Origin of the sequence: Streptomyces sp. P6-2-1 (assembly GCF_050613165.1) — a bacterium.
Lineage (GTDB): Bacteria > Actinomycetota > Actinomycetes > Streptomycetales > Streptomycetaceae > Streptomyces.
The window spans coordinates 448601-504195 of the sequence record NZ_CP192513.1 but is presented as its reverse complement, the minus strand read 5'-3'; the positions used below and the strand labels follow the sequence as shown (position 1 = coordinate 504195).

55 protein-coding genes and 1 riboswitch (2 of these 56 running past the window's edge) are annotated in these 55595 nt (G+C 73.9%); of the genes, 34 read left to right on the top strand and 21 right to left on the bottom strand.

The features are described from left to right. Positions 1-453: the 5' portion of a 2-amino-3,7-dideoxy-D-threo-hept-6-ulosonate synthase gene (locus tag ACQYWQ_RS02225; RefSeq protein ID WP_431039037.1), read on the bottom strand. Its footprint begins 351 nt before the window's first position; only the first 453 of its 804 coding nucleotides appear in the window; it begins with the start codon at positions 451-453; the stop codon falls past the left edge of the window. Between the two features lie 215 nt (positions 454-668). Between ACQYWQ_RS02225 and ACQYWQ_RS02220 the strand changes: the two genes are divergently transcribed. After that, complete coding sequence (locus ACQYWQ_RS02220) at positions 669-2321, top strand: FAD-binding oxidoreductase (RefSeq protein ID WP_431032170.1); 1653 nt, start codon at positions 669-671, stop codon at positions 2319-2321. 107 nt (positions 2322-2428) lie between these two features. Then, positions 2429-3943 (top strand): FAD-dependent monooxygenase, encoded by a 1515-nt coding sequence (locus ACQYWQ_RS02215; protein WP_431032169.1) that lies wholly within the window; start codon positions 2429-2431, stop codon positions 3941-3943. Positions 3944-4054: 111 nt separating this feature from the next. Here ACQYWQ_RS02215 and metF read toward each other — a convergent pair whose 3' ends face one another. Genes metF through ACQYWQ_RS02200 form a run of 3 tightly spaced genes read right to left on the bottom strand, consistent with a single transcriptional unit; the run spans position 4055 to position 9419 of the window. Then, entirely contained in the window at positions 4055-4954 is a 900-nt protein-coding gene (metF, locus tag ACQYWQ_RS02210) for a methylenetetrahydrofolate reductase [NAD(P)H] (protein WP_431032168.1), read from the bottom strand. After that, positions 4951-8439, bottom strand: coding sequence for a methionine synthase (metH, locus tag ACQYWQ_RS02205; protein ID WP_431032167.1), 3489 nt, complete (start codon positions 8437-8439; stop codon positions 4951-4953). The genes metF and metH overlap by 4 nt, the downstream gene beginning before the upstream one ends. After that, positions 8436-9419, bottom strand: coding sequence for a carbohydrate kinase family protein (locus ACQYWQ_RS02200; RefSeq protein ID WP_431032166.1), 984 nt, complete (start codon positions 9417-9419; stop codon positions 8436-8438). Before ACQYWQ_RS02200 ends, metH begins: the two co-directional genes overlap by 4 nt. A 160-nt stretch (positions 9420-9579) precedes the next feature. Between ACQYWQ_RS02200 and ACQYWQ_RS02195 the strand changes: the two genes are divergently transcribed. Then, a complete protein-coding gene (locus ACQYWQ_RS02195) occupies positions 9580-9882 on the top strand; it encodes an Ada metal-binding domain-containing protein (protein ID WP_431032165.1) in 303 nt (100 codons plus the stop codon). Further along, positions 9879-10409 (top strand): hypothetical protein, encoded by a 531-nt coding sequence (locus ACQYWQ_RS02190; protein WP_431032164.1) that lies wholly within the window; start codon positions 9879-9881, stop codon positions 10407-10409. The genes ACQYWQ_RS02195 and ACQYWQ_RS02190 overlap by 4 nt, the downstream gene beginning before the upstream one ends. 18 nt (positions 10410-10427) lie before the next feature. Here the strand turns inward: ACQYWQ_RS02190 and ACQYWQ_RS02185 are convergent, their stop codons facing one another. The 4 genes from ACQYWQ_RS02185 to ACQYWQ_RS02170 all read right to left on the bottom strand — a co-directional run bounded on the left by ACQYWQ_RS02185 (position 10428) and on the right by ACQYWQ_RS02170 (position 14465). Then, the gene (locus tag ACQYWQ_RS02185) at positions 10428-11264 is read right to left on the bottom strand and encodes an SGNH/GDSL hydrolase family protein (protein ID WP_431032163.1); all 837 of its coding nucleotides are present in this window, start codon (positions 11262-11264) and stop codon (positions 10428-10430) included. A 92-nt stretch (positions 11265-11356) separates the two neighbouring features. Further along, complete coding sequence (locus tag ACQYWQ_RS02180) at positions 11357-12391, bottom strand: hemolysin family protein (protein ID WP_431032162.1); 1035 nt, start codon at positions 12389-12391, stop codon at positions 11357-11359. Then, on the bottom strand, positions 12388-13740 hold the full coding sequence (locus ACQYWQ_RS02175; RefSeq protein ID WP_431032161.1) for a hemolysin family protein: 1353 nt from the start codon (positions 13738-13740) through the stop codon (positions 12388-12390). Before ACQYWQ_RS02175 ends, ACQYWQ_RS02180 begins: the two co-directional genes overlap by 4 nt. Before the next feature lie 296 nt (positions 13741-14036). Continuing rightward, on the bottom strand, positions 14037-14465 hold the full coding sequence (locus ACQYWQ_RS02170) for a GNAT family N-acetyltransferase (RefSeq protein WP_431032160.1): 429 nt from the start codon (positions 14463-14465) through the stop codon (positions 14037-14039). 220 nt (positions 14466-14685) lie between these two features. Between ACQYWQ_RS02170 and ACQYWQ_RS02165 the strand changes: the two genes are divergently transcribed. After that, positions 14686-15150, top strand: a complete 465-nt coding sequence (locus tag ACQYWQ_RS02165; protein WP_431032159.1) for an ATP-binding protein — start codon at positions 14686-14688, stop codon at positions 15148-15150. 32 nt (positions 15151-15182) lie between these two features. Here the strand turns inward: ACQYWQ_RS02165 and ACQYWQ_RS02160 are convergent, their stop codons facing one another. The 3 genes from ACQYWQ_RS02160 to ACQYWQ_RS02150 all read right to left on the bottom strand — a co-directional run bounded on the left by ACQYWQ_RS02160 (position 15183) and on the right by ACQYWQ_RS02150 (position 17458). Continuing rightward, a complete protein-coding gene (locus ACQYWQ_RS02160; RefSeq protein WP_431032158.1) occupies positions 15183-15659 on the bottom strand; it encodes a C40 family peptidase in 477 nt (158 codons plus the stop codon). 3 nt (positions 15660-15662) lie between these two features. Further along, a riboswitch (cyclic di-AMP (ydaO/yuaA leader) is annotated at positions 15663-15827 on the bottom strand. Between the two features lie 637 nt (positions 15828-16464). Then, positions 16465-16815, bottom strand: a complete 351-nt coding sequence (locus ACQYWQ_RS02155; protein ID WP_431032157.1) for a hypothetical protein — start codon at positions 16813-16815, stop codon at positions 16465-16467. 4 nt (positions 16816-16819) lie between these two features. After that, positions 16820-17458, bottom strand: coding sequence for an ATP-dependent Clp protease proteolytic subunit (locus ACQYWQ_RS02150; RefSeq protein WP_431032156.1), 639 nt, complete (start codon positions 17456-17458; stop codon positions 16820-16822). A 255-nt stretch (positions 17459-17713) separates the two neighbouring features. On the opposite strand from ACQYWQ_RS02150, the gene ACQYWQ_RS02145 reads away from it, so the two are divergent. The 9 genes from ACQYWQ_RS02145 (at position 17714) to ACQYWQ_RS02105 (ending at position 25528) form a co-directional block, all read left to right on the top strand. Then, positions 17714-18016 (top strand): type II toxin-antitoxin system Phd/YefM family antitoxin, encoded by a 303-nt coding sequence (locus ACQYWQ_RS02145; RefSeq protein WP_431032155.1) that lies wholly within the window; start codon positions 17714-17716, stop codon positions 18014-18016. A gap of 384 nt (positions 18017-18400) precedes the next feature. Then, positions 18401-18703, top strand: a complete 303-nt coding sequence (locus tag ACQYWQ_RS02140; RefSeq protein ID WP_431032154.1) for an urease subunit gamma — start codon at positions 18401-18403, stop codon at positions 18701-18703. 16 nt (positions 18704-18719) lie between these two features. After that, positions 18720-19079, top strand: a complete 360-nt coding sequence (locus tag ACQYWQ_RS02135; RefSeq protein WP_431032153.1) for an urease subunit beta — start codon at positions 18720-18722, stop codon at positions 19077-19079. Then, entirely contained in the window at positions 19066-20814 is a 1749-nt protein-coding gene (locus tag ACQYWQ_RS02130) for an urease subunit alpha (RefSeq protein WP_431032152.1), read from the top strand. The genes ACQYWQ_RS02135 and ACQYWQ_RS02130 overlap by 14 nt, the downstream gene beginning before the upstream one ends. Positions 20815-20844: 30 nt before the next feature. After that, the gene (locus tag ACQYWQ_RS02125; RefSeq protein WP_431039036.1) at positions 20845-21567 is read left to right on the top strand and encodes an urease accessory protein UreF; all 723 of its coding nucleotides are present in this window, start codon (positions 20845-20847) and stop codon (positions 21565-21567) included. 18 nt (positions 21568-21585) lie between these two features. After that, positions 21586-22269, top strand: coding sequence for an urease accessory protein UreG (gene ureG / locus ACQYWQ_RS02120; protein WP_431032151.1), 684 nt, complete (start codon positions 21586-21588; stop codon positions 22267-22269). Continuing rightward, on the top strand, positions 22266-23042 hold the full coding sequence (locus tag ACQYWQ_RS02115) for an urease accessory protein UreD (RefSeq protein ID WP_431032150.1): 777 nt from the start codon (positions 22266-22268) through the stop codon (positions 23040-23042). The genes ureG and ACQYWQ_RS02115 overlap by 4 nt, the downstream gene beginning before the upstream one ends. A 183-nt stretch (positions 23043-23225) precedes the next feature. Further along, positions 23226-25124 carry a hypothetical protein gene (locus ACQYWQ_RS02110; RefSeq protein ID WP_431032149.1) on the top strand — a complete coding sequence of 633 codons (1899 nt, stop codon included), beginning with the start codon at positions 23226-23228 and terminating at the stop codon, positions 25122-25124. A gap of 38 nt (positions 25125-25162) precedes the next feature. Continuing rightward, entirely contained in the window at positions 25163-25528 is a 366-nt protein-coding gene (locus tag ACQYWQ_RS02105) for a hypothetical protein (RefSeq protein WP_431032148.1), read from the top strand. Positions 25529-25589: 61 nt separating this feature from the next. Here ACQYWQ_RS02105 and ACQYWQ_RS02100 read toward each other — a convergent pair whose 3' ends face one another. Beyond that, positions 25590-26033, bottom strand: a complete 444-nt coding sequence (locus tag ACQYWQ_RS02100) for a hypothetical protein (RefSeq protein WP_431032147.1) — start codon at positions 26031-26033, stop codon at positions 25590-25592. 329 nt (positions 26034-26362) lie between these two features. Here ACQYWQ_RS02100 and ACQYWQ_RS02095 point away from each other — a divergent pair, with 329 nt between their 5' ends. Next, entirely contained in the window at positions 26363-26863 is a 501-nt protein-coding gene (locus ACQYWQ_RS02095) for an SSI family serine proteinase inhibitor (protein ID WP_431032146.1), read from the top strand. Positions 26864-26972: 109 nt separating this feature from the next. On the opposite strand, the gene ACQYWQ_RS02090 is transcribed toward ACQYWQ_RS02095, so the two are convergent. From ACQYWQ_RS02090 to ACQYWQ_RS02070, 5 genes are all read right to left on the bottom strand, one after another. Beyond that, entirely contained in the window at positions 26973-27128 is a 156-nt protein-coding gene (locus ACQYWQ_RS02090) for a hypothetical protein (protein WP_007829792.1), read from the bottom strand. 128 nt (positions 27129-27256) lie between these two features. After that, positions 27257-28204, bottom strand: a complete 948-nt coding sequence (locus ACQYWQ_RS02085) for a cytochrome c oxidase assembly protein (protein WP_431032145.1) — start codon at positions 28202-28204, stop codon at positions 27257-27259. Positions 28205-28310: 106 nt separating this feature from the next. After that, positions 28311-29333, bottom strand: a complete 1023-nt coding sequence (locus ACQYWQ_RS02080; RefSeq protein ID WP_431032144.1) for a 6-phosphofructokinase — start codon at positions 29331-29333, stop codon at positions 28311-28313. A 235-nt stretch (positions 29334-29568) separates the two neighbouring features. Further along, positions 29569-30297, bottom strand: a complete 729-nt coding sequence (locus ACQYWQ_RS02075; protein WP_431032143.1) for a type 1 glutamine amidotransferase — start codon at positions 30295-30297, stop codon at positions 29569-29571. 26 nt (positions 30298-30323) lie between these two features. Beyond that, on the bottom strand, positions 30324-31562 hold the full coding sequence (locus ACQYWQ_RS02070; protein ID WP_431032142.1) for a MurT ligase domain-containing protein: 1239 nt from the start codon (positions 31560-31562) through the stop codon (positions 30324-30326). Between the two features lie 212 nt (positions 31563-31774). Here ACQYWQ_RS02070 and def point away from each other — a divergent pair, with 212 nt between their 5' ends. After that, positions 31775-32326, top strand: a complete 552-nt coding sequence (gene def, locus ACQYWQ_RS02065; RefSeq protein WP_431032140.1) for a peptide deformylase — start codon at positions 31775-31777, stop codon at positions 32324-32326. Between the two features lie 255 nt (positions 32327-32581). Here the strand turns inward: def and ACQYWQ_RS02060 are convergent, their stop codons facing one another. Next, the gene (locus tag ACQYWQ_RS02060) at positions 32582-33259 is read right to left on the bottom strand and encodes a TetR family transcriptional regulator (protein ID WP_431032139.1); all 678 of its coding nucleotides are present in this window, start codon (positions 33257-33259) and stop codon (positions 32582-32584) included. 197 nt (positions 33260-33456) lie between these two features. Between ACQYWQ_RS02060 and ACQYWQ_RS02055 the strand changes: the two genes are divergently transcribed. The 15 genes from ACQYWQ_RS02055 (at position 33457) to ACQYWQ_RS01985 (ending at position 49342) form a co-directional block, all read left to right on the top strand. Further along, entirely contained in the window at positions 33457-34686 is a 1230-nt protein-coding gene (locus tag ACQYWQ_RS02055; protein WP_431032138.1) for an acyl-CoA dehydrogenase family protein, read from the top strand. 269 nt (positions 34687-34955) lie between these two features. Then, complete coding sequence (locus ACQYWQ_RS02050; protein ID WP_431032137.1) at positions 34956-35294, top strand: hypothetical protein; 339 nt, start codon at positions 34956-34958, stop codon at positions 35292-35294. A 400-nt stretch (positions 35295-35694) separates the two neighbouring features. Further along, entirely contained in the window at positions 35695-37098 is a 1404-nt protein-coding gene (locus tag ACQYWQ_RS02045; RefSeq protein ID WP_431032136.1) for an aldehyde dehydrogenase family protein, read from the top strand. Further along, positions 37095-38663 (top strand): sugar ABC transporter ATP-binding protein, encoded by a 1569-nt coding sequence (locus ACQYWQ_RS02040; protein ID WP_431032135.1) that lies wholly within the window; start codon positions 37095-37097, stop codon positions 38661-38663. Before ACQYWQ_RS02045 ends, ACQYWQ_RS02040 begins: the two co-directional genes overlap by 4 nt. 257 nt (positions 38664-38920) lie before the next feature. After that, entirely contained in the window at positions 38921-39958 is a 1038-nt protein-coding gene (locus ACQYWQ_RS02035; RefSeq protein ID WP_431032134.1) for an ABC transporter permease, read from the top strand. A 2-nt stretch (positions 39959-39960) separates the two neighbouring features. Next, positions 39961-40935 carry a substrate-binding domain-containing protein gene (locus ACQYWQ_RS02030; protein ID WP_431032133.1) on the top strand — a complete coding sequence of 325 codons (975 nt, stop codon included), beginning with the start codon at positions 39961-39963 and terminating at the stop codon, positions 40933-40935. Beyond that, a complete protein-coding gene (locus tag ACQYWQ_RS02025) occupies positions 40935-42518 on the top strand; it encodes a mucin-5B (protein ID WP_431032132.1) in 1584 nt (527 codons plus the stop codon). Before ACQYWQ_RS02030 ends, ACQYWQ_RS02025 begins: the two co-directional genes overlap by 1 nt. A gap of 201 nt (positions 42519-42719) precedes the next feature. Continuing rightward, entirely contained in the window at positions 42720-43229 is a 510-nt protein-coding gene (locus ACQYWQ_RS02020; protein WP_431032131.1) for a DUF5709 domain-containing protein, read from the top strand. A gap of 122 nt (positions 43230-43351) precedes the next feature. Next, on the top strand, positions 43352-43615 hold the full coding sequence (locus ACQYWQ_RS02015; protein ID WP_431032130.1) for a type B 50S ribosomal protein L31: 264 nt from the start codon (positions 43352-43354) through the stop codon (positions 43613-43615). A 257-nt stretch (positions 43616-43872) separates the two neighbouring features. Continuing rightward, positions 43873-44889, top strand: coding sequence for a zinc-dependent alcohol dehydrogenase (locus tag ACQYWQ_RS02010; protein WP_431032129.1), 1017 nt, complete (start codon positions 43873-43875; stop codon positions 44887-44889). Positions 44890-45077: 188 nt separating this feature from the next. Beyond that, positions 45078-45935 carry an ABC transporter substrate-binding protein gene (locus ACQYWQ_RS02005; protein ID WP_431032128.1) on the top strand — a complete coding sequence of 286 codons (858 nt, stop codon included), beginning with the start codon at positions 45078-45080 and terminating at the stop codon, positions 45933-45935. Positions 45936-46044: 109 nt separating this feature from the next. Next, positions 46045-47115, top strand: a complete 1071-nt coding sequence (locus ACQYWQ_RS02000) for an NAD-dependent epimerase/dehydratase family protein (RefSeq protein ID WP_431032127.1) — start codon at positions 46045-46047, stop codon at positions 47113-47115. Between the two features lie 69 nt (positions 47116-47184). Beyond that, positions 47185-47910, top strand: coding sequence for a glycosyltransferase family 2 protein (locus ACQYWQ_RS01995; protein WP_431032126.1), 726 nt, complete (start codon positions 47185-47187; stop codon positions 47908-47910). Further along, positions 47907-48623, top strand: a complete 717-nt coding sequence (locus ACQYWQ_RS01990) for a TIGR04282 family arsenosugar biosynthesis glycosyltransferase (RefSeq protein WP_431032125.1) — start codon at positions 47907-47909, stop codon at positions 48621-48623. The genes ACQYWQ_RS01995 and ACQYWQ_RS01990 overlap by 4 nt, the downstream gene beginning before the upstream one ends. Beyond that, complete coding sequence (locus tag ACQYWQ_RS01985; protein ID WP_431032124.1) at positions 48620-49342, top strand: class I SAM-dependent methyltransferase; 723 nt, start codon at positions 48620-48622, stop codon at positions 49340-49342. The genes ACQYWQ_RS01990 and ACQYWQ_RS01985 overlap by 4 nt, the downstream gene beginning before the upstream one ends. A 98-nt stretch (positions 49343-49440) precedes the next feature. Here the strand turns inward: ACQYWQ_RS01985 and ACQYWQ_RS01980 are convergent, their stop codons facing one another. Next, positions 49441-49914, bottom strand: coding sequence for a hypothetical protein (locus ACQYWQ_RS01980; protein WP_431032123.1), 474 nt, complete (start codon positions 49912-49914; stop codon positions 49441-49443). After that, on the bottom strand, positions 49911-51080 hold the full coding sequence (locus tag ACQYWQ_RS01975) for a molybdopterin-dependent oxidoreductase (protein ID WP_431032122.1): 1170 nt from the start codon (positions 51078-51080) through the stop codon (positions 49911-49913). Before ACQYWQ_RS01975 ends, ACQYWQ_RS01980 begins: the two co-directional genes overlap by 4 nt. Before the next feature lie 112 nt (positions 51081-51192). Between ACQYWQ_RS01975 and ACQYWQ_RS01970 the strand changes: the two genes are divergently transcribed. Together ACQYWQ_RS01970 and ACQYWQ_RS01965 are read left to right on the top strand one after the other, a co-directional pair. After that, entirely contained in the window at positions 51193-52698 is a 1506-nt protein-coding gene (locus tag ACQYWQ_RS01970; RefSeq protein ID WP_431032121.1) for a glycosyltransferase 87 family protein, read from the top strand. Between the two features lie 20 nt (positions 52699-52718). Beyond that, complete coding sequence (locus tag ACQYWQ_RS01965) at positions 52719-53021, top strand: YciI family protein (RefSeq protein ID WP_431032120.1); 303 nt, start codon at positions 52719-52721, stop codon at positions 53019-53021. Between the two features lie 70 nt (positions 53022-53091). Here ACQYWQ_RS01965 and ACQYWQ_RS01960 read toward each other — a convergent pair whose 3' ends face one another. Beyond that, complete coding sequence (locus ACQYWQ_RS01960; protein WP_431032119.1) at positions 53092-54660, bottom strand: MFS transporter; 1569 nt, start codon at positions 54658-54660, stop codon at positions 53092-53094. Between the two features lie 321 nt (positions 54661-54981). Between ACQYWQ_RS01960 and ACQYWQ_RS01955 the strand changes: the two genes are divergently transcribed. Further along, a protein-coding gene (locus ACQYWQ_RS01955) for a discoidin domain-containing protein (RefSeq protein ID WP_431032118.1) crosses the window boundary here: on the top strand, positions 54982-55595 show its 5' portion. 1273 nt of this gene lie beyond the right edge of the window; 614 of the gene's 1887 nt are visible here — the first part of the coding sequence; its start codon is at positions 54982-54984; the stop codon falls past the right edge of the window.

Sequence of the window (55595 nt, the reverse complement as noted above, 5' to 3'; positions counted from 1 at the left end):
GGGCCCCCGCGGGTAGATCATGGCCATCAGCGGCATGCCGAAGCGCTCGCACGCCGAGGCCACCGCGCCGAGGTCGGCGAGCTGGCCGCCCTCGGTGTCGGAGCCGATGTTGACGTGCACGCTGACCGCGTCGGCACCCAGCCGGACGGCCTCCTCCACGTCGCCGACGAGGACTTTGGCGTTGGTGTCGGGCCCGTGGGCCGTACTCGCGCTGAGGTGCACCACGAGCGAACAGTGGGCGAGCACCTGGGGAGCGATCATGCGGGCCCTGCCCTTGTGCACGACGATGCCGTCCGCACCCCCGTCCGCGATCGAACGGACCAGTTCGCCGAATCCGGCGGCCGACACGACCGGTCCGTCGGAGACGGAGTGATCCAGCGGCACGAACAGGAACCGGCCGTCGCCCGGCCGGGACAATCGCGTGAGGCGCACCGCTTTACCGGTGAGCGGCATGCTCGGCATGAGACCCCTCCTCGTTCCTGGTCACAGAGTTCGGATGGGATTCCGCAGCGGTTCCCGGGCTGAACTTTCGCAGCGGCCGCTGAAGAATCGAGCCAGGTGCCGGGGGCGGAGGAAGCCGCAAGATGCGGAGTGCCGAGGCACGCGCGAGGTGCCTAGCGTCGGTGCGTTCACGGAAGCTTCGCACCCACCTCGGGAGGGAACGCACCATGACTCTTGGTGCTGGACGCATAGGCAGACGGGGCCTGCTGGCGGCGGGCACCGCGCTGGGAGGGGGCGCGCTGCTGCCCGCGCGGGCGGTGGCGGCGGAGTCCGGGACGGACCTCGTCACGGTCACTCCGGGCGACCCGCGCTACCCCGACCTGGTCCGCGGCTGGAACCAGCGCTACGTCGGCAGGCCCGAGGCCGTCCACGTGGTGCGCTCGGCCGCTCAGGTCGCCGCGGTCGTGCGCCAGGCGGTCCGGCAGAGCAAGCGCCTCACGGTACGCAGCGGGGGGCACTGCTGGGAGGACTTCGTCCTCAGCCCGGACGTCCAGGTGGTCGTCGACATGTCGGCCATGCGCGACGTCGACTTCGATCCCGCCATGAACGCCTTCGTCGTGGAGCCGGGGGCACAGCTCCTCGACGTCTACGAGCGCCTGTACCGCACCTGGGGCGTCATCGTCCCCGCGGGCATGTGCTTCCAGGTCGGGGCGGGCGGCCACGTCAGCGGCGGCGGCTGGGGCCTGCTGTGCCGCCGTCTCGGCCTCGTGGTCGACCACTTGTACGCGGTCGAGGTCGTCGTCGTGGCGGCCGACGGCACCGTCCGTACGGTCGTCGCCACGCGCGAGGAGAACGACCCGCACCGCGAGCTGTGGTGGGCGCACACCGGCGGGGGCGGCGGCAACTTCGGCATCGTGACCCGCTACTGGTTCCGCACCCCGGGCGCGAGGGGCACCGATCCCGCCCGGTTGCTGCCCGCCCCGCCGCCCGAGGTCCTCGTCAGCGCGGTCTCCTGGGACTGGGCGGATCTCGACGAGCGCTCCTTCGCGCGTCTCGTGCGCAACTACGGGGACTGGCACGTCAAGCACGCCGCTCCCGACGATCCCGCCACGGCCGTGTGCAGCATGCTGTCCCTCAACCACGTCTCCAACGGCGCCGTCGGACTGATCACGCAGGTGGACACGAGCGTGCCCGGCGCCGCCCGGCTGCACGACGCGTTCCTGGCGGCGGTGAGCGAGGGCGTCACGGCGGCCAGGGGCCCGGTACGGACGCGCATGGGCGAGCTGACCGCCCTGCCCGAACTGGCCACCCCGCGCCGCCTGCCGTGGCTCCAGGCGGCGCGCTACCTGGGCACGGCGAACCCCACCACCAACGACCCGACGCAGAAGAGCGACTTCAAGTCCGCCTACATGAAGGCGAACTTCCCGGAACGCCAGCTGCGGGCCCTCTACCGGCACCTGCACCGCGAGGACGCCGCGAACCCGACCGCCTCGGTCATGCTCAGCTCCTTCGCGGGACGCGTCTCCTCCGTCGCCCAGGACGCGACGGCGAGCGCCCACCGCGACGCCCTCTTCAAGCTGGCCTGGATGATCTGGTGGAACGACCCGGCCGAGGAGGAGAACTGCGTGCGGTGGCTGCGCGAGTTCTACGCCGACATGTACGCCGACACGGGCGGCGTCCCGGTCCCGAACGACGTCACCGACGGCTGCTACGTCAACTACCCGGACGCGGACCTGAGCGACCCCCGGTACAACACGTCGGGGGTGCCGTGGCACGACCTCTACTACAAGGGCAACTACCCCCGTCTGCGAAGGGTCAAGAAGGCCTACGACCCGCGGAACTTCTTCCACCACCGTCAGTCGGTACGGCTGCCGGACTGATCCGGCCACCGTGCCCGCCGCACGCAACCGGGTGTCGCGGAGCGGTGTTCCTTCCCACGAAGGCCCGGAGCGCCGCCCCGGGTGCCGCGCCGTCCCCAGGAGCACCGATGCCGCCCCGCCCCGCCGTGGACACCCAGGTCGCCGTCGTGGGCGGGGGGCCCGTGGGAATGCTGCTCGCCCGCGAACTCGCCCTGCTCGGCGTACGGGTGACCGTCCTGGAGCAACTGGCCGCGCCCAGCGGGGCGTCCAAGGCGGGCACTCTGCACGCCCGTACCGCCCAGACGCTGCACAGGCGCGGGCTCCTGGAGGCGGTGCAACCGGGGCCGCCCGCGCCACCGGTCGGCCGCGGCCCCGTACCGTTCCACTTCTCCGGCATGTTCGACCTCGATCTGGCCCGGGTGGTGGACGAGGGGCCCGCGCTGGTGGGCAGCCCGCAGGCGTGGGCGCAGGAGATGTTCGCGCACGACGCCGCGCGGCTGGGGGCCCGCGTCCTGCGTGACCGGGAGGTCGTCGGCGTGGAGCGCGAGCGCGGCGCCGTGCGCCTCACCGCGCGCGACTCGCGGGGCACCGTGAGCACGTTGCGCGCGCTGTGGGTGGTCGGCGCCGACGGTGCCCGCAGCGCGGTGCGCAGGCTCAGCGGCATCCCCTTCTCCGGCACCCCGGGCCGGGTGGCCGCCCTGATCGGCGAGGTCCGGTTGCTGGACCCCGGCCACGCGCCGCAGGGGTGGCAGCGCAACCCCCGCGGCTGGACCCTGGTGTGGCAGAACCCGCACGGCCGCAGCCGGGTGTGCACGTACGACTTCGGGGGCCCGCACCCGGACCGTCAGGCGCCCGTGACCCTGGAGGAGTTCCGGTCGGCGGTCGAGCGCATCGCGGGTCGCCCGGTACCGATGGACTCGCCCGGCTGGCTGACCCGCTTCAGCGATGCCGCGCTCCAGGCCGAGAGCTACCGCGTCGGCCGGGTCCTGCTCGCGGGCGACGCGGCGCACGTCCACTTCCCCGCGGGCGGCCAGGGCGTCAACCTCGGCCTCCAGGACGCGGTCAACCTCGGCTGGAAACTCGCCGCCGAGATCCACGGCTGGGCACCTCCGGGGCTGCTCGACTCGTACGAGGACGAACGCATGCCCGTCGCCGAGGCCGTCCTGGAGAACGTGCGCGCCCAGGTCGCTCTCATGGACCCCGACCCCGGCATGGACGCGCTGCGGACGCTCTTCGCCCGCATGATGCACTTCGACGAGGTCAACCAGTACCTCGGCGGCATGATCAGCGGGGTGGACGTCCGCTACGAGACCGGTGACAGGAACGATCCGTACGCCGGCCGGTTCGCGCCCGACCTGTCCCTGAAGCGCGGGCAGACGCTCACCAGCCTCGCCGAACTCCTGCACACCGCGCGGCCTCTGCTGCTGCTCCTGGCAGGCTCGGGTGATCTCTCCCGGGTCGCGGGGCCCTGGTCGTCGCGCGTCGACGTGGTGAGCGCCGCGGCGAGCGAGCCGGTGGGAACCGACGCCCTGCTCATCCGGCCCGACGGCTACATCGCCTGGTCGGCGCGCGGGGACGCGACGGACGCCGACCGGCTGGGGCAGGCGCTGGAGTGCTGGTTCGGGGACCCCGGCGCGGGATGAGGCCGCACGCGGGGGTGTCCTGGCCGTCTGGGCCGGGACACCCCCACGCCGTCGCGGGTCTCAGCAGGGGTGGCGGCCGGGCGGGTACGGGCACTCGGCCGATCGGCGGGCTCAGCGGGCGCGGGAACTCCTTCGCGTCCGCGCGGCGAGTACCTCGCGGTGGATGTCGAGCGCGGCGGTGGACTTGTTGAGGGTGATGTAGTGCAGACCGGGGGCGCCTTCGTCGAGGAGCCTGTGGGCCATCGCGGTGGCGTGCGCGACCCCGATCCGGTGGCTCGCGTCCGCGTCGCCGCGTGCCGCTTCGAGCCGGTGGGCGAGGTCCTCGGGGAAGGCCGCCTGGGACAGTTCGGCGAAGCGGCGGATCTGCCGCACGTCGGTGGCGGGCATGATCTCGGGGATGATCGGGATGTCGCAGCCCGCGGCGGCGACCCGGTCCCTGAGCCGCAAATAGTCGTCCACGTCGAAGAACATCTGGGTGATGGCGTAGTCGGCACCCGCCCGGCACTTGGCGACGAAGTGCCGCACGTCGCTGTCCCAGTTCTCCGAACGCGGATGCATCTCGGGGAACGCGGCGACCCCGATGGTGAACTCTCCGAGGGAGCGGACGAGCGAGACGAGTTCGTGCGCGTGGGTGAAGCCGTCGGGCTGCGGCCGCCAGGGTCCCTTCGGGTCGCCGGGCGGATCTCCGCGCAGGACGAGTACGTCCCTGATCCCGGCGTCGGCGTACTGCCCGATGATGTGGCGCAGTTCGGCCACCGAGTGCCCCACCGCCGTCAGGTGGGCGACGGGCCGCAGTGTCGTCTGGGCGGCGATGCGGCGCGTGAGTTCGACGGTCCTCCCGCGCGAGGAGCCACCGGCACCGTAGGTGACGGAGACGAAGGCGGGGGAGAACGCCTCGACCCGGCGCACGCTCTCCCACAAACGGCGTTCACCCGCCGCGGTCCTGGCGGGGAAGAACTCGAACGAGTAGGAGGGCGAGCCGGGTGCGGGAAGGCCGCGGACCGTGCTCATGAAGTCCTCCCGGTATTGAAGTATTTCGCTTCGGGGTGGTGGATGACGAGGGCGTCGGTGGATTGTTCGGGGTGGAGCTGGAATTCTTCGCTGAGGTGGACGCCGATGCGTTCGGGGTGGAGGAGTGCGGCGATCTTGGCGCGGTCTTCGAGGTCGGGGCAGGCGCCGTAGCCGAGGGAGAAGCGTGCGCCTCGGTATTTGAGGGCGAACATGTCCTGGACGTGGGTGGGGTCCTCGTGGGCGAAGCCGAGTTCGGAGCGGACGCGGGCGTGCCAGTACTCGGCGAGGGCTTCGGCGAGCTGGACGGACAGGCCGTGCAGTTCGAGGTAGTCGCGGTAGGCGTCGGCGGCGAAGAGTTTCCCGGTGGCCTCGCCGATACGGGAGCCGACGGTGACGATCTGGAGACCGATGACGTCGGTCTCGCCGGATTCCTCGGGGCGGAAGAAGTCCGCGAGGCACAACCGGCGCCCGCGTCGCTGGCGGGGGAAGGTGAACCGGGTCCGCTCGAAGCCGTCCTCGCCGAGCAGGATGAGGTCGTCGCCCTTGGACACGCAGGGGTAGTAGCCGTAGACCACGGCGGCTTCGAGGAGGTTCTCGGTCTGGAGGTGGTCCAGCCAGCCGCGCAGGCGGGGGCGGCCCTCAATCTCGGCGAGTTCCTCGTAGCCGGGGCCGTCACCGGTGCGGTTCTGCTTCAGCCCCCACTGGCCCTTGAACAAGGCACCCTCGTCGAGCCAGGAGGCGTAGTCCTTGAGCCCGATGCCCTTGACGACACGGCTGCCCCAGAACGGGGGCGTGGGCACGGGGTTGTCCGTCGCGACGTCCGAACGCGTGCGTCCCTCTCGCGCGGCGTCCGCGGGTTCGGTGACACTCGCGCTCGCCGCGGGCCGTACCCGGCGCTGCTTCAGCTCGGGCAGGACCGCGCCGGGAGTGCCCCGCTTGACACCGATCAGGGCGTCCATCAGGCGCAGGCCCTCGAAAGCGTCCCGGGCGTAACGCACCTCGCCCTCGTAGATCTCGTGGAGGTCCTGCTCCACATACGCGCGGGTCAGCGCCGCGCCCCCCAGGATCACGGGATAATCGGCCGCCATGCCCCGCTGGTTCAGCTCCTGAAGGTTCTCCTTCATGATCACCGTGGACTTCACCAGCAGCCCCGACATCCCGATCACATCCGCGTGATGCTCCGCCGCCGCCTCCAGGATCGCGGAAACAGGCTGCTTGATCCCGAGATTGACGACCCGGTAGCCGTTGTTCGACAAGATGATGTCCACCAGGTTCTTCCCGATGTCATGCACATCACCCCGCACGGTCGCCAGCACGATCGTGCCCTTGCCCTGCGCGTCGGACTTCTCCATATGCGGCTCCAGATACGCCACCGCGCTCTTCATGACCTCCGCCGACTGCAGCACGAACGGCAACTGCATCTGCCCCGACCCGAACAACTCCCCCACGACCTTCATCCCGTCCAGAAGAGTCGCGTTGACGATGTCGAGCGCCGGACGAGCCCGCAGCGCCTCCTCCAGATCGGCCTCCAGACCATTGCGCTCACCCTCGATGATGCGCCGCTTGAGCCGCTCGTCCAGAGGCAGCGCGGCCAGCTCCTGCGCCTTCCCCTCCTTCAGCGACTTCGCCGTCGCCCCCTCGAAGAGCCGCATGAGTTTCTGGAGCGGGTCATAGCCCGGCGCCCGCCGGTCGTAGACGAGATCGAGAGCGGTCGAGACCTCTTCCTCACTGAACCGGGCGATGGGCAGAATCTTGCTCGCGTGCACGATCGCCGAGTCCAGCCCCGCCTTCACGCACTCGTCCAGGAACACCGAGTTCAGCAGGATACGCGCGGCGGGATTGAGACCGAAGGAGATGTTCGACAGACCCAGCGTGGTCTGCACACCGGGATGACGCCGCTTCAGCTCACGGATCGCCTCGATCGTCGCGATCCCGTCCCCGCGCGACTCCTCCTGCCCCGTGCAGATCGTGAACGTGAGACAGTCCACGAGAATGTCCGACTCATGAATCCCCCAGTTCCCCGTCAGGTCCGCGATCAGACGCTCCGCGACAGCCACCTTCGCCTCGGCGGTACGGGCCTGACCCTCCTCATCGATAGTGAGCGCGATCAGCGCCGCACCATGCTCACGCGCCAGCGAGGTGACCCTCGCGAAACGCGACTGCGGCCCGTCCCCGTCCTCGTAATTCACCGAGTTGATCACGGCCCGCCCACCGAGCATCTCCAGCCCGGCCTCCAGAACACCCACCTCGGTCGAGTCCAGGACAAGAGGAAGAGTCGACGCCGTCGCGAACCGGCCCGCCAGCTCCCGCATATCCGCGACACCATCACGGCCCACATAATCGACACACAGATCGAGCATGTGCGCGCCCTCACGGATCTGCTCACGCGCCAGCTCCACACAATCGTCCCAGCGGCCCTCCAGCATCGCCTCCCGGAACTTCCTCGACCCATTCGCGTTCGTCCGCTCACCAATCGCCAGATACGACGCGTCCTGACGAAACGGAACCGCCTGGTACAACGACGCGGCACCCGGCTCGGGACGCGGCTCACGAACCCCCGGCTCCATCCCCCGAACCCGCTCGACAACCCGACGCAAGTGCTCCGGCGTGGAACCACAGCAGCCCCCCACCAAGGACAACTGATAATCCCGGACAAAGCTTTCCTGCCAGTCCGCCAGCTCCGGCGCGCTCAGCGGGAAATGCGCACCCTCCTTCGTCAGGACCGGCAGACCCGCGTTCGGCATACACGCAAGCGGAATACGCGCATGCCTCGCGAGATACCGCAAATGCTCACTCATCTCCGCCGGACCCGTCGAGCAATTCAGACCGATCACATCGATCCCCAAAGGCTCCAGCGCGGTGAGCGCCGCACCGATCTCCGAACCCAGAAGCATCGTGCCCGTCGTCTCGAACGCCAGCGACACGATCAGCGGCACCTCCACACCCAGCGCCTCCAACGCACGCCGCGCCCCCAGCACCGACGCCTTCGTCTGCAACAAGTCCTGCGTCGTCTCCACGATCAGCGCGTCCGCACCCCCCGCGAGCAAACCCTCCGCGTTCTGCTGGAAACCATCCCGCAGAACACCAAAAGGAAGATGCCCCAGCGTCGGCAGCTTCGTACCCGGCCCGATCGAGCCCAGCACCCACCGCACCCGCCCATCACGCGCCGCGTACGCATCCGCCGTCTCCCGCGCCAGACGCGCACCCGCCTCCGACAACTCATGAATACGATCCGCGATCTCGTACTCACCAAAAGCAGCATGATTAGCACCGAAAGTGTTCGTCTCCACACAATCGACACCCACATCGAAATACGCCTCATGCACCGCACGCACGATGTCCGGACGCGTCACATTCAAAACCTCATTACAACCCTCCAAATCCTGGAAGTCCTCCAACGTCGGATTCTGCGCCTGAAGCATCGTCCCCATCGCCCCATCAGCAACAACCACCCGCGAGGCGAGGGCTTCACGGAGGCCGCTCACGACAGCCCCGCGAGGCGCGGTTCGATCTCGCGGACCGACTCGGGTCCGTAAGCCCGCTCCAGCCGGTCCAGCAGGTCCGCCGCGAGCAGCTCGTACTCCTGTGTCCCGACCGACTCCAGCACCACCGAGGCCAGCGCACAGCCGAGTTGGGCGGCGCGCGTCGGGGACCACTCCCAGCTCAGCCCGGCGAGGAATCCCGCCCGGAACGCGTCCCCGACCCCCGTCGGGTCGGTGATCGTCGTGGTGGGCACGGCGGGCACGTCGAGCCGCGGCTGTCCGCACCGCGACAGGGAGACCCCGTCGCCGCCCCGCGTGACGATCCATGTGCCCACGCGTCCGAGGATGTCCCGCTCGCTCCAGCCGGTGCGTTCGCGGAGCAGGGCGGCCTCGTACTCGTTGGTGAAGAGCAGGCGCGCGCCGTCGGTCAGGCGCCGGGCCTGCTCCTCGTCCAGACGGGCCAGTTGCTGGGAGGGGTCGGCGGCCAGCGGGATGCCCTCGCGGTGCGCGGTCCTCGTGTGCCGCGCCATCGCCCCGGGGTCGTCCGCGCCGACGAGCACCAGACCGAAACCGCCGTGCCCGGCGGACACCTTCGCCAGGTCGATCCGGCCCGCCTCGGACATGGCGCCCGCGTAGAACGTGGCGATCTGGTTCTGTGCCTCGTCCGTCGTGCACACGAAACGCGCGGTGTGCAGGCTCTCGCTGATGCGGACGGAGGCCGTGTCCACCCCGGCGGCCCGCAGCCACGCCCCGTACTCGTCGAAATCGCTTCCCGCGGCACCGACGAGGTGCGAGGTGATCCCCAGACGTCCCAGCCCGAAGGTGATGTTGGCGGCGACCCCGCCCCTGCGGACGTCGAGGCGGTCGGCCAGGAAGGACAGGGACACCCGCTCCAGCTGGTCCGCGAGCAGCTGGTCGGTGAACCTGCCAGGGAAGAACATCAGGTGATCAGTGGCTATCGAGCCGGTCACGGCGATTCGCACGGCAGTCTCTCTCCTTGAACCCGAAGTCGTAGGGGCGGCGCGGGTTCAGCCTGCGGCGTGTCGCTGAAGCGTTGAGCGAAACGCTGCTCAAGGGGTGGTCGCGCGCGTGAACTCCCGCGTACCGTCGGCGCGTCGGGCCGGAGTGGGGCACAGTGGAGGCGTGAGCCCGTCACCGCCCAAGGACGCCCCCGACGCCCCGCCTGCCCGTACGTACACCCTGACAGGGCCCGACGGCCGCCCGTACCTGAGCGACCTGCCCGGGCGGCTCGGCGGGTACCGGCGAGGGCGGGTGTACGGGCGCCTGGACTGCCCCTCCGCCCTGCGGCACCTCGCCCGCGGTCACTACGCCGCATGGCGCGTGTTCTTCGAAGACCGGGAAACGGCGGTGGCGGCGGGATACCGGCCGTGCGCCGTGTGCCTCCCCGCGCTGTACCGGCGCTGGCGCGACGGAGACGGCTCGTGAACGATCCCTCGCCCCGGCCCGATCCGGCGCTTCCCGCCGAGTACGGGCCCTGGGAGGCACCGGGGGAGCACACCGCACGGGAACTCGCCCGGCTGCTGGGTCTCCTGGACACGTGCGGCTTCCCGGTCGCGGGAGTGGCCCTGGGACACGGCAGGGACGCGGCGTCGCGCCGCGCGGCCACCGCCTTCGCCGAGGCGTGGCAGCGACGCGGCGGGTACCTCAGCGCCGTCGTGGACTGGCCGGAGGACGCCGCGTCATGGCTGCGCCAGGCGCGTCGGCTGACCGAGCCGGAGCCGGACGCCTGGGTGGTGGCGGCCCCTCCGCTCGGCTGGAGCCGGCTGAGCCGCCGGTTGCGGCGGAGCACCGGCTGGGAGGCGCGACGCACCTTCGGTTTCGCGTCCCTCGGCGACTCGCGTGCCGTGACCCTGGCGGGCCCGGGCGTACTGCACGGGATGCGGGGAGCGACGGCGAACGGCGCGGTGTGGCGGGTCGAGCGCGGCTGGATCGTGGAATCGGGCCAGGACTGACGCGCGGCGGGGCAGGAGTCAGGACTCCAGCCGTCGCCAGTCCGAGACGGGCCCAGGACGCGCGTCGTCCGCCGGTGTGATCCAGAAGCCCTCGCCCGCGGCGGCGTCGAACTGGGCGCCCACACGGCCGTCCCCCGAGGAACGCCCGGTCAGCCGGCGCCCTATCCACGGCAGCAGGTGCGCGCGCGTGAAGCTGACATCCGCCAGGCGGCGTTCGCGCCACGAGAGGGGGACGGGAGCGGGGAGCGGGCTGTTCCAGTCGTCCTCGGCCGCCAGACCGAGCCCCTGCCACACCGCCTCGGCCACCCTGCGGTGCCCCTCGCCGGTCAGATGCAGGCGGTCGACGCCCCACATCCGCTGGTCACCGAGCGCCGCGCTCCCGTAGAGGTCGATGACGAGCGCGCCGTGCCGCGCTGCCAGCTCGTCGATGCACGCGAACAGGGCCTCCATACGGGGCCGGAAACGGTCGAACACGGGGCCGTGCCTGCCGGGGCTGCGCATGAGCACGAGCTGTTCGCAGCTCGGCGCCAGCGTCTCGACCGCCTCTTCGAGCAGTCCCCGCACCTTGCCCATGTCGCACTTGGGCCGCAGGGTGTCGTTGAGCCCGCCGACGAGCGTCACGACGTCGGCGCCCATCTTCGCGGCGGGCCCGACCTGTTCGCGCACGATCTGCTCGATGAGCTTCCCGCGCACGGCGAGGTTCGCGTAGCGGAATCCGGCGGTACGCGTCGCGAGGCGGGCGGCGAGCAGGTCGGCCCACCCGCGATAGGACCCGTCGGGCAACTGGTCCGACATGCCCTCGGTGAAGCTGTCCCCGACGGCGACCAGGCTGGTGTACGTGGCATTGATCGACATGGCGAGTGCGATCGTACCGGCCGGTACGGGGCCGGGGCGAGCCCGGTCGCGGGCGGGCTCGTGGCCCGGGTCGCCCCGGCCCGTACCGCCGCTCAGGCGCGGGCCGCCACCGCCTCCGTACCGCCGCCGATCAGCTCCCGCAGGACGTCCTCCAGCGTGACGAGACCCACCAGCCCCTCGCCGGGCGCGGTGACCGCAGCGAGGTGGGTGCCCCGGGCACGCAGCGTGGCCAGGGCCGCGTCGAGCGGGGTCCCCGCCGCGAGGCGGGGGAGTGGCCGCAGCTCGCGCGGAGCGAAGGGGAGGTCGGCTGGGCGCGGGCCGAGCGCGTCCTTGACGTGCAGGTAGCCGAGCGGCCGCCCGTCCGCGTCCACGACGGGGAAGCGCGAGTACCCGGTCGCTGCGGCGAGTGCCACGAGCCCGTCGGGGCTCGTCCCGAGCGGGGCCGTCACCAGGCGCTCCGGGGGGAGCGCCACGTCCCGTACGGGCCTGCGGCCGAGCGCCAGCGCGTCCCGCAGCCGCCGCCCGGCGCGCGCGTCCAGCAGCCCCGCCGCGTGCGCGTCGCCCACGAGGCGCGCCAGCTCGTCGCCCGAGAAGGCGGCGGCCACCTCGTCCCTCGGCTCGACGCGCAGCAGCCGCAGCACGCCGTTCGCCACCGCGTTCACCCCGGCGATCACGGGCCCGAGCGCGCGCGTCAGGGCCACGAGCGGCGGCCCGAGCCGCAGCGCGGCGCGCACCGGGTCGGCGAGCGCCACGTTCTTCGGGATCATCTCGCCGAGCAGCATGTGCAGGTACGTCGCGAGCACGAGCGCCACGGCGAAAGCGGCCGGGTGCACGAGCCCGCGCGGCAGGCCCACGGCGCCGAAGCCGGGCTCCAGGAGGCGGGCGAGTGCCGGTTCGGCGACGACGCCGAGCACCAGCGTGCACAGCGTGATGCCGAGCTGCGCCGCCGCCATGAGCCCCGAGACGTGCTCCAGGCCCCACAGCACACGGCGCGCCCGCCCGTCCCCGGCCTCCGCACGCGGCTCGACCTGCGCGCGGCGCACCGAGAGGAGCGCGAACTCGGCGCCGACGAAGAAGGCGTTCGCCACGAGCGTGGCGACCCCTACGAGCAGGTGCAGCGCGCTCACAGGCTCGGCTCCTTCGTCCTCGCGGGCGCCCACGTGCGCGGCCCGCCTTCCGGCGCGCGCAAACGTACGTGCCCGGCACGCCGTCCCTCCGCGCTGTCGACCCGCAGCTCCCAGCCGGCCACGCACACGCTGTCCCCGGCGCGCGGGACGCGCCCCAGCTCGGCGGCGAGCAGCCCGGCCAGCGTCTCGTACGGCCCTTCGGGGAGTACGGGGCCGAGCCCCGCGAGCCGGCCGACACGCAGCGAGCCGTCGGCGGCCCACACCGCGCGCCCGTCCTCGCTCCCCAGCCGTACCAGCTCAGGCAGCGCGCGCGGATCGTGCTCGTCGCGGACCTCGCCGACGACCTCCTCGACGACGTCCTCCAGCGTCACGACCCCTGCCGCGCCGCCGTACTCGTCGATCACGACGGCCATCGACGCCGCACCGCCGAGCCGGTCGAGCAGCCGGTCCACGGGCAGGGTCCCGGGGACGAGCACGGGGGGCGCGAGCAGGGCGCGTACCCGGGTCGTGGCGCGCGCGGCGGCCGGGAGCGCCAGGACGTCCTTGACGTGCACCGTGCCGCACACCTCGTCGAGCCCTTCGCCCCGGTGCACGGGGAAGCGGGAGAGGCCGGTGCGGCGGGCGGCGACGAGCACCCGTTCGGCGGGCTCCGAAGCGGCGAGGGCCACGACGTCGACGCGTGGCGTCATCACGGCACCCGCCGTGAGCGCGCCGAGCCCGAGCGTCCGCACGAACAGCTCGGCGGTCCCCGCCGGCAGCGTGCCCGCGCGCGCCGAGTGCCGGGCCAGCGCGGCGAGTTCCTGCGGCCCGCGCGCCGAGGCCGGCTCATCGGCGGGCTCCAGGCCGAGGCGGCGCACGGCGCGGTTCGCGCTCGTGTCGAGGTGCCTGATCAGCGGGCGGAGGACGAAGGAGAAGAGCCGTACGGGCCCGGCGACGGCGCGCGCGACACGCTCGGGGGCGGAGATCGCCCAGTTCTTCGGTACGAGTTCGCCGACGATCATGAGGAACGCGGTCGACAGCGCGGTGCCGAGCACGAGCGAGAGGACCGCGACGGCTCCCGGGGGCAGCCCGAGCGCGCCGAGCGGCCCGGAGAGCAGCTTGGCGACGGAGGGCTCGGCGAGCATCCCGATGACCAGGTTGGTCACGGTGATCCCGAGCTGGGCCCCGGAGAGCTGGAAGGTGAGCCGCCGCAGGGCGGCGAGCGCGTGCCGGGCCCCGCGCTCACCCCGCAGCGCGGCGGCTTCGAGGGCCCCGCGCTCGACGGTCGTGAGCGAGAACTCCGCCGCCACGAAGACACCGCAGACGAGGGCGAGGAGCACGGCGAGGCCGAGAAGGAGGAATTCCGTCATCGGACCCCTCCGGGGACGGAGAGGGACAGGGCGCCGGAGCGCGGACTGGGAGGCTCGCCCATTGGCGGACGCTCACACCTTTCGTATGCGTGCAGGGCCACGATTCGCGGATCGAAAAGGGCCAGTCACGTAAGAGTAAAGGAAAGGCAAAGCAAAGGGCGAGGGGGAGGGGCCTGGTGACTGGTGAAGGGAGGGGCCGTCGGTGAGGAGGGGAGCCCGGTGGGGGAAGGGGGCCCGGCGCGGAGGGGGCCCGGCGCGGGGGAGGGGTGGCCGGTGGTGAGGGCCGCCGGGCCGGGTCACACCGGCTTCACCCAGCGCCGCCACCGCTCCTCGCGTACGTACCCCGCCGCGCCCCACGTGCCGTGCGCGCGCGTATTCTCCTCCAGGACCATCGCGTCGACGCGGCGGCCGCCGAGCGCGGCGAAACGGTCCTCCATCGCGGCGAGGAGGGCCCTCGCGACGCCCTGGTGGCGGTGCGCGGGATGGACGGCGAGACGGTACGCGGAGCAGCGCCAGCCGTCGAAGCCCGCGATCACCGTGCCGACGAGCGCGCCACCGCGCTCGGCCAGGAGCAGCGCCTCGGGGTCGCGTGCGAGGAGCCGCCCGACACCGGCGGGATCGTCGCTGATGCTCGTCCCTTCGGCGGCCTCGCGCCAGAAGGCGAGGACGGAGGCGATGTCGGCGGGCTCGGCGTGGCGTATGCGCAGGTCGTCAGGTGCGGTCATGGGAGCAGCCAAGCAGGCGGTACGTGCCCGGGGCACCGCGATTTCGCGATGCGGACGCTCCGCCCCGCACCCCCGGAATCCGCTCGGCCGTAGCAGGCTTCACCGCTTCGGGCGACAGTGGCGCACAGTCCCCGGAGTGCGCCCCGTGCGGGTGGCAGGCTGTCGCGAACCACCGACCCGGAGCGCCGTGCGGGCGCCCGGTGGAAAGGGGCAGGTCGTCATGGCCGATCACCAGGAAGCCTCCGTCACGCTGCCGAGCGAGGCCGCGTCGGTCCCCGAGGCGCGCGCGTTCGTCGGCGGGGTCCTCGCGGAGTGGGGGCTGCCCGCGCGGGACGACATGGCCGCGTCGGTGGGCCTGATCGTCTCCGAACTGGTCACCAACGCCGTCCTGCACACCGGCGGGCAGTCCCCGTTCTTCACCGTCACCGTCTCGCTCGACCGCGACGAACTCCTCCGCGTCGGCGTCACCGACTCGCACCCGCGCCCTCCGCGCCGCCTCCCCGCCGCCGTACGGCAGGACAACGGGCGCGGCCTCGCGATCATCCGCTACCTCACGGCGGAGACCGGCGGCAGGCTCTCGGTGGTGCCGACACCGCAGGGCGGCAAGACCGTCCTGGTCGCCCTGCCCTGGCGGCCCGCGCGCGCGGGTGCCGTGCCGGAGGAGGGTGCCGTACCGGAGGGCTGAGGCCGCGCCACGGCACCCACGCGCCCGGCCCCTTACCGCACGCGTCCGTACGCGACCTGTTTCGACCAGATCTTTTCGAGCTTGACCACATCTCCCGTCTTGGGGGCGTGCCAGATCTTGTTGCCCCCGGCGTAGATGCCCACGTGGTAGACACTGCCACCGGAGCGGAAGAACACCAGGTCGCCCTTGGTGCGCTTGCCCGCCGATACGTGCCGGGTCTTGTTGTACTGCGCCTGGGCGGTGCGGGGCAGGGACTTGCCCGCCTTCTTGAACGAATAGAGCGTCAGGCCCGAGCAGTCGAAGCGGCGCGGGCCCGCCGCGCCCCAGCTGTAGGGGGCGCCCTTCTTGGACGCCGCGACCTTCAGCGCCTTCGTGGGGACCCGGACGGCCGCCGAGGCGTCGCCGGATGCGCCGGGGACGAGGACGGTGCCGCCGACGGCGGCGAGGGTGAGGACCGATACCGCGCCGGTCCTGGAGAGCAGGACGGGAACTCGATTGCGCACCAGCATGCGTAACCCTTCGTCAACCGCCTGTGAAGGGTGACCTGTCGGGTTCGGACTGGCGAAGATGCCCGGCCGCTCACGCGGCTTCACCCCAAGGACCGGTGCCCGTTGCCGGGCCCGACCCGCCGTGCTCGGGTCCTCCACTCCCGCCGATCCACTCGGTGTCGACCTGGCGTCCGGACGGCGGCGGGACTCGGCGTCCGCCCGGACCGCCCCGCCGCTGCGGCGGGGGCTTGTCGTCGGGAGCGATCTTGACGCACGACACCGCCGGATTCCGAATGAAAACAGGCTTATGTGAGCTTAGTCACCCGTATGGCGATTGGGTGGCGAAAGGCCGTCAAGTGCGGCTCCTCTCACGGAGGACGAGTCCCCGACCAGCGCGAACGCCGTGCGCGGCAAGCGGATCGCGGACCACCGGGGCAACCGGGGGCGGCGTGACGCCGACTCCGGCGTACGTCATTGGGGGGTCCTCCGTTCGGCGGCCGCGCGTCGCACTCCGGACACGCGTGGTCGCGGAACGCATGCGGGGGGAGGGTGAGGAAGGCGAATGCGCCGTCCGGCGCGGACTTCACGCCCCGCCTGCACGCCGCGACATGCCCGCGCGGGGCGCGGTCCGGGGCGTGTGCGGGAGCGCGTGCGAGCGGGGGAGGCGTGCGGGCGCGCGTGCGAGCGGGGGAGGCGTGCGGGAGCGCGTGCGCACGTGCGTTGGCGTCCGGGGCGCGGGACACGGGGCGGAGTGCGGGATGGGTGCGGGACGCGGGACATGCGATGCGGGATGCAGGCTGCGGGGCGGCGGAAGGGCGGGCTCCGCTCAGCGCTCCTGGCCGCCGCCCTCCTCGCTCCCGCCGCCCGCCCCGGCCTCTTCGGGTGGCGGCATCGCGACCCGCCCCGCCCGGCGTTCCCCGTCCAGGACGCGCAAGGCCCGTTCCAGCGTGGCCCGGTGGAGTTCGGTCTCGCCGCGCGCGTGCATGAGCGCCAGCGCGTCCCGCAGCCGCGTCACCTCGGCGACGAGCGCCTGGGCGGCGCGCAGGGCCGCGTACGTGTCGTCGCCGCGCGCGGGGTTGACCCGGCCGAGCAGCTCGGCGGTCGCGAGGTAGTGGTCGATGAGCGCGCCTTCGGCGCGGGTCAGCGCGGGCAGCGGCGGGAGTTCGGGCGGGGGCACGCGCTCACCTCGGCCCGGGGTGTGGGGTGCGGCGGTCCGCGAGGGCGTCGACGATCCCGTACCGCACCGCTTCCGCCGCCGTCAGTACGAGGTCGCGCTCCATGTCGCCGTGCACCTCGGCCTCCGTCCGTCCGGCGGCCGCCGCGAGCAGCCGCTCCGTCGTCCGTCGCTCGCGCGCCAACTCATCGGCCCACACGGCGAGATCGCTCGGCTGCCCGCGCATCGCCTCGGGCAACTCGGGCTGCCGCAGCACGATCCGCGCCCCGGGCAGGGCCGCGCGCTTGCCCGGGGCCCCGGCGGCGAGCAGGACGGCGCCGACCGAGACCGCCTGTCCGAGGCAGTACGTCGCCACGTCGCACGACAGGTGCCGCACCGTGTCGTGGACGGCGGTCAGCGCCGTGAAACTGCCGCCGGGGCAATTGAGGTAGAGGGAGATGTCCTGATCCGGGGCCGCGTGTTCGAGGTGCATGAGCTGTACCGCCAGGTCCGCTGCCGCCGTGTCGTCGAGCGGCGTGCCGAGGAACACGATCCGACCTTCCAGGAGCCGGGAGTACGGGTCAAGAGTGCGTGTCCCGTAGCTGGTGCGCTCGGTGAACTCGGGGAGCACGTGACGGGCGAGAGGGGACAGGTCGGTGGGCTGCAAGGCGGGGTCTCCAGGGAGGCGGAACGCGCGGATGGAGGGGACGGGGCGGACGGGGCGGACGCGGGGAGGCGCGAACGGCGCGGACGGTGCGGACGGTGCGGACGGACGTACGGACCGGGAAGACCGTACGAGTTGTACGTCCTGTAAATTCTGTACAGAACGTACGTGAGTCTGTGTCAGCTACGGGGCTCGCGCAAGGGAGACGCCCGGATTACGCCGACAGCGAGAGCCGTCGCGCGACTTAAGGTGGAAGGCATGGCTTACGAGATCCCGGTGACGCGAGCCCGCGCCGAGCTGGCCGACCTGATCAACCGGGTCGTCTACGGTGACGAGCGTGTCGTCGTCACGCGCCACGGCAAACCCCTCGCCGCGCTCGTCTCGGCGGCGGACCTGGACCGCCTCGCGGCCCTGGACGCCGAAGAGGCCGCGGCGGCCGCCGCCCCAGCCCCCTCGCTCGGCAGCGTCACCGCGCTGACCGAACCCACGTCCAGGCCCGATCCGTTCCGCCCCCGCTTCGGTATCGCGGCCGAACACCGCTCCCCGGGGCAGCCGGACTGACGACGGCGACCGGCCCCCGGTACCCGTTTCGCCCGCGCCTCCAGAAACCGCGCGGGCCCCGCCCGGGACGGTAGCCCTTCCGCCCTTCACCCCCTCCGCCTTCCACCGCCTTCCGCCCTTTCGCCCCCCGTCCTTCCGACCCCGCCCGGCGAGGACCCGGCGGGACGCGGCGGCTCACCGGCCGGCGTACCCGGTGGACGTCGCCGACGGGGCACGGCCGACCACCCGTACGTATACGGGACCGGCCTCGCCACGCGGCGACCGCGCACCTCCCACCCCGCGCGCCCGCCCCACCGCTTAACGCGCCTGAAACCGTTCGCCGTTAGCCTCGGCTTCCGCCGTGCCGGGAAACCGGCGGCAGGACGAGTGGAAGGTGGTAGGCGCGTGCACCTCACCCCGCACGAGCAGGAACGGCTGCTGATCCATGTGGCCGCCGACGTGGCGCGCAGACGGCGGGAGCGGGGGCTCAGGCTCAACCACCCCGAAGCGGTCGCCCTCATCACCGCGCACCTGCTCGAAGGGGCCCGCGACGGCCGCACGGTCGCCGAACTCATGGCCTCGGGGCGGGAAGTGCTGACCCGTGCCGACGTCATGGACGGCATTCCCGAGCTGATCCCCGAGGTGCAGGTCGAGGCGACCTTCCCCGACGGCACCAAGCTCGTCACCGTCCACGAGCCCATCGTCTGAGCCGGGGGAGGCCCGCGTGATTCCCGGGGAGATCCTGTACGCCGAGGAGCCCGTCGCCTACAACGAGGGCAGCGACGTCACCGTCCTGACCGTCCTCAACCGCGCCGACAGACCCGTCCAGGTCGGCTCGCACTACCACTTCGCCGAGGCCAACCCAGGACTCGACTTCGACCGCGCGGCCGCGCACGGCAAGCGGCTCCACATCCCGGCAGGGACGGCGGTGCGCTTCGAGCCCGGCATCCCCGCCGAGGTCGCGCTCATCCCGCTCGCGGGCGCCCGTGTCGTGCCGGGTCTGCGCGGCGGGACGGCCGGCGCGCTCGACGCCCGTACCACCACCGCCGTTCCGGACGAGGGAGCCACCCGTGACGACGCCTGAGCCGAGCCCCCGCAGGTACGCCCTCGCGCGGCCCGCGTACGCCGACCTCTACGGGCCCACGACAGGGGACCGCGTCCGGCTCGCCGACACCGACCTGCTCGTCGAGATCGAGGAGGACCGCTGCGGCGGCCCGGGGCGCGCGGGCGAGGAAGCGGTCTTCGGGGGCGGCAAGGTCATCCGCGAGTCGATGGGCCAGTCCCGCGCGAGCCGCGCGGACGGCACCCCCGACACCGTGATCACAGGAGCCGTCGTCCTCGACCACTGGGGCATCGTCAAAGCCGACATCGGCATCCGCGACGGGCGCGTCGTCGCACTCGGCAAGGCCGGGAACCCCGACACGATGGACGGCGTGCACCCCGGCCTCGTCATCGGCCCCGAGACGGAGATCATCGCGGGCAACGGGAAGATCCTCACCGCGGGCGGCATCGACACGCACGTGCACTTCATCTCGCCCGGCCTCGTCGACGAGGCGATCGGCTCGGGCATCACGACGATGGTCGGCGGCGGCACGGGACCGGCCGAGGGCACCAAGGCGACCACCATCACGCCCGGTTCCTGGCACCTGGCCCGCATGTTCGAGGCCCTGGAGAACAGCCCCGTCAACCTCGGCCTCCTCGGCAAGGGCAACACCACGTCGCACGCCTCGATGCGCGACCAACTGCGCGCCGGAGCCGTCGGGTTCAAGATCCACGAGGACTGGGGAGCGACCCCCGCCGTCATCGACGCCTGCCTCGACGTGTGCGAGGAATCCGGTGCGCAACTCGCCATCCACACCGATACGTTGAACGAAGCGGGTTTCGTCGGCGACACCTTCGCCGCGGTGCGGGGCCGTACGCTGCACGCCTTCCACGTCGAGGGCGCGGGCGGCGGCCACGCGCCCGACATGATCACCGCCGTCTCGCTCCCGCACATCCTGCCCAGCTCCACCAACCCGACCCGCCCGCACACCGTCAACACCGTCGAGGAACACCTCGACATGCTCATGGTGTGCCACCACCTCAACCCGGCGGTCCCCGAGGACCTCGCCTTCGCCGAGTCCCGCATCCGCCCCTCGACGATCGCGGCCGAGGACATCCTCCACGACCTCGGCGCCATCTCGATCATGTCCTCGGACTCCCAGGCGATGGGCCGCATCGGCGAGATCATCCTGCGCACGTGGCAGACCGCGCACGTCATGAAGCGGCGGCGCGGCAGCCTGCCGGGGGACGGGCCCGCCGACAACCTGCGCGCGCGGCGGTACGTCGCGAAGTACACGATCAACGCGGCGCTCGCGCAGGGCATCGACGCCGAGGTCGGCTCCGTCGAACCGGGCAAGCTCGCCGATCTCGTCCTCTGGGACCCGGCGTTCTTCGGAGTGAAACCCCAACTCGTGCTCAAGGGCGGGCAGATCGCCTGGGCGCAGATGGGCGACGCCAACGCGTCCATCCCCACGCCCCAGCCCGTCCTGCCCCGGCCCATGTTCGGCGCCACGGGCGCCGCCCCCGCCGGACTCTCGCTCACCTTCGTCACGCAGGCGGCCCTTGACGACGGGCTCCCCGAACGCCTCGGGCTGCGCCGCACGTTCACCGCGATCCGCTCGACACGCGGCCTCGGCAAGGCCGACATGCGGCTCAACGACGCGCTGCCCCGCGTCGAGGTCGCGCCCGACAGCTTCGCCGTCACGATCGACGGCGAACTCGTCGAACCCGCACCCGTGGCCGAGCTGCCGATGGCGCAGCGGTACTTCCTGTTCTGAGCGGAAAGGAGCCCGCCCGTGCCCGTGCCCATGCCCTCCGCGCTGCCCGTGCCCGCCGCCCTGCCCGCCGCCCTGCCCGTCGTGCCCTCCGCCCTGCTCGTCCTCGCCGACGGCAGGCTCCCCGCCGGGGGCCACGCGCACTCCGGCGGCGCGGAGGAGGCCGTGGCCGAGGGACGGATCAGCGGCCCCGACGAGCTGTACGCGTACTGCCTCGGCCGCGCGCACACCACCGGGCTCGTCGCCGCCTCGCTGGCCGCGGCCGCGGCCGACGGGCTCGACCCGCTCGCCCTCGACCGCGCCGCCGACGCCCGTACCCCGTCCCCCGCCCTGCGTGCGGCGGCCCGCAGACTCGGCCGCCAGCTCCTGCGCGCCGCCCGCGCCGCCTGGCCGGACCCCGCGCTCGACGCCGTCGCCGCGCACCACCCGCGCGGCCTCCACCAGCCCGTCGTCCTCGGCCTCACCGCACGGGCAGCGGGGCTCGGCCCCGCCGACGCGGCGGCAGCGAGCCTCTACGAGAGCGTCGGGGGCCCCGCGAGCGCGACCGTCCGTCTGCTCAGTCTCGACCCGCTCGACGCGACCCGCGTGCTCGCCCGCCTCGCGCCCGTACTCGACACGCTGGCCGCCGAAGCCCTCGCGCACGCGGCGCGCGCCCGCGCCGAGGGCCCCGGCGCGCTCCCCGCCCGCGCGGCCCCGCTCCTCGACCTCGCCGCCGAACACCACGCCCGCCGCCCGCACAAGCTGTTCACCACATAGCCCCGCTGGAGCCGCCCCGTGCACCTCGACCACTCCCACGACGCCCCGCCCGCGCTCAGCGCCGACGCGCACCTGCCCGACGGCCGCCGCCGCGCCCTGCGGCTCGGGCTCGGCGGACCCGTCGGCTCCGGCAAGACCGCGACCGTCGCCGCCCTGTGCCGCACCCTGCGCGCCGAACTGTCCCTCGCCGTCGTCACGAACGACATCTACACCCGCGAGGACGCCGAATTCCTCCTGAAGGAAGGGGTGTTGCCGCCCGAGCGGATCACCGCGGTCGAGACGGGCGCCTGCCCGCACACCGCGATCAGGGACGACATCTCGGCGAACCTGGAGGCGGTCGAGGAACTGGAGGCGGAGACCGGACCGCTCGACGTGATCCTCGTCGAGTCGGGCGGCGACAACCTCACAGCGACCTTCTCGCGCGGCCTCGTGGACGCGCAGATCTTCGTCATCGACGTCGCGGGCGGCGACGACATCCCGCGCAAGGGCGGCCCGGGCGTCACCACGGCTGACCTCCTCGTCGTCAACAAGACCGACCTGGCCCCTCACGTCGGCTCCGACCTCGGCAGGATGGCCAAGGACGCGGCCCACGCGCGCGGCGAACTCCCCGTACTCCTCCAGTCCTTGCGCGGCCCCGAGGGTGTGGGCCCGGTCGCCGACTGGGTGCGCGCGCAGCACCGCGCGTGGCGGGCGCGGCCGTGACGACAGCCTTCGCGGGGGCCCTCGCGCGGGTACGGATCGAGGCGCGCGCGGACGGGCGGGGCGGCACCGCGCTCCCCGTGCTGCGCGGCGAGGGCCCGCTCGCCGTGCGCCGCACACGGGGTGCCCCCGGGGCCGCGCACGTCCTGCTCGTGGGCGCGATGGGCGGCCCGCTCGGCGGGGACACGTACGCGGTACGGGCCGGGGCGGGGCCCGGGGCACGGTTGCGCGTCGGCTCCGTCGCCGCGACGCTCGCCCTGCCCGGGCAGTCCACGCCCCGCGCCACGTACACCGTCGACCTGGACGTGGCCCGGGGCGGACGTCTGGAGTGGCTGCCCGAACCCGTCGTCGCCGCCGCGGGCAGCGACCTCGCGCAGCACACCCGCGTCACGCTCGCCGAAGGCGCGCGGTGCGCCCTGCGCGAGGAGCAGGTCCTCGGCCGCAGCGGCGAGGTGCCCGGACGGATCACCTCCCGCCTCACGGTCGGCCTCGCCGGGCGCCCCCTCCTCGACCAGGAGACCTGCCTCGGCACGGGCGCACCCCCGGGCTGGGACGGCCCCGCGGGCACGGCGGGACTCCGGGCGATAGGACAACTCCTGCTCGTCGCACCGGAATTCACGGAGTACGAGGCGGGTGCGCGCCTGCTCCCGCCCGGTGCCGCTGTGCTCCCGCTCGACGGGCCCGCCGTCCTGGTGAGCGCCCTCGCCCCCGACGCGCTGCGCCTGCGCCACCTTTTGGACGAGGCGGCGGGGGTGCTGGGCCCGCCGGGCTGCTGAGAGGCGTCGGGCCCCCGGCGGAGAGCCTCGCGGTATTGCGCGCACGGCCTTCCCGGGGTGCGTGAGCGGTACCGAACCCGGATGTTCACGGACGAGTGCGCGGTGGTAAACCATGCGTAGGCGTCCGGCGTTGCCCCGGGGGGTCGGGACACGGGTGCCGCGTACGCACAACAGGGGGAGTACATGACGGAGCCTCAGCAGGGCGCGCCCGGCGAGCCGGAGGACGCGAAAGGCCCGGGCGGCGCGGGACCCGCGCCCGGCGGCGGCTTCGGCCCGCCCCCCGCGGGCTTCGGCCCGCCACCGGCTACCCCGGGGGACCCCGCGCCCGGCGCGGCGCGGGACACCGTGCGGGGCACGCCGCGGGACGCCGCACCCGGCGCACCGCAGGTCCCGCCGCAGGGCGGCGGCTTCGGCCCCGCGCCCGCGTACGGCCCCACGGGCGCCACCCCGCACGGCGGTCCGGGCCCCCTCCCCCCGCCACCCCGCTACCCGCCCGGCCTCCCGCCCGCCCCGCCCACGGCGGCCGCCCCGCCCCCGGGCCCGCCCGCCGCGCCGCGGGGCCCGCGCGATGTTCCGCGCGCCCTCGGCCTCGCGCTCCTCGACCTCAGCGGCCTCGGCATCGGGCACGCGCTGCTGCGTTCCTGGGGCGGCTTCGCCGTGGCCCTCGTGAGCACCGGCGTCTTCGCCTTCGTCGCGCTCCCCGCCGACCCCGACGGCGTCCCGCCCGCCCTCGTCGCCGGCTGGCTCGCGCTCCTCGTCCTGCTCGCCGCCCACGCGGCGGCGCGCGGACTGCGCACCACACGGCCCGTGCCGACGGTGCCCCTCCTCGGCCTCGCCCTCGTCCTGCTCGCCGCACCCGTCTTCGCGGGCTTCCAGTACGAGGCGGCCCGCGAACGCGCCCAGCACGCGCGCCTGGAGAAGCAGCTGCTCGACCGGCTCGGCAAGGCCGACCGCACCGTCGCCCGCTACAAGACCTCCGGCTACAAGGGCCACGAAGCGGCGTTCTCCTCGGCGCTCACCACGTACCGCGACCTGAGCCGCGTCCACCCCGGATCGGCGGCGGCGCACAAGGTCCCCGCCAGGCTGCGCACGTACTACCGCACGGTCGGCGCGCCCTTCGAAGCGGGCGACTACTGCGAAGCCGTCGACCCCCTGCGCCACCTGCTCACCGTGCCGGGGACGATGGGCGGGGGCCGGGTCCCCGAGGACCTCGTCGCCTGGCCCGCGCCGCGCCTCGCCACCTCGCTCTACGGCTGCGGCGTCGGCGGGCTCGGCACCGCGGACTCCACGACCACCGACCGCCTCACCGCGCTCCTGGAGGAGTACCCCGACAGCCCCGAGGCCGGCAAGGTCGTCCCCGAGGTGGAGAAGCGCGTGAGCTACTCGCTCAAGGACAAGGGTGGCCGGTCGCCGTGCGCGGCGACCGCGTCGCTCAAGGCCCTCGCCGACCAGGCCGCCGCCGTCGCGAAGGCCGACGGCGCGCCCGCGGCGACGGTGACCGCGCTCGGCCGCCAGGCGGACCGCGCGAAGAGCGGCCTTCCCACCAAGACGTGGAACTGCGCGCTCACCGCGTACCGCGAGAAGGACTACGCCGCCGCGCAGTCGCGCATGCGCGACTTCACCGCCCACTACGGCAAGGACGGCCGCGTGCCGCTCGCGCGCAAGTACGTCATCGCCGCGCAGGTCGCCGACGAACTCCCGGCCGCGGGCAAGGTCAAGCCGACGACGACCACCGGCGGCTCGATCACGGTGACGGTCCGCAACGACAGCCCCGAGGCCGTCGAGGTGCTCTACACCGGGCCTGTCACGGGCAGTTTCACGCTCGGCGCCTGCAAGGGCTGCGAGCGCTACGAGTGGGCCGACACCCTGAACCCCTCCTTCAAGCCCTGCTCGGCGGGCAAGAAGTACCCGAGCAAGACCCTGAGGCTCCCCGCGGGCACCACGTACTTCCTGCACAAGTCGGGGACCAGCGGTCTCGGCGGTTCCCCCGCCACCGACACCGTCAAGGTGCGCGGCGGATACACGTACACCGAGTGCGCCTACACGGCGAAGCGACGCGGAGCGGGCGGGGTCGACGGCTGACCGTTTGCGCCCCGGTGGGGGCGTAATACGGTACGAGAATGAGCGAAACGCCACAGGGGGGACGCGGTTCCTCCGATGCCGACCTCGCCCGCGAGGCCGTCGACGTCCATCTCTCGCGCAGGCTCTCGGAGTGGGAAGGACAGCTGAGCGCCGCCACCGAGGGCACGCACGAGTACGAGGAGACGCTCGGCTACCGCAACGCCGAGGAGGCCCGCCTGCGCGCCTGGCGCGAGACGGGCCACCTCGACGCCGACCTCGCCCTCGCCGTCGACCAGCGCGCCCGCGCCGACCTCAAGATGGACGCCATCGACGAACCCCGCAGAAACGCCATCCACCGCGGTCTCCTCGACCTCGGCTGGGACCCCGAAGGGGGCGGGGGAGAGGCACGGGTGACCGGGGGCTGAGCGGACGCGGGGCCGAGCCGGTACGGCCCCGGGGGCGGCCCCGCCCCCGGGGGCCGCCCGCTCACCCCGCGAGCAGCGCCCTGCCCACGAGCAGCGCCCCCACCCCCGTGCACACCGCGCACACCACCAGGCCGAGCACGACGGGCACCGGGTCCGCGCTCTCGCCCGGCGGCGGGCACACCGCGCGCTCCGGCTCGCCCGGGGGATGCCGTACGACCACGAGATCCCCGGTGAGCCGCACCTCGCCCGAGGTGTCCCGCAGGCGCACGAGCCGCCCCTCCGCCGTACGGAACTCCAGCAGCGCCTGGTGCTCGGGACCGGTGTTCCCCGACCCCGCCGGGGGCCCGACGAGCAGCGTGTCCACGACCCGCGCGAGCGCCCGGCCCCCCGGCAGCCGACGCTGCCGCACCGCCGCGCGCACCGCCGCCGTGGTGCCGAGCAGGCCCCCGCTCAGCAGCAGCACCCCCGTGACCGCGCGCAGCGGCCAGAACCCGCTGTCGTCCATGCCTTGCCTTCCTCGCCGCTCCCGAGCGCCCCGGCACGGGGCTCCTCGCCCTCGGCCCGGCCGCCCACGTTCTCGCACCCACGCCTTGGCACCCACGTCCTTGCACCCACAGAGAGGGGCATACGGGCCATCGGGTTGCCCGGCGGACGGAGCGCACCGGGGTCGCCCGGCACGCCCCCGCGCGCTCCGCCGTACGGCCGCGCGCCCTCACCCGTGCGCGTGCCGCGCCGCCGCGGGCCCGCCGCCAGGGCCCGGCGAGAGGGGAGGGGTGAGCGCGGGCGCCCGCCCCGCGCGGGCGCGGAACCACAGTCCCGCACGAGGAGTCCTCCATGCGTCTCGTCACCACCTTCGCGGTGGCGCTCCTGGCCGGTACGGCGCTGCTGCCGACCGCCCAGGCCGCGCCGCCCCCGCCCCCGGGCGACCGCCCCGCGCTGCAACGGCCGGCCCCCGGCAGCGCCGAGTCCGCCGAGCGCGACACGCCCGCTCCCGGCGACCCCGGGGCCCGGCTCACCGAGGAAGGGCCCGCGCGCGGCCTCTTCCTGAGCGTCGCCGACGAGGGCGCCACCTGGATCAGGGGTGTCACGCTCGACTGCGCCACGCGCCCGGCGAGCGGCACCCACCCGCACGCCGCCGACGCCTGCGCCGCGCTCGCCACCGCCGAGGGCCGGCCCGAGCAGCTCCGCGGCGCCCCCCGCGACTGCGTCAAGCGGTACCAGCCGGTCACGGTGAGCGTCACGGGCGACTACCTCGGCCGTCCCACGGCCTGGCACCGCACGTACGCGAACACCTGCGTGCTCGCCGAGGAGACGGGGGACGTCTTCCGCTTCTGAGCGAGCGCCGCGCCGCGGGGCACGGACCCGGCCCGGGCAAGGGAAGAGGGGCGGCCCCCTGTCCGGGAGCCGCCCCTCACCTCTCGTGAAGCGTCGTACGCGCCGTGCCTCAGTCCTGGGTCATCGTCATCGCGAGCGTGAGAAGCCCGAGGACGACCCAGCCGAACCACAGCCAGCCGTTGCTGCCGAGGGCCACGGTGTACGCGGTGACCACCACCAGTCCGCCGATGGTGAACACGCCCATAGTCTTCGTGGTGCCAGGCATACCGATCCGCCTCTCCGGCCACTGGGCCCCGGGGACGAGACCCGTACCACCATCCTCACCCGAACGGCGGCAAGAATGCCAGCGAGGAGCGAACCGGCGTCCGAAAAGCAGGGCTCGCCCCCGCCCGCTCAGCTCCGGCCCTGCAACGACGCCAGGTAGTCGTTGTACGCGTTCAGCTCCGCGTCCCCGTCACGGTCCGCCGCGCGGTCCTTGCGGCGGGCCTGACGCTGCTCGGAGCCGTACCACTGCACGAGGAGGACGAGGAGGACGACGACCGAGGGGACCTCGCTGAACGCCCAGGCGATACCGCCGGCCGCCGTCTGGTCGGAGAGCGGGTCGAGGCCGAGCGAGGCGGGCGGGTTGTCGAAGGTGTCGACCATCGTCGTGGACGCCATCATGAGCGCGATCCCGAAGAAGGCGTGGAAGGGCATCCCCGCGAAGAGTTCCAGCATCCGCATGAGGTAGCCGGGCCGGTGCGGCCCCGGGTCGACGCCCATGATCGGCCAGAAGAAGACGATGCCGACCGCGAGGAAGTGCACCATCATCGCGATGTGCCCGGCGCTCGACTCCATCAAGAAGTCGAAGAGCGGCGTGAAGTACAGCGCGTACAGGCTCGCGATGAAGATCGGGATGGTGAAGAGCGGGTGCGTGACGACCCGCATGTACCTGCTGTGCAGGAGCCACAGCAGCCACTCGCGCGGCCCCTTGCGGCCCCGCCCCGCGACCGGCAGCGCACGCAGCGCGAGCGTCGTCGGGGCGCCCATCAGGATCAGGATCGGCGACAGCATGCTGATCACCATGTGCTGCACCATGTGCACGCTGAACATGACCATGCCGTAGTCGTTCAGCTTCGTGCACATCACGAGCATGATGGTCAGCACCCCGAGCACGAACGGGATCGTCCGCCCCCAGGACCAGGAGTCACCGCGCCGCCGCAGCCGCGCCACGCCCCAGCCGTAGAGCACGAGCCCCAGCAGGCAGGCGACGAGGAAGAACACGTCGGGGGAGGGTTCGAGTCCCCGCCCCAGCGTGAACGGCGGCAGATCGGACATCATGCCGTGCCCGCTGTGATCCATCCGCAGACTCCTGATTTCGTACCGGTTGTCCGCACCAGACTAGGACGGGCGGCCCACGCTCCCGCGCGCGGGTCGCCCACCCCTGCCGAGGGCTCCCCGGTACGGCTCAGACGACGGTCTCGCACTCCTCGTACCGCGCCGCGGGCACCGTCTTGAGCGTCGCGACCGCGTCACCCAGCGGCACCGTGACGATCTCCGTGCCGCGCAGCGCCGTCATCCGCCCGAACTCGCCCCGGTGCACCGCCTCGACCGCCTCGCGCCCGAAGCGCGTCGCGAGGACCCTGTCGTACGCGGTCGGGGTCCCGCCGCGCTGCACATGCCCGAGTATCACCGGGCGGGCCTCCTTGCCGAGCCGGTCCTCCAGCTCCAGCGACAGCTGGCGCGCGACCCCCGAGAACCGCTCGTGCCCGTAGATGTCGCGCGCGCCTTCCTCGTACTTCATCGTCCCCGGGAGCGGCTTCGCGCCCTCGGCGACCACGACGATCGCGAAGCGCTTGCCCGCGTCGAAGCGCGCCCCGACCCGCTCGGCGACCTCGGCGACGTCGAAGGGCCGCTCGGGCACGAGCACGGCGTGCGCGCCCGCGGCCATCCCGGAGTGCAGCGCTATCCAGCCGGTGTGCCTGCCCATCACCTCGACGATGAGGACCCGCTGGTGCGATTCGGCGGTCGTCTTGAGCCGGTCGAGCGCGTCGGTCGCGACCCCGACGGCCGTGTCGAAACCGAAGGTGACGTCGGTCGCCGAGATGTCGTTGTCGATCGTCTTCGGCACCCCGACGATGGGCAGCCCGGCATCCGAGAGGAGCTTCGCCGCCTTGAGGGTGCCCTCGCCGCCGATCGGCACGACCGCGTCGAGCCCCAGGTCGGCGAGGTGCGCCCGCGCCCGCTCGACACCGTCGCGCAGGTGCGCGGGCTGGACCCGGGAGGAACCGAGCACGGTCCCGCCCTGGGCGAGGATGCCGGCGACGGCGTCGTGGTCGAGCGGCCGCCAGTCGCACTCCAGGAGCCCGCGCCACCCGTCGTGGAAACCGATCACCTCGTCACCGTGGGCACCCGCCCGGTGAACGACGGAGCGGATGACCGCGTTGAGCCCCGGGCAGTCCCCACCGGACGTCAGCACGCCAATGCGCATGGGCCTGAAACACCTTCGCAACCTGGAATCGGCACCGGACCACGACGTCCGGTCGGTGCCAGCACCCTAATCCCGCCGGATCACACCGCCTATTCCGGTCCGTGTGGTGGACAGACGCCCCAGCGGGCCCACCAGGACCGGGCCCCTCCGGCGCTTGAGGAGCGGAGCGGGGCCCGGGGGCGGGGGCCCGGGGGCGGGGGCCCGGGGCCGAGCCCCGGAGACCCCGCGGGGGGCACTACTCCGGCCGGGTGGCCGCCGCGATCCGCTCCTCGCGAAGCGCCTCGTACCACCGGTCGTCCACCGGAGGAAGCGCGTTGACGTCCAGCGCCAGCTTCAGCAGCAGGTCCGCGATCTGCGGATTCCGCGCCATCACGGGACCGTGCATGTACGTCCCGAACACCGTGTCGTTGAAGGCGCCCTCGGTCCCGTCCCCGGTCCCGTTGCCCTTGCCGAGCCGGGTGCGCGCGAAGGGCCGCGCGGTGGGGCCGAGGTGGGTCACGCCCTGGTGGTTCTCGAAACCGGTCAGCGGCGGGAGGCCGAGCCGGGGGTCGATGTCGGCGAGCACGTCGCCCACGCACCGCTCGCCCTCGCCCCGCACCGAGACGACGTCGAGCAGCCCGAGCCCCGGCTCCCGCTGCCCGAGGTCGTTGACGAACTCGTGCCCGAGGATCTGGTACCCGGCACACACCGAGAAGACGATCGCCCCGTTGCCCACCGCGCGCTGGAGGCCGCCGTCGCGCCGCAACCGCTCGGCGGCGAGCCGCTGCGGGCGGTCCTCACCGCCACCGATGAGGTAGATGTCGCCCGAGGTCGGCACGGGCTGGTCGCTGCGCACGTCGACGCGTGTGACACCGAGACCGCGCTGCCGCGCCCGCCGCTCGACGACGAGGGCGTTGCCCTGGTCCCCGTAGGTGCTCAGCAGGTCCGGGTAGATCCAGACCAGACGAAGACTGTTGTCGCTCATATCCCTGTCCCTTCTCACTGGTCCGGTCAATTCCCCACGCGTCGGCGCAAGTCCTGGAACGCCGTGTAGTTGGCGATCGCCTCGATACGCCCCGGAGGGGCCAGACGCACCGCCTCGTCCACGTTCTCGCAGACCTGGAAGTCGAGATTGGCCACTTCGAGACGGACCGCGAGGTCGAGCTTGCGGTCCCCGATGACGAAGATGGGGTGCCCGGCGAGCCGCGTGTAGTCCACGTCCCAGAGCCAGGAGGTGTCGGTGCCGTCCGCGCCGCGCGCGTTCACCGACAGGAGCACGGGGGTCGGGGGCGGGTCGATGAGCGAGAAGGTCTCCAGCCAGCCCGCGGGGTTCTTGGCGAGCAGCAGCCGCAGGTCGCGGCCCTGGAACTGGACCGTGTCGTACCGTCCGGCGACCGCCTGCACCTGCCACATGCGCTCCAGGGCCACCTGCGGCGGCACCCCGAAGACGGCGGCGACGGCCGCCGAGGTCGCGGCGTTGGCGCGGTTGGCGCGGCCGGGGAGCTGGAGGTGGATCGGCCAGGCCGAGCCGTGCGGGTCGAGGACGTGCTCACCGGAGAGCGCCCAGCTCGCGGCGGGGCGGCGGAAACCGCACTCGCCGCAGAACCAGTCGTCGCCGGGACGCTGCATGACACCGCCGCAGGAGGGGCACGACCAGGCGTCGTCCTTCCACTCCTGCCCGGCCGCCACCCAGATGACGTGCGGCGAGGAGGAGGCCGCCCACACGACGAGCGGGTCGTCCGCGTTGGCGACGACGACGGCCTTGCTGCCCGCGAGACCCTCGCGCCAGCGCTCGGCGAGCATCCGGGTCTCCGCGGCACGGTCGAGCTGGTCGCGCGAGAGGTTGAGCAGCGCGATCGCCTTGGGCTCGACGTCCCGCGCGACGCCCGCGAGGTACTTCTCATCGACCTCGATCACGCCGTAGCGCGCGTCGGAGCCCCCGGCGAGAGCGGAGGTGATCCCGGCGGGCATGTTGGCGCCGAGCGCGTTGGAGACCACGGGGCCGGCGGCGCGCAGGGCCTCGGCGATGAGCCGGGTCGTGGTCGTCTTGCCGTTGGTCGCCGAGACCAGTACGACGTCGAGGTGCGTCGCGAGCCGGGCGAGCAGGTCCGGTTCGAGCCGGAGCGCCACCTTGCCGCCGATCACCGACCCGCTGCCGCGCCCCGCCGCTCGGGACACCGCCGCGGCGGCCTTGCCCGCCGTCACGGCCAGTTTGGCCCGTGCCGACAGCGGCTCCGAGTTGGCTGTCATCGTCCTCGCTCCTCCTTCACTTCCGCCGCGTCCGGCGCCCGCGACCGTCCCCGGGCCACTCCGGCCCGCGCTGTGGTGCGGTGCTCCTCCCGCGCGCCGCACACTGGCGGGGAGGCATTCGTCGGGTGCAGCCTACCGAGATCCCCCGCGCGGCCAGAACCGCACACCGTCCCTTGCCTGGGGAAAAGAGCGGGACCGTAGGCTGTCCGGTCATGCGACGACGTCCCATCCCGGGCAGTTCAGGACAGGTCCGGCCCCTCAGCCTGTACGGCGCCCCCGTGCTCACCACTCCCGCGCGCGAGGCCGGGGACTTCGGTCCGTGGCTGGAAAAGCTCGTCGAGGATCTCTTCGCGACGATGTACGCCGCCCGGGGGGTGGGCCTGGCGGCCCCGCAGATCGGCGAGGCGGTACGGGTCTTCGTATACGACTGCCCCGACGACGAGGACCGCCGCCACCTCGGACACCTCGTCAACCCCCGTCTCGTCGAGGTCGAAGGACCGATGGTCCGCGGACCCGAGGGCTGCCTGTCCCTGCCGGGGCTCGAAGCGGGGACCTCGCGCTTCGACCACGCGGTGCTCGAAGGCCGTACGGCGGACGGTACGCCGCGCCGGATCGAGGGCACCGGCTTCTTCGCGCGCTGCCTCCAGCACGAGTACGACCACCTGGAGGGCGGTCTCTACGTGGACCGCCTCGACCCGCGCCGCCGGCGCAAGGTGCTGCGCGAAGCGGGTCGCACGGAGTGGGGCAGGGCGGCGGGCCTGTAGATCAAAGGCCCTGACGGCGCGCCACCCGTGCGATCACGCTTCGCACGGGCGCGCCGCCATGCGATCCGCAGGCGGCGCGGGTGGCGGTACGTGGCTCCCTCCCCGCACGGGCACGTCCTCCCCCCCCCGTAAGGGCGCGCCCTCGCGCGTACCGCGGAGCCCGGGCGCGTACCGCCGCGCCCCGCCCGGTGCCCCGGCCGGGCGCCCCCGCCCGGCGCCTCCGCCGTCCACCGCCGCCCCGCCCCCGGCCGCTCCTCAGAAGCGCGGCCCGTCCTCGCCCCTGTCGGGGACCTCGCCGAGCATTCCCCACAGCAGCTCCGTCAGATCCGCCACCAGCTCCTCGCGCGCGCAAGGGCGTTCGGCGAGCCACCAGTCGCCCGCCGCGTGCATCATGCCGACGATGCCGTGGCCCCAGACGCGGGCCCTGCGGGCGCCGCCCGGGCCCGGGTCGACGCGCTCGGCGATCACCTCGGCCAGCTCCTCGCCCAGGCGGCGCAGGAGGGGCGCGGAGTGGCGGCCCACGTCGAAGCCGGCGGTCTCGGGCGTGGGCGCGTCCTCGGCGGGGTGCATGAGGAAGCGGTAGACCTGGGGCCTGGCCTCGATCGCCGTGAGGTACGTGTCGAGTGTGCGGCGCACGCGGTCCCTGCGCGTCGCGGCCGGGGCGTCCAGCGCCTGGCGCAGCGAGGCGAGCAGGGCGTCGGTGTGCCGGGTCGCGAGCGCCCGGTACAGACCGCCCTTGTCCCCGAAGTGCCGGTAGAGGATCGGCTTGGTGATCCCCGCCTCCGCCGCGATCGCGTTCATCGAGGCGCCGGGCCCCTCGCGCAGCACCACGCGGTCCGCCGCCTCCAGGAGTTCGCGCCGGCGCAGCGCCGCCGTCCGCTGCTGTGCCGTACGCTGCCGCGCGGCACGGCCTGTCGTGCCCGTGCTCTCCACAACGAATCTCCCCGCCCGTGCCGTCTCCGTGCCGTCTTCGCGCGCCGGACCAGGCGTGACGGCCCCGCGCACCGCGCAACGTAACACCCGCGCGCGGGGCCCGTCGGGGGCGAGGGAAGCGGTTGACATGCTCTACCGGCCGGTAACAGACTCGGGTTACTTGAGGTAACAGCATTCGTCACGCGGGAGGGCCGCTCATGGCCGAGTTCACGATGGATCTCAACGAGGAACAGCGGGAGATCCGCGACTGGCTGCACGGTTTCGCGGCCGACGTCATCCGGCCCGCGGCCGCCGAGTGGGACGAGCGCGAGGAGACGCCCTGGCCGGTGATCCAGGAGGCGGCCAAGCTCGGGATCTACTCGCTCGACTTCTACGCCCAGCAGTTCTTCGACCCGACAGGGCTCGGCATCCCGATGACGATGGAGGAGCTGTTCTGGGGCGACGCGGGCATCGCCCTGTCGATCGTCGGCACGGGCCTCGCCGCTGTCGGCGTGCTCGCCAACGGCACCGAGGAGCAGATCGGCACGTGGGTGCCGCAGATGTACGGGACACCGGACGACGTCAAGGTCGCGGCCTTCTGCTCCTCGGAGCCCGACGCGGGCTCGGACGTCGCGGGGATGCGCACCCGCGCGGTCTACGACGAGGCGAAGGACGAGTGGGTGCTCGACGGCACCAAGACGTGGGCGACCAACGGCGGGATAGCCAACGTCCACGTCGTGGTCGCGGTCGTGGACCCCGAACTCGGCTCCAAGGGCCACGCCTCCTTCATCGTCCCGCCCGGTACGAAGGGCCTCAGCCAGGGCCAGAAGTTCAAGAAGCACGGCATCCGCGCCTCGCACACCGCCGAGGTCGTCCTCGACGGCGTGCGCGTGCCGGGGCACTGCCTGCTCGGCGGCAAGGAGAAGCTCGACCAGCGCCTCGCGCGGGCCCGCGAGCGGGCGAAGGCGCAGGGCGGCGAGCGGATCAAGAACGCGGCGATGGCGACCTTCGAGGCGTCCCGCCCCGCGGTCGGCGCGATGGCGGTCGGCACCGCCCGTGCGGCGTACGAGGAGGCCCTGGAGTACGCGAAGACCCGCTCCCAGTTCGGTCGCCCCATCATCGACAACCAGGGCATCGCCTTCCAGCTCGCCGACATGCGCACCCGCATCGACGCCGCGCGCCTCCTCGTGTGGCGCGCCTCCTGGATGGCGGTGACGGGCAAGCCCTTCACGTCGGCCGAGGGCTCGATGTCGAAGCTCTTCGCGAGCGAGACGGCGAAGCAGGTCACCGCCCAGGCGATCCAGATCTTCGGCGGCAACGGCTACACGCGCGAGTACCCGGTCGAGCGCATGCACAGGGACAGCGCGATTTACACCATCTTCGAGGGCACGAGCGAGATCCAGCGCCTCGTCATCGCGCGCACGCTCGCGGGAGTGCCGATCCGCTGACGCACCCGGCCTCCGGCGGGGAAAGCGCGTTTTCGGCCCCTGCGGCCCCGGCCGAGCCTTCGCCCCGGCACGGACGACCCGTGCCGGGGCGCGGTCGTGCCCCCTCGTCCCACCGAGCCCCCGTGCGCGGGATTCCGGCCCTCCTCGTCCGTGCCCCGGGGACCGCAAGCGGTTGCTGCCTGAGGTCGCCCCGGAGTGCGCGTGGGGCGCGGCGGGCGAGGGCGCGGCGGGCGAGGGCGCGGCGGGCGAGGGCGCGGCGGGAGGGCGCGGTGGCGACCCCCACGTACGACGGCGCGTGCGTCCCGCGCGACGATGCGGGGCTGGTCGGGCCCAGGGCCAAGGAGAACCCCGAGGGTGTCGCGCGCCACCCGCCGCTGCGGCAGGCCTGGAGGGCCGGGCGTCGCGGCGGGCCGCGCGAGGGTGCCCCGCGACTTCGCCGCGGCCTGCGTGCGGGGGTCGCGGCGCGTCCGTACGAGGGCGTCGTGCGGCACCACCCGGACGGCCGCAGGGCGAAGCTCAAGGTGCGGGATTTCGGGCCCTGGAGCGTGGCGCGCGCCCGGACCGTGGCCCGCACGCCGTGGCCGCACCGCGTGGCCCGCACCACGTGAACCCGCCCTCGCGCGGGCGCGGGCGAAGGGCGACCCCTGCCGGACGGGGGGACCGGCAGGGGTCGCGGTGGGAGGGGCAGCGAGGGGGGGATTCGCGCCTCGCCTCCCACAGAGGTGAACGCTAGAGCATCCACGCGTGTTCCCGCGCCCTTTCCGGCCCCGAACGCCGCGCGCCGTCCGGTTTTCCCGCGGGAGCGCTCCCCTGGACGAGCGGCCTGATCAGCGGCGTACGGCGCCGCGGGGCGCGGGAGGCGCGGTCTGATTCCTGTGGCCCGTCTTTGCCGTGAATTTGTCAAAACTGTTGACTAATTGGGGTCGACGGAGCCAGCATCACGTCACTTCCGGAGAGTCGTCCCAGCCGGATCGCCCCCGGCCCGAGGCCGCACAGGAGAGCCGACGTATGACGTCCCGCAGCACTGTCCTGCCCGTGCGCAATCCAGGCACCGGGGAACACCTCGGTGAGATCGAGGACACCACCCCCGACCAGATCGAAGAGGCCGTCCGCCGCGCCCGTGAGGGAGCCAGGGGCATGGCCGCGCTCCCGGCACACGAACGCGCCCGGCTGCTGCACGCGGTGGCGCTCGCCATCGAGGCCGAACAGGCCCCGCTCGCCCGGCTGCTCGCCGCCGAGAACGGCAAACCGCTCGCCCAGACGGTGGAGGAAGTCCGCGCCGCCGCACGGATCTTCCGGGGCTACGCGGGCGAGGCCACGCGGCTGCTCGGCCGCCAGATCCCGCTCGACGCCGTACCAGGGCTCGCGCACCACCTCGCGGTCACCCGCCGCGTCCCGCTCGGCGTCGTCGCCGCGCTCGTGCCGTTCAACTACCCCATCGAGCTGTACGCGCACAAGGCCGCAGCCGCGCTCGCCGCCGGCAACGCCGTGCTCGTCCACCCGCCCGTACGCTGCCCGCTCGCCCTGCTCCGGGTCGCCGCGCTCGTCGAGGCCGCCGGATTCCCGCCGTACGCGCACCAGACGGTGACGGGAGGCGTGCGCGTCTCCCAGGCCCTCGCGAGCCTGCCGGGGATCGACGCCGTGAGCCTCACGGGCTCGACGGCCGCCGGACGCGAGATCGCGCGCCGCGCGGCCGACACGCTCAAGCGCGTCCACCTCGAACTCGGTGGCAACGACGCCCTGTTCGTCTGCGCCGACGCCGACGTGGAAGCAGCGGCCGAAGCCGTCGTGCTCGGACGGCTCGCGCGGGGCAACGGGCAGATCTGCTGCGCCGTCAAACGTGTGTACGTGGACCGTGCCGTGCACGCCGACTTCACCGACTCGCTGCTCGCCCGCGCCGCCGCGCTCACCGTGGGCGATCAGCTCGCCGACGGCACCGACGTCGGCCCCCTCATCACCGCCGAAGCCGCCGCGCGCGTCGCCGAGGCCGTCGACGCGCTCGTCGCCGACGGCGCCCGCCTCGCCCTCGGCGGCACGCGCGAGGGCGCCTTCCACGGGCCCTCCGTCCTGCTCGACGTGCCCGACGACTCGGCGGCGTTGCGCGAGGAGATCTTCGGGCCCGTCGCTCCCGTCGCCGTCTTCGACGACCCGTACGCGGCCGTACGGCTCGCCAACCAGTCCCCGTACGGGCTCCAGGCCGCCGTCTTCACGCGCGACGTCGAACGGGCCCTGCGGCTCGCCGACGCGCTCGACGTGGGCGGCGTCGTCGTCAACGGCTCGACGGCCCTGCGCGCCGAGAACCTCCCCTTCGGCGGCCCGCGCGACACGGGCGGCTCGGCGGAGGGACTGCACGACACCGCAAGGGAGTTCAGCAGGGAGAAAACGGTGATCCTGACAGGAGCCCTGGGGTGAGCCCCGCCGGTACGCGTGCCGCCGCCGCGGGAGCCGCCGCCCCCGGGGACAGAGCCCCCGCCCTCGAATTCCGCGCCGTGCGCAAGAGCTACGGTCCCACCGAGGTCCTCCACGGCATCGACCTGCGCGGCGCGCGCGGCGAGGTGCTCGCCGTCGTCGGCGCCAACGGCGCGGGCAAGTCCACGCTCATCAAGGTCCTCGCGGGCGCCGAACCGCTCACCTCGGGCCAACTCCTCGTCGACGGCGCCCCCGTGACCCTGCGCTCCCCGCACGACGCGCACCGGCACGGCATCCGCACCGTCCACCAGGAACTGAGCCTCGTGCCGGGGCTCAGCGTCACCGAGAACCTTCTCCTCGGCCACTACCCCTTGCGGCTCGGCACCTTCATCGACCGCCGCCGCGCCCACGCCCGCGCCCGCGAGGTCCTGGAGTCCGTCGGCTTCGGCGCGATCGACCCCCGTACCCCCGCCGGGGACCTCAGCATCGCGCGCCAGCAGATGACCGAGATCGCCAAGGCGCTCGCCGCCCCCGGCGGTCCGCCCCGCGTCCTCGTGCTCGACGAGCCCTCGGCCGTCCTCGCGGGCAGCGACCTCGACGCGCTCCACGCCCTCGTCCGCCGCCTGGCGGCGCAGGGCGTCCTCGTCCTGTACGTGTCGCACCGCCTCGCCGAGATCAGTGAACTCGCCGACCGGATCGCCGTCATCAAGGACGGCCGCGTCGTCGCGCGGACGACACCCGCGCGCACCGACGAACGCGAGCTGATCCGCCTCATGGCGGGACGCAGCCCCGGGGCGCTCTACCCCGCGCGCCGCACCGCCCCGGGCCAGGTCCTGCTCGACGTCCAGGGGCTGCGCAGGCCGGGGGAGTTCGGACCGGTGTCCTTCCGGCTGCGGGCCGGCGAGATCACCGGGCTCTTCGGGCTCGTCGGCGCGGGGCGCAGCGAACTCGCGCACTGCGTCTTCGGCGCCACGCGACCGGCGTCGGGGACGGTACGGGTCGCGGGCTCGGCGCCGCGCGGCGGGCACTTCACCCGCCCGGCGCAGGCGATCCGCGCCGGGCTCGCGCTCGTCACCGAGGACCGCAAGCGCACCGGGCTCGTCCTCGGCCTCAGCACCGCCGAGAACATCGGCCTCACGACCCTGCCCACAGCGACCCGCGGTCCCTTCGTCGACACCGCGCGCCGTCGCGCCGACGCCGAACGGCTCTCCGCACAGCTCGACCTGCGCCCCGCGCACGCGGCGCGGCTGCCCGTCCACGCGCTCAGCGGCGGCAACCAGCAGAAGGCCGTGCTCGCGAAGTGGCTCCTCACCGAGCCCCGCGTCCTCCTCCTCGACGAGCCGACCCGGGGCGTCGACGCGGCGACCCGCGCGGAGATCTACCGCATGCTCGACGCGCTCGCCCGCGAGGGCCTCGCCGTGCTCCTCGTCTCCTCCGACCTCGGTGAGGTCCTGGGCGCCTGCGACCGCGTCCTCGTCCTCCACGAGGGCCGTATCGCCGCCGAACTCCCCGCCGAGGGCACCGCGCACGACACGGTGCTCGGCCACGCGATCGGCCACGCGGCATGACAGGACCCCCGCAGGCCCCGCTGCGCTGACCGCCCGCGCCCCTCCGCCTCCGGCACGCGCGCGACTCCCGCACGCCCGCACCGCCTTCCCGCACGCCCCGCACGCCCCGCACGCCCCGCACGCCCCGCCCGACCCGCACGCCCCGCCCGACCCGCACGCCCCGCCCGACCCGCACGCCCCGCCCGACCCGCACGCCCCGCCCGAGCCGTACGTCCAGCTCCCCGTACCCGCAAGCCCGCTCGCGAACGGACAGCCGCATGACCGCATCACACCCCGCCCCCTCGCCCGGGGACACCACCCCCGACGTCCCGCCGCCCACGCGGCGCGGGGCGCGGCTCGTGGTGGCCGGGCGGGACCTGACCCTGGAGGCGGGCCTGCTCGTCCTCCTCGTCGCCTTCGTCGTCGTCGCAGGGATCACGACCGACGCCTTCCTCACCGAGGCGAACCTCACCAACCTGCTGAAGCAGATGGTCACCACGGGCCTGCTCGCCTTCGGGATGCTCACCGTGATCCTCACCGGCGGCATCGACCTCTCGGTCGGCTCCGTCGTCGCCTTCGCCGGCATTCTCGCCGCCGGGCTCTCCAGCGGGCTCCCCGTCCCGCTCGCGATGCTCCTCGGGCTGCTCGCGGGGCTCGGTGTCGGGCTCGTCAACGGGGTGCTCGTGGCGCGGTTCCAGCTCGCGCCCTTCGTCGTCACGCTCGCCGCTCTCACCACCGTGCGCGGGCTGACGTACGTCTACTCAGAGACCCCCGTGGGCCCCGAGAAGGAGTCCTTCTTCAGGCTCGGCTCCACCTCGGTCGGGCCGCTCCCCGTCTCGACGCTCATCATGCTGCTCGTCTTCCTCGTGGGCGGTGTCTTCCTCAGCCGTACGCCCCCGGGCCGCACCCTCACCGCGCTCGGCGGCAACGCCGAGACCGTGCGGCTCGCCGGGATCGGCGTGCGCCGCCACCTCGTCCTCGCCTACGCGATCAGCGGGGCCTGCGCCGGGCTCGCAGGCGTCGTGCTCGCGAGCCGTGTCGGCATCGCGCAGCCCAGCGTCGGCACCGCCTTCGAACTCGACGCGATCGCCGCCTGCGTCATCGGCGGCGCCTCGCTCGCGGGCGGCAAGGGCTCGGTACGGGCCACCTTCGGCGGCGTCCTGGTCCTCGCCCTCATCAACAACCTCCTCAACCTCTACGACGTGCAGAGCTTCTGGCAGCAGGTGCTCAAGGGACTCGTCATCATCGCCGTCATCCTCGTCCAGCGCACCGGCCGGCTCCGCGGTGGAGCGGCCCCCGCGAAAGGGTTGTCATGATCATGAAAAAGACGCGCCGGGGCCTGTGCTCCGCGCTCGCCGCGGCCGCTCTCCTCGTCCCGCTCGCCGCCTGCTCCGACGACGGCACGGCGAGCACGGGCAAGGGGAACGGCGACTACACGATCGGGATGGCCAACTTCACCCTCTCCGGGCCCTACTTCGTCGGCATGGACAAGGCCGTGAAGGCCCGCGCGAAGAAGAAGGGCGTCACGATCGTCTCGACCGACGCGGGCGGCGACGCGGCGAAGCTCGCCTCCAACGTCGAGGACCTGCTGAGCAAGAACGTCGACGCCGTGATCATCTCCGGCGGCCCCCTCGAATCCGCCCCGGCCGTCCTCAACGCCCTCAAGACGGCGGGCAAACCGGCGATCCTCGTCGACCGCAAGTTCCGCAGCGGTACGTACGCGAGCTGGATCGGCCCCGACAACGAGGCCATCGGGCGCCAGGACGGCGAATTCCTCGCGGGGAAACTCGACAAGGACGCCACCGTCGCGCTCATCAAGGGCGGACCCGCCGACAACAGCATCGGTCTCGCCCGCACCACCGGCGTCAAGAAGGCGCTCGGCGACGCGGGCATCCGCATGGTCGAGGCGCCCGACTACGGCAACTGGGCCTCGGACGGCGGCCTCACCGTCATGGAGAGCCTGCTCGCCTCGCACAAGGACCTCGACGCCGTCTTCTGCGAGAACGACGCCATGTGCCTCGGCGCGCAGCGCGCCATCAAGGACGCGGGGCGCGAGAAGGACATCGTCCTCGCCGGGGTCGACGGACAGGCCGAGGCGCTTCAGGCCATCGCCGCGGGAAGCAACTACCTCGTGACCGGGCTCAACGACGCCGACCAGATCGGCAGCCTGGGGCTCGACCGCGCGATCGACGTCCTCGACGGCAAGAAGCCCGAGAAGGACACCGTCGTCGACTCGCCCCAGGTGACCGAGGAGAACGCAGCCAAGTACCAGGACCCGGAAGGGGAGTTCTGATGGACCGCCCGAGCCGCCCACCCGTACCGCCGTCCGCCGCCCCGCCCGTACCGCCGTCCGCCGCCCCGCCCGTACCGCCGTCCGCCGCCCCGCCCGCGCCGCCGCCCGGCGCTCCCGCGCCCGCTCGCGTCCGGCGCGGGGGCGTCCAGCGCCGCCACCCCCGCCTCCACCGCCGCCGCACCCTCGGCCTCGTCCTCGCCGGGGTCCTCGCCCTCACCCCGTTCCTGAGCGCCCCCGGCAGCGCGGCCGGGGGCGGCGGCCACGGGCACGGCAAGCCGCACCTCGCGGGCTGGCGCCTGCTCCACTCCGAGGACTTCAGCGAGCCGCTGGACCCGGGCGGGGCCCCCTGGGTGCGCGACGCCTACGACAACCCCTTCGACACCGTCATGGACGACAACGGGAAGTGGTACCACAACGACTACGGCGACGCCTGGGACGCCCAGCTCAACTCCTTCGCCACCTACCGCAAGGAGTTCGAGGTCGGCGAGGGCGGCTGGCTCACCGCCTCGCTCTCCGCGCGCGACTGGGACAAGGACGGCACCATCGAGAAACCCCCGTCCATCAAGAACGGCCGCGCGGGCGGCTCGCCCGTCGCCGTGCTCGACGTGCCCGACCACACCGGCGGCGCGATCCTGCGCCCCACCAAGTCCCTGCCGAGCCGGTACCGCATCGAGTACACCCTCAAGACGATCGACTTCGGGGGCAAGCGCGACGGCACCATCGAGTACGACGGCAAGGTCAACGGCTACTCCACGGACGGCTGCAAGACGCAGCACCCCTGGGGCGAGGGCTCCCGCAGCCCCGGCTGGGACGGCGACGCCTCCGCCCCGTACTGCGCCTGGCAGGACGTCCGCGAGGGCCCGTACGCCTACAACGGCTTCCACTACCTCTCCATCGTCGACTTCGCCGATCCCGCACCGCGCAACAACCACTTCTGGCACTACCGCCGCAAGGTCCTCATGGACTCCTTCGCCCAGCACCCCGACCGGGTCGGCACCGGCAGCGGCGGGCGCGTGTGCGACGCCGCCGACGACACGTACTACGACTACCGCGACAGCAGCTACAACACCGTCAACATGTGGATCTCGGGGCTCCCCGACTGGAACCCGGGCCAGGGCGGACTCGCGGGCAACTCGCAGTGGTTCATGACCAGTTGCTCGGACGGCGTCGCCGAGCAGCAGCTCTCGTCGGCCGCCGAACTGCAACCCGAGCTGATGCCGGACGAGGACTACACCTTCGCCATCGAACGCGACGCGACGGGCTACACGCTGGAGGCGAGCGGCAACTTCGCCCGCGCCGGACAGCAGACCCTCCGCTTCCACCGGGACTTCGTCGTCGGCGACGACCCCATCTGGCACTACAACGTCACCCCCGACGAGTACGACGGCCGCTTCAACAACACCCTCACGCAGGGCCAGGACCTGCACGGCAGCTCCGCCTGGCCCGACCAGTGGCCCCAGGGCTCCGCCTACCCCGACTCCTTCGTCATCGGCGACCTCTACACCAACGTCTACGAGGGCGACGCGAGCCTCACCGACGTACGCCTCTACGTGCCCGAGACCACGAAGGGGCACGGCGAGTAGCCCACCGGCGTCACGCCCCGTACCCGCGCACGCACACCGCGGCCGGTGTGCGTGCGCGGCCGTACGCGGGGTACGGGGCCTCCCGTACGAGCCGTGCGGACTCACCCGTTCGGCCCACGCGCGGTGGCCCGCGCCCCCGCGGCGCCCCACGCTGGCCGGGAGGCGCCGCTCGGCGTGCACCGATGACCGGGAGGATCACTCGTGGACAGCGATGACACGGGCCGTGGCGACGACGTCTACCAGCCGGACGGCTCCGAGGAGCGGGACGACGACGACTTCGCCCAGCTCGACTACGACGACACCCTTCTCGATCCCGACGTGAAGGACCCCCTCGACGAGGGCTACTCGCCGCTGGAGCGTCCCCTCGCCGCCGACAAGGACGGCACCACGCTCAGCGAGAGCGAGGAGGGCGAGACGCTCGACAGGCGTCTGTCCGAGGAGGTGCCCGACATCGGGGACCCGCAGGGCGACGGCCTCGGCGACACGCTCGACACGGACGGCGAGCTGCGCGACGACGAGGTGGGCGAGGACCGCTCCGGGCGCCTCGTCGCGCCCGACGAGGGCCTCGGGCCCGACACCGAGAAGGACCTGGTGGCCTCCGACGTCGGCATCGACGGCGCCGCGGCGTCCGCCGAGGAGGCCGCCGTGCACGTCGTCGAGGACGACCAGAACGACCTCCCCGTCGACGAGGACGTCAACGACCTTCCCTGAGGCGGGCCTTCCCGCCCCGCCCGCCCCTTGCCCGTCTCCCAGCCCGTCCCCGTCCGTCCCCGATCCCGTTCCCGAGCCGCCCGTTCCCGAGCCGTTCCCGCACCGAGACAGGAGCCGCAGCCATGCAGAAGGACAAGCAGCCCGACTACCACCCCGTCGTCTTCCGCGACCGGGCCGCGGGCTACGCCTTCCTCACCCGCTCCACGGCGACCAGCAGCGAGACGGTCGAGTGGGACGACGGCGAGACCTACCCCGTCGTCGACGTGGAGATCTCCTCCGAGAGCCACCCCTTCTACACCGGCAAGGCGCGGGTCGTCGACAGCGAGGGACAGGTCGCCAAGTTCGAGAAGAGGTACGGCGGCGGCGAGGGCGGCGGCACCCGCTGAGCACGGGCCACGCGGCGGCGGGCGAAGGCCCCGGCGAGCGCCGCGCGGCCCGGCGCGTCGTCCCGCGCGGCGCCCGCGGTCTCGCCCTGGCCCTGCGCGCCCTCGCGCTCGCGCGGCTCGCCGTGCGGCACGTACCGCGTACGTCCCGCCTGCCGCTCAGGCCGCACGCCCCGCACGCCCGCCCGGGCGCCGCACACGCTCCGCACCCCCCGCACCCCAGCGGCGAGCCGCTCGCACCGCAGCCCACGGAGGTCCGCATGAAGGCAGCCGTCGTCCCCGGCTTCGGCGAGCCCCTCGCCATCGAGGACCGCCCGGTACCGCGGCCCACCGGGCGCCAGGCGCTCGTGCGCATGGAGACCTCTGGGCTCTGCCACACCGACATCCACGCCGCGCACGGCGACTGGCCCGTCAAGCCCTCACCGCCCTTCGTGCCGGGCCACGAGGGCATCGGCATCGTCGAGGCCACCGGGCCCGGGGCCGCCGGGCACCTGGCGGTCGGCGACCGCGTCGCGGTGCCCTGGCTCGGCACCGCCTGCGGACACTGCGACCACTGCGTCTCCGGCTGGGAGACGCTGTGCCTCCAGCAGCGGAACACCGGCTACTCGATCGACGGCACCCACAGCGAGTACGCGCTCGCCGACGCCGACTACGTCGTGGCGGTCCCCGAGGGCATCGACCCGCTCGACGCCGCGCCCCTGACCTGCGCGGGAGTCACCACGTACAAGGCCGTCAAGGCCGGCGGGACCCGCCCGGGGCAGCGCGTCCTCGTCTCCGGGATCGGCGGCCTCGGACACCTCGCGCTCCAGTACGCGCGGATCTTCGGCGGCGAGACGATCGCCGTCGACGTCACCGACGAGAAACTCGCCCTCGCGCGCGAACTCGGCGCCGACCACGTCATCGACGCCCGCGACCAGGACGTCGCCGAGGAGGTCACGCGGCTCGGCGGCGCCGATGTCGCGATCTCCACCGCCGTCGACAACGACTCCTTCCGCGCCGCCTACAGCGCGCTGCGACGCGGCGGCACCCTCGTCCTCGTCGCGCTCCCCGCCGAGGGGAGTCTCGAACTGCCCGTCTTCGAGACCGTGCTGAGCGGCAAGACCGTCCTCGGCTCGATCGTCGGCACCCGGCAGGACCTCGCCGAGGTCTTCCGCCTCCACCGGCTCGGCCGCACCCGCGTCATCCGCGAGTCGCGCCGCCTGGAGGACATCAACCTCGCCATCGACGAGGTGCTCTCGGGCCAGGCCACGGCGCGGCTCGTCTTCGACCTGCGCTGAGCAGGCATCGCCGAGGTGCTGTCAACTGCCACTGGCAACAGGTGAGTTCCGGACATTCGCACGGCCCCGGTTTTCTTTCGACGGGCCCCTCGCGCCCTTGTCCGGCACCCCGTCCGGGGCTCAGGCTGGGACCCGGGACCGACGGACGGTCCCGGGACCCCGCCGGGTCCGCTGAGGGGGTGGAGCGGATGTCCTCGACCACTTGGGAGTTCACCGACGACCGCGGGAACGTGGTGCGCGCGCCACGAAGGCCCGCACGCGTCGTCGCCTACATACGTGCCGGAGCCGCGCTCCATGAGTACGGACTCACCCCGGCCGGGATCTTCGGCTCGGGCCACGACGGCGAGCGGGCCGACCCGGTCAAGGCGGGCGCACTCCCTGCCGGTGTGCCCTACCTCGGCGCGGGCAAGACCCTCGATGAGGAGGCGCTCGGCGCCGCCGCGCCCGAGCTGATCGTCGACGTCACCTACGACGACCACTTCGCCTACGCCGTCGACGAGGGCGTCGCCGCGAGCCTCGGCGTGCCCGTCGTCGCCCTCTCGGTCGCGGGCGGCACCCCGCTCACGCGCCTCGTCGCCCGCTTCGCCGCGCTCGCGGAAGCGCTCGGCCTGCCCGCCGACCCGGCGGCGGGGGACGACCTCGCGCAGGCGCGGGAGTCGGTACGCACCGCCGCCGCCCGCCCCGGCGCCCCGCGCGTCCTCGTCCTCTCGGCGGCCGGCACCGAGCAGGTGCACCTCGCGCGCCCCGGCACCTGGCCCGAACTGCGCCACCTCGCCGAGCTGGGCGCGGACCTCGTGGACCCCGGCCCGGGCCCCGGGCTCAACTGGCTCACCACCGACTGGGAGTACGCGGCCGGGCTCGGCGCCGACCTCGTCCTCGCCGACGCGCGCGGCAACGCCGTCCCCCCTGCGGACCTCGCAGGTGTCCCCGCCTGGACCCGCCTGACGGCCGGTCGGCCCGTCCTCGCCTGGAACCCGGAGCTGGCCCCCGCCCCGCGCGCCACGGCCCGCTTCCTGCGGGAGGTCGCGACAGCGCTGGAGGGCTGACGCGACGGTGCTGGAGGGCTGGCGCGGACGGCGCTGGAGGGCTGACGCGGGGGCCTCGCCCGGCGCGCCCCGCCCCGCCGCGGGGCGGGCGCCCCTAGGGTCCCCGCACATGCGCGTACTCGTCACCGGCGGAGCCGGCTTCATCGGGCGTCACGTCGTCGCCGCTCTCGCCGAGCGCGGGCACGAAGCCCTCGTGCTCGACGCCCTCCTCCCCGCCGTCCATCCCCAAGGCCGCACCGTCCCGCCGCCCCGGGCCGCCGGGCTCGTGCACGCCGACGTGCGCGATCCCGCCGCCGTCGAGACGGCCCTGCGCGGCATCGACGCGATCAGCCACCAGGCGGCGATGGTCGGGCTCGGCAACGGTGTCGCCGACGCCGCCGACTACGTCGGCTGCAACGACCTCGGCACCGCCGTGCTCCTCGCGGCCGCCGCCCGCGCGGGCGTGCGCGCCCTCGTCCTGGCGGGCTCGATGGTCGTCTACGGCGAGGGCCGCTACTCGTGCGCGGCGCACGGACTCGTGCGCCCGGGGCCGCGTGCAGAGACCGACCTGCGCGCCGGTCTCTTCGAGCCCCGCTGCCCGGCCTGCGGCGCCTCGCTCGACCCGGGACTCGTCCCCGAGGACGCGCCCACCGACCCCCGCAACGTCTACGCCGCGACGAAGCTCGCGCAGGAACACCTCACCGCCGCCTGGGCCCGCGCCACGGGCGGCGGCGCCGTCGCCCTGCGCTACCACAACGTCTACGGCCCCGGGATGCCCCGCGACACCCCCTACGCGGGCGTCGCCTCCTTCTTCCGCTCCGCGCTCGCCCGCGGTGAGGCGCCCCGCGTGTTCGAGGACGGCGCGCAGCGGCGCGACTTCGTGCACGTACGGGACATCGCCGCCGCCAACGTCCGCGCACTCGAAGCGCTCACCGCCTCCGCCACGCCCCCCGGCACCCTCACCGCGTACAACACGGGCAGCGGCACCCCGCGCACCCTGCTCGACATGGCCCGTACCCTCGCGGACGCCTGTGGGGGTCCCGCTCCGCTCGTCACCGGCGAGTACCGCCTCGGCGACGTGCGGCACATCACCGCCGACTCCGCGCGCCTGAGCCGCGCGCTCGGCTGGCGCGCCGAAGTGCCCTTCGCCGAGGGCATCGCCGAGTTCGCCAGGGAACCGATGCGCGAGGCCGTGGGCTGACCCGGCTGTCCCGCGTTTCGCAGGGCCACGCTGACCGGTTCGCGGCATTTGTCTTCGTACGGTGTGCCCATGAACCACCCCACCCCCACACCCGCACCGCTCCCCACCCCCCACACCAGCACCCCGCCCGCGCCCGTCGACCTCGTCCTGCCCTGCCTCAACGAGGCCGAGGCCCTGCCCTGGGTACTCGGCCGGGTGCCCGAGGGCTGGCGGGCCGTCGTCGTCGACAACGGCTCCGACGACGGCTCCGCCGAGATCGCCGCGTCCCTCGGCGCGCACGTCGTGACCGAGGCCCGGCGCGGCTTCGGGGCCGCGTGCCACGCCGGACTCGAAGCGGCGACCGCCGAGCTGGTCGCCTTCTGCGACTGCGACGCCTCGCTCGACCCCGGTCTGCTCCCCGCCTTCGCCGCGCGCGTCTCCTCGGGCGCGGCCGACCTGGTCCTCGGCCGCCGCAGGCCCGCGCGCGGCAGCTGGCCCCTGCACGCCAGGCTCGGCAACGCGGCGCTCGCGCACAGCCTGCGCCGCCGCACCGGGCTCGCGCTCCGCGACCTCGGCCCGCTGCGCCTCGCCCGCCGCACCGCCCTGCGGGAACTCGCGCTGAGCGACCGGCGCAGCGGCTACCCGCTCCAGATGGTGGTGCGCGCCGCCGAGGCCGGCTGGCGCGTCGAGGAACGCGACGTCCCGTACCTGCCCCGTACCGGCAGCTCGAAGGTCACAGGGACCTGGCGCGGCACCTGGCAGGCCGTGCACGACATGCGCCGCGTGCTCGCCGCGGCGGGAACGGAGGCCCGGTGAACGCCCCGGTACCCGCCTCGCGCCCCGTCCCCCCCGACCTCACGCTCGCCGTCATCGCGAAGGAACCGCTGCCCGGCCGGGTCAAGACGCGCCTGTGCCCGCCATGCACCCCGGTCCAGGCCGCTGACCTCGCGCGCGCCGCGCTCCACGACACCCTCGCGACGCTCGCCGCGCTCCCGGCGCGCCGCCGCGTCCTCGCGCTCGACGGGGGTACGGGCCCGTGGCTCCCGCCCGGCTTCGACGTGATCCCGCAGGTGCCGGGGACGCTCGACGTCCGTCTCGCTGCCGTCTTCGCCGCGTGCGAGGGGCCGGTGCTCCTCGTCGGCATGGACACCCCGCAACTCGACGCGACCGCACTCGCCCCCGTCCTCGCCCCGCACGCCTTCGCGCACCACGAGGCATGGCTCGGGCCCGCGAGCGACGGCGGCTTCTGGGCCCTCGCGCTCGCCGCGCCCTGCGCGCTGCCCCTCCCGCGCGCCGCGCTCCTGCGCGGGGTCCCCATGTCGCGCCCCGACACCGGCGCCCTCCAGCACGCGCGCCTGCGCGCGGCGGGGCTGCGCACCGGCACCCTCGCCACGCTCACCGACGTCGACACCGCGCCCGACGCGCTGAGCGTCGCCGCGCTCGCCCCGCACTCGCGCTTCGCCGCCGCCGTCGGCGCCCTGCCCGCAGGTCTCCTGACGTCCTGTACGACCACGGGGAGCCACCCATGAGCGCCCCGCCCCGCGTCCAAGCCGTCCCCGAGGACCACGGGAAACACGAGGCGCACGAGACGCACGAGGCGCACGAGGAGCACGCCTGGAGTCGCTGCGACCCCTGGAGCGCGGCCCTGCGCTCCGGGCGCGGCCCGCTCTACCTGCACCGCGAGGACGGCACCAGGCACCCGCTCGACATCGAGCGCTGGTGCGCGGCCCCCGACGCCGCCGACCGCACCGTCATCGACCGCTGCCGCGACAGCGTCCTCGACATCGGCTGCGGTCCCGGGCGCTTCCTCGCCGCGCTCGCCGAGCGCAGCGTCGCCGCCCTCGGCGTCGACGCGAACCCGCACGCCGTCGCCCGTGCCGTGCGCGGGGGCGGCGGCGCCCTGTGCCGCTCCGTCTTCGCGCCGTTGCCCGGCACGGGCCGCTGGCACACCGCGCTGCTCGTGGACGGGAACATCGGCATCGGGGGCGACCCGCCCCGGCTCCTGCGCCGCACCGCCGAACTCGTCCGCCCCGGCGGGACCCTCCTCGTCGAGACCGCGGCGCACGCCGTCGACGAACGCCTGAGCGTCCGTGTCGGCGACGGCCGCGGCGGCCACGGCGCCCCCTTCCCCTGGGCCCGCATCGGCAGCACCGCGCTCCTGCGCCACGCGCGCGGCACCGGCGCGTGGGCGGGCGCGGGGGAGTGGGAGGCGAGCGGGCGCCGCTTCGTGGCTCTGCGCAGGGAATGAGCGAGGCGGCGGCCCGCACGGAGGGCGACCTCGTACGGGTACGGGGCGCCCTCCGCGCGCGAGAGGGCGCCCTCGCCGCTGGGCCCAGCCGCTCGCCGCTAGCCCCTGGCCGCCGGCCGCCGTCCGCGCCGTCCGCGCAGCACCCGTACCGCCCACACCAGCGCCCCGCCCACCGCCGTCGCTGCCAGTGCGAGCAGCAGCCCGCGCGGGTAGTCCAGGGGCAGGACCGAGGGGTTGCGGGGCGGGCGCGGTGCGAAGAGCGGCGGGAGCGCGACGAGCACCAGCGCGCCCGCGGCGAGGAACGCCCCGCGCACCGCGCCGCGCCGCCGCCCCACCGCGAGCGGCAGCAGCCCGAGCCCCAGGACGAGCGGGGCGATCACCACGTCGTGCACGAGCGCCGAACCGAGCAGCCAGCCGAGTACCCCGAGCGGCTCCCGCACCCCGGGGCCCAGCCACAGCCCGGCGAGCACATCCGGCTCCGCCGTCGGCGCGAAGAGCAGGAAGGCGCCCATGCCGAGCGCGCACCCGCCCGCCGCGCCGAGCAGCCCCCGTACGACCGCGAGTCCCCTCACCGCAGCACCTCCACTTCCGCGACCCACTTCGTCTGGAGCACCCCTGGCCTGTTCGGCGCGATGATCCGCGCCGGACTGCCGTGATCCAGTGTCAGGGCGTGGCCGTTGAGCCGCAGCGCGAGCAGCGTCAGCGGATCGCGGCTGTACTCCTCGCCCATCTCCATCACGCGGTACGTGCCGTGCCGCTCAAGGGACACGACCCGCAGCCGCGCCCCCGGCTCGGCGCCCGCGCGCGCCACGAGGTCCCGCACCCGTACCCCCTCCCAGCGGGCCCCCTTGCTCCAGCCCTCCACGCACGCGATCGGCAGGTGGGCCGTGTGCTGCGGCAGCGCGGCGAGTTCGGCGAGGCTCAGCTCGTAGGGGCGCGGGCCGCGTACCCGCAGCCGCCAGCCGTCCAGGTCCGCCTCCCGCACCCCGGCCGCGCGCGCCGTCCTGTTCACGGGCAGGCCCAGCGGGCCGTAGTCCGGGTGGCGCGGCGCGAGCAGGTCCGTCGCGCCGAGCGGCGTCACGCTCTGGCCCACCGTCGTGAGCGTCACCGCGCCGACCGCCGCGCCCGCGCCGAGCAGCAGCGCCCGCCGGTCCGCCCGCTCGGGCCCCTCGGCCCGCGCCGCCCGCCAGTGCGCCACGATCACCGGGGCCTTGACCGCCACATGGACGAGCACGGAACCGAAAAGCAGCCAGCCCACCGCGAAGTGCGCGGGCACGAAGGAGAACGGCCACGGGTACCACTGCGTGATGTTGAGCAGCCCGGTCGCGAGCTGGAAGACGCTCGCGGCGACGAGCACGGCGATCGAGAGCCGTTCCAGGGCGTGCGCGAGCGAGCGCGCCGGTGGCCAGGCGAAGAGCCGCGGGTACACCGTCCACAACTTCACGAGCAGCACGGGGATCATCGCGATCCCTGTCGCCACGTGCGTGCCCTGGCTCAGCCGGTACCCCCACACCGGTCGGCTCGGCAGGGCGTCGACCAGGAAGCGCGGCGGGTGCTGGAGCACGTGGCTGAACAGGCCGCTCAGGAAACAGACGAGCACGAGCGGCCCGAGCAGCCGCCCGACCCGTACGGCCGTGCGCGGATCGTGCAGCGGCCCCCGGAACCGCGGCAGCCACGGGGGAGGGGCGGAGCGGCGGGGCGTGACGGGCGAGGCACCGGGGGCGGGTGGGCTGTCCATCCCGCCATGACACCCCCTCGGCGTCCCCCGGACCGGCGGCAACACCGTACGAATCGCGGAAACGCGCCGTACGGAGCCGCGCCGCGCCGTCCGCCGCTGCCACCCTGAACCGGTGCTCCGCTCCCTCCGCCCCCCGCAGCCCCCGCACCCCCCGAAGCCCGCACGCCCCCTCAGGCCCGCGGCCGCGCTCGCCGCGTGCCTCGCCGCGCTCGGCGCCCTCGTCACGACCCTCACCGTGACTCTGGGCGGCGACGCCTTCCACACCGATCCCGAACTGCTCACCTATCAGTACGCGGCCTGCTGGCTCCTCTTCGCGGGGGCCGCCTTCGCCGTGCGCGGCCTCGGCCCCCGCTCCACCCGCCTCCTGGTCGTGGCCGGCGGACTCGCCGTCGCCTGCACGGGCCTCGTCGCGCCGCCGACGACGAGCACCGATTCCTACCGGTACGCGTGGGACGGCCGCGTCCAGGCCGCGGGGATCTCCCCGTACGACCACGCCCCGCGCGATCCCGCGCTCGTCGCGCTCCGCGATCCCTGGCTCTTCCCGAAGGGGCACGCCCACTGCCGGGGCAGGGAGCGCCCGCACCTCTCCGCGCGGGGCGCGCCCGGGCCCGTCGCGTGCACCCGCATGAACCGCCCGCGCCAGCACACCATCTACCCGCCCGTCGCCGAGGCCTACTTCGCCACCGTGCACGCCGTCTCCCCGCAGCACGCCCGCCACAAGCCCCTCCAGACCGGTGGCGTCCTCCTCGCCACCGGCACGACCCTCCTCCTGCTCCGTGCCCTGCGCCGCGCCGGTCGCTCCCCCGCGGGCGCCGCGCTGTGGGCCTGGTGCCCCGCCGTCCCCGTCGAGGCCGTCAACAACGCGCACGTCGACGTGCTCGGCGCCCTCCTCGTCGTCGCCGCGCTCACGCCACCCCTCACCGCGCGCCGCCCCGGGCTGCTGCTCGGCGCGGCGACCGCCGTGAAACTCCTCCCGGCCGTGCTGCTGCCCGCGCTCCTGTCCGGCGCCCGCGGAGCGCGTCAGTTCCTCGCCCCCGTCCTCGGCTGCGCCGCCGTCGTGGCCGCCTGCTACCTCCCGTACGTCCTGTGGTCGCACTCCTCCGTCCTCGGCTACCTCAGCGGTTACGTCCACGAAGAGGGGTACGAATCCGGGAGTGTCGCGGGCGAGGAGCGGTACGCGGTCCTGCGCCTCCTGCTGCCCGCCGCGCTCGCGCCGGCCGCCGTCGCCGTCGGCGGCATCGCCCTGGCCGCGTGGGTCGTCCTGCGCGGCGACCCCGCGCGGCCCTGGCGCGGCGCGCTCCTCGTCATCGGTGGCCTGTTCCTGCTGCTCACCCCCGGATACCCGTGGTACGCGCTGCTGCTCGTCGCCCTGGTCGCGCTCGACGGCCGCGCGGAGTGGCTCGGCGTCGCGCTCGCGGGCAGCGCCGCCTACGTCACCGCCCGGACGATCCCCGGGCCCGACGACATCGCGAGCACCGCCTACGGCCTCGCCGCGCTCGCCGTCCTCGTCGGTGCCCTCGTCCGCGTCCTCGCCCCGCGCGTCCGGCGTGCCCGCGGTGCTGAAATCATGGCGCGGCACCCCCGCCGCGAGGCGCCCGCCGCCGCCCGGCGCACCTGAACCCGAAAGGACGTGTCCCGATGGCCCTCTTCGCCGTCGTCTACGCCTACCCCGCGGGCAGCGAGGCCCCCCGCGACACCCACCGCCCTGCCCACCGCGCCTACCTGAGCGCGCTCGCCGACCGCGGCCTGATCCTCGTCTCGGGCCCGCTCAGCAACCCGGCGGGCGAGGGCGGACTGCTCATCCTCCGCGCCGACTCCGCCGAGGAGGCCCTCGCCCACACCGAGCAGGACCCCTTCAGGCTCCAGGGCCTCGTCGAGCAGGTCACCGTGCACGAGTGGAAGGCGGCGGTCGGCCCGCTCGCCGAGAGCTTCGCCGCCTGAGCGGGGCACCCGGGTACGGGTAGGGGGCCGCCCGCGCGCGTCGCGGCCGGCCCCCTACCCGTACGCCGCCTCAGGTCGCGATCGTCTGATCGCCCGTCGCCGGGCGGCCCCAGCGGTAGATGAGCCCCGTCAGGACCACCCCCACCGCGAAGATCGCCGCCGACCACCAGAACGCGACGGTGAAGCTGTGCAACTGGGCCTTCGCGAGCACGAGCTTCGTGGGCCGCTTGCCCGCCACGTAGTTCGTCGCCGCCGTCGTCGCGAGGGTGTTGAGCAGCGAGGTCCCCACCGAGCCGCCCACCTGCTGGCACGTGTTGACCATCGCGGACGCGACCCCCGCGTCCTGCGGCCGCACCCCCGCCGTCGCCATGTTGAACGCCGGGGCGAAGATGAGGCCGACCCCGAAACCGGTGACGAGGAGCGGCGCGAGGATGTGCGCCGCGTACGTGCTGTGCAGGTCGAGCCCCGTCAGCCAGGCCATGCCCCCGGCCGCGAAGAGCATCCCGGGCGGCACGAGCGGTCTGGGGCCCGTGCGCGGCAGCACCGCGTTCGTCACGACGACCGACATCACGATCATCACGCCGACCATCGGGAGGAAGGCGAGCCCCGTCTTGATCGGCGAGTAGCCGAGGATCTGCTGGAGGTAGTACGTCAGGAAGAGGAAGACCCCGAAGAGCCCCGCACCGGCCAGGAAGATCGCCAGGTACGAGGCGCCGCGCTGGCGGTGGAGCACCACGCGCAGCGGCAGCAGCGGATGCGCCGTGCGCCGCTCCCGCAGCACGAACACCACGAGGAGCACGGCGCCGCCCACGAGGAAGCCCCAGGTCTGGGGTGATCCCCAGTGGTGGCGCTCCGCGTTCGAGAAGCCGTAGACGATGCAGAAGAGCCCCGCGGTCGCGAAGAACGCGCCCGGCAGATCGAGTCCCGGCTGTTCCGCGGGGCGCCCGCCCGAGATGAGCCGCACCGCGCCCACGATCGCGAGCACGGCGAAGAGCAGATTGACGTACAGGCACCAGCGCCAGTCCAGGTACTCGGTGAGGACCCCGCCCAGGAGCAGCCCCACCGCGCCGCCCGCGCCCGCGACGGCCCCGTAGATCCCGAACGCCTTCGCCCGTTCCTTCGCGTCGGTGAACGTCGTGGTCAGCAGCGAGAGCGCGGCGGGGGCGAGCATCGCGCCGAAGACGCCCTGCGCGGCCCGGGCGATGACGAGCATCTCGAAGCTCTGCGCGGCCCCGCCGACGCCCGAGGCGGCGGCGAAGCCGACGAGCCCCGTCAGGAAGACGATCTTGCGCCCGATGAGGTCGGCGAACCGCCCGCCGAGCAGCAGCAGCGAGCCGAAGGCGAGTGCGTAGGCGGTGATGATCCACTGCCGGTTGCCGTTGCTGAAACCGAGGTCCTTCTGCGCGGACGGCAGCGCGATGTTCACGATCGTCGCGTCGAGCACCACCATGAGCTGGGCGGTCCCGATGACCGCGAGTACCCACCAGCGGTGCTGCTGGGCCCGGTTCCTGACGACCTCGTGCCGGGCTTCGCGCTCCGCACGCCGTCCTCCGCCCTGCCCGCCGCCCTGCCCCGCGCCCTGTCCTCCGCTCGAACCCCCGCCGCCCTGGTCGGCCGGGCCCTCGGATCGGTGCTTCATGGTCTTCAGCCCTTCGACGCTCCGATATGTCACGGTATGCGTCATGCGCGGAGGCGGCGAGCGGTGCGGGGCCGTCCGGGGCAGGGGCGTTCCACGGCGGTGCGGGACAACACTTTTTCTTCAGGAAATGAAGGAACAACTGCCCGGCAAAGCAACCGAGTTGCTCGTGCGTCCAGTTTGGTTAGAAGTCTTGACGGCATCCTTGGCGCTCGGTTTACTCACGCGGCAGGAGACGGACCGGTATCTCCCCCACTCCGCGCACCCCCCACGCCCCTTCCCCCCACGCCCCTTCCCCCCACCTCCTCCGACAGGAGCGCTCTCATGCCCGCCCGCACCCGCCGCACCCCCCACAGGCGCGCCCTCACGCTCGCCCTCGCGACCCTCTCGGCCGCGAGCCTCCTCGCCGTGCCCGCCCTCGCCGACCCGGGACCCCACTCCCTCCCGCGCGCCGCGGCCGCCGACTGGGACACCGACCTCGCCGCCGCGGCCGTCGCGGCCGACCCGCAGGCCGCCACCGCGTCGGGCGGCACCGCGGCCGACGCCTTCGACGGCAGCGACGGCACCTCCTGGACCAGCGACGACTCCGCCACCGCCTGGCTCGCCGTCGACCTCGGCAGCAGACTCCGCGTCGACCGCGTCGTCCTCGACTGGGGCGACACGTACGGCAAGAAGTACGTCGTCGAGGTCTCCGACAACGGCACCGACTGGCGGCCCTTCTACACCGAGGACGACGGCAACGGAGACACCCTGACCGCCCAGACCTACCCGCAGGAGGTACGCGGCCGCTACGTCCGGATGCGCGGCGTCGAGCGCTCCGCGGACGGCGGCTACGTGCTCGCCTCCTTCCAGGTGTACGGGGGCACTCCCGCGCCCGCGTCCACCTCGCGCACCAACCTCGCCCTGCACCACCCCGCCTACAGCGACCTCTACCAGGG

Bases quoted from the DNA above. Each gene is read 5' to 3' on its own strand.
- ACQYWQ_RS02220 (WP_431032170.1), top strand. From the start codon at position 669: ATGACTCTTGGTGCTGGACGCATAGGCAGACGGGGCCTGCTGGCGGCG.
- ACQYWQ_RS02215 (WP_431032169.1), top strand. From the start codon at position 2,429: ATGCCGCCCCGCCCCGCCGTGGACACCCAGGTCGCCGTCGTGGGCGGG.
- metF (WP_431032168.1), bottom strand. From the start codon at position 4,954: ATGAGCACGGTCCGCGGCCTTCCCGCACCCGGCTCGCCCTCCTACTCG.
- ACQYWQ_RS02185 (WP_431032163.1), bottom strand. From the start codon at position 11,264: ATGTCGATCAATGCCACGTACACCAGCCTGGTCGCCGTCGGGGACAGC.
- ACQYWQ_RS02175 (WP_431032161.1), bottom strand. From the start codon at position 13,740: ATGACGGAATTCCTCCTTCTCGGCCTCGCCGTGCTCCTCGCCCTCGTC.
- ACQYWQ_RS02170 (WP_431032160.1), bottom strand. From the start codon at position 14,465: ATGACCGCACCTGACGACCTGCGCATACGCCACGCCGAGCCCGCCGAC.
- ACQYWQ_RS02165 (WP_431032159.1), top strand. From the start codon at position 14,686: ATGGCCGATCACCAGGAAGCCTCCGTCACGCTGCCGAGCGAGGCCGCG.
- ACQYWQ_RS02160 (WP_431032158.1), bottom strand. From the start codon at position 15,659: ATGCTGGTGCGCAATCGAGTTCCCGTCCTGCTCTCCAGGACCGGCGCG.
- ACQYWQ_RS02145 (WP_431032155.1), top strand. From the start codon at position 17,714: ATGGCTTACGAGATCCCGGTGACGCGAGCCCGCGCCGAGCTGGCCGAC.
- ACQYWQ_RS02125 (WP_431039036.1), top strand. From the start codon at position 20,845: ATGCCCTCCGCGCTGCCCGTGCCCGCCGCCCTGCCCGCCGCCCTGCCC.
- ACQYWQ_RS02110 (WP_431032149.1), top strand. From the start codon at position 23,226: ATGACGGAGCCTCAGCAGGGCGCGCCCGGCGAGCCGGAGGACGCGAAA.
- ACQYWQ_RS02105 (WP_431032148.1), top strand. From the start codon at position 25,163: ATGAGCGAAACGCCACAGGGGGGACGCGGTTCCTCCGATGCCGACCTC.
- ACQYWQ_RS02100 (WP_431032147.1), bottom strand. From the start codon at position 26,033: ATGGACGACAGCGGGTTCTGGCCGCTGCGCGCGGTCACGGGGGTGCTG.
- ACQYWQ_RS02095 (WP_431032146.1), top strand. From the start codon at position 26,363: ATGCGTCTCGTCACCACCTTCGCGGTGGCGCTCCTGGCCGGTACGGCG.
- ACQYWQ_RS02090 (WP_007829792.1), bottom strand. From the start codon at position 27,128: ATGCCTGGCACCACGAAGACTATGGGCGTGTTCACCATCGGCGGACTG.
- ACQYWQ_RS02085 (WP_431032145.1), bottom strand. From the start codon at position 28,204: ATGGATCACAGCGGGCACGGCATGATGTCCGATCTGCCGCCGTTCACG.
- ACQYWQ_RS02080 (WP_431032144.1), bottom strand. From the start codon at position 29,333: ATGCGCATTGGCGTGCTGACGTCCGGTGGGGACTGCCCGGGGCTCAAC.
- ACQYWQ_RS02075 (WP_431032143.1), bottom strand. From the start codon at position 30,297: ATGAGCGACAACAGTCTTCGTCTGGTCTGGATCTACCCGGACCTGCTG.
- ACQYWQ_RS02070 (WP_431032142.1), bottom strand. From the start codon at position 31,562: ATGACAGCCAACTCGGAGCCGCTGTCGGCACGGGCCAAACTGGCCGTG.
- def (WP_431032140.1), top strand. From the start codon at position 31,775: ATGCGACGACGTCCCATCCCGGGCAGTTCAGGACAGGTCCGGCCCCTC.
- ACQYWQ_RS02055 (WP_431032138.1), top strand. From the start codon at position 33,457: ATGGCCGAGTTCACGATGGATCTCAACGAGGAACAGCGGGAGATCCGC.
- ACQYWQ_RS02045 (WP_431032136.1), top strand. From the start codon at position 35,695: ATGACGTCCCGCAGCACTGTCCTGCCCGTGCGCAATCCAGGCACCGGG.
- ACQYWQ_RS02035 (WP_431032134.1), top strand. From the start codon at position 38,921: ATGACCGCATCACACCCCGCCCCCTCGCCCGGGGACACCACCCCCGAC.
- ACQYWQ_RS02030 (WP_431032133.1), top strand. From the start codon at position 39,961: ATGAAAAAGACGCGCCGGGGCCTGTGCTCCGCGCTCGCCGCGGCCGCT.
- ACQYWQ_RS02025 (WP_431032132.1), top strand. From the start codon at position 40,935: ATGGACCGCCCGAGCCGCCCACCCGTACCGCCGTCCGCCGCCCCGCCC.
- ACQYWQ_RS02015 (WP_431032130.1), top strand. From the start codon at position 43,352: ATGCAGAAGGACAAGCAGCCCGACTACCACCCCGTCGTCTTCCGCGAC.
- ACQYWQ_RS02010 (WP_431032129.1), top strand. From the start codon at position 43,873: ATGAAGGCAGCCGTCGTCCCCGGCTTCGGCGAGCCCCTCGCCATCGAG.
- ACQYWQ_RS02005 (WP_431032128.1), top strand. From the start codon at position 45,078: ATGTCCTCGACCACTTGGGAGTTCACCGACGACCGCGGGAACGTGGTG.
- ACQYWQ_RS02000 (WP_431032127.1), top strand. From the start codon at position 46,045: ATGCGCGTACTCGTCACCGGCGGAGCCGGCTTCATCGGGCGTCACGTC.
- ACQYWQ_RS01995 (WP_431032126.1), top strand. From the start codon at position 47,185: ATGAACCACCCCACCCCCACACCCGCACCGCTCCCCACCCCCCACACC.
- ACQYWQ_RS01985 (WP_431032124.1), top strand. From the start codon at position 48,620: ATGAGCGCCCCGCCCCGCGTCCAAGCCGTCCCCGAGGACCACGGGAAA.
- ACQYWQ_RS01975 (WP_431032122.1), bottom strand. From the start codon at position 51,080: ATGGACAGCCCACCCGCCCCCGGTGCCTCGCCCGTCACGCCCCGCCGC.
- ACQYWQ_RS01965 (WP_431032120.1), top strand. From the start codon at position 52,719: ATGGCCCTCTTCGCCGTCGTCTACGCCTACCCCGCGGGCAGCGAGGCC.
- ACQYWQ_RS01960 (WP_431032119.1), bottom strand. From the start codon at position 54,660: ATGAAGCACCGATCCGAGGGCCCGGCCGACCAGGGCGGCGGGGGTTCG.